General features: G+C 61.2%; 50 protein-coding genes and 5 pseudogenes (1 of these 55 running past the window's edge). 42 read left to right on the top strand and 13 right to left on the bottom strand.

What is annotated here, in order from left to right; all coding sequences use genetic code 11:
- Window positions 1–298 precede the first annotated feature (298 nt).
- Window positions 299–465: pseudogene (locus AC1D1L_RS30195) on the top strand (alpha/beta fold hydrolase); the annotation flags it as partial.
- On the opposite strand, the gene AC1D1L_RS30200 reads toward AC1D1L_RS30195, so the two are convergent.
- Window positions 447–899: a GFA family protein gene (locus AC1D1L_RS30200; protein ID WP_477345009.1), complete on the bottom strand. Its 453-nt coding sequence runs from the start codon at window positions 897–899 to the stop codon at window positions 447–449. The pseudogene AC1D1L_RS30195 and the gene AC1D1L_RS30200 sit on opposite strands and share 19 nt — an antisense overlap.
- Window positions 900–1,462: 563 nt before the next feature.
- Window positions 1,463–2,539: a sensor histidine kinase gene (locus tag AC1D1L_RS30205; protein ID WP_477345010.1), complete on the bottom strand. Its 1,077-nt coding sequence runs from the start codon at window positions 2,537–2,539 to the stop codon at window positions 1,463–1,465.
- A 619-nt stretch (window positions 2,540–3,158) separates the two neighbouring features.
- Between AC1D1L_RS30205 and AC1D1L_RS30210 the strand changes: the two genes are divergently transcribed.
- From AC1D1L_RS30210 to AC1D1L_RS30225, 4 genes and pseudogenes are all read left to right on the top strand, one after another.
- The gene (locus tag AC1D1L_RS30210; protein WP_477345011.1) at window positions 3,159–3,704 is read left to right on the top strand and encodes an ATP-binding cassette domain-containing protein; all 546 of its coding nucleotides are present in this window, start codon (window positions 3,159–3,161) and stop codon (window positions 3,702–3,704) included.
- A gap of 144 nt (window positions 3,705–3,848) precedes the next feature.
- Window positions 3,849–4,262, top strand: coding sequence for a hypothetical protein (locus tag AC1D1L_RS30215; RefSeq protein WP_477345012.1), 414 nt, complete (start codon window positions 3,849–3,851; stop codon window positions 4,260–4,262).
- Between the two features lie 460 nt (window positions 4,263–4,722).
- Window positions 4,723–4,809: pseudogene (locus tag AC1D1L_RS30220) on the top strand (Arm DNA-binding domain-containing protein); the annotation flags it as partial.
- Window positions 4,810–5,348: 539 nt separating this feature from the next.
- Window positions 5,349–6,530: an MFS transporter gene (locus tag AC1D1L_RS30225; protein ID WP_477345014.1), complete on the top strand. Its 1,182-nt coding sequence runs from the start codon at window positions 5,349–5,351 to the stop codon at window positions 6,528–6,530.
- Between the two features lie 18 nt (window positions 6,531–6,548).
- Here AC1D1L_RS30225 and hisN read toward each other — a convergent pair whose 3' ends face one another.
- Genes hisN through AC1D1L_RS30240 form a run of 3 tightly spaced genes read right to left on the bottom strand, consistent with a single transcriptional unit; the run spans window position 6,549 to window position 9,282 of the window.
- The gene (gene hisN / locus AC1D1L_RS30230) at window positions 6,549–7,331 is read right to left on the bottom strand and encodes a histidinol-phosphatase (RefSeq protein ID WP_477345068.1); all 783 of its coding nucleotides are present in this window, start codon (window positions 7,329–7,331) and stop codon (window positions 6,549–6,551) included.
- A gap of 41 nt (window positions 7,332–7,372) precedes the next feature.
- On the bottom strand, window positions 7,373–8,245 hold the full coding sequence (locus AC1D1L_RS30235; RefSeq protein ID WP_477345015.1) for a sugar phosphate isomerase/epimerase family protein: 873 nt from the start codon (window positions 8,243–8,245) through the stop codon (window positions 7,373–7,375).
- Window positions 8,242–9,282 (bottom strand): Gfo/Idh/MocA family protein, encoded by a 1,041-nt coding sequence (locus AC1D1L_RS30240; protein ID WP_477345016.1) that lies wholly within the window; start codon window positions 9,280–9,282, stop codon window positions 8,242–8,244. The genes AC1D1L_RS30235 and AC1D1L_RS30240 overlap by 4 nt, the downstream gene beginning before the upstream one ends.
- Before the next feature lie 141 nt (window positions 9,283–9,423).
- Between AC1D1L_RS30240 and AC1D1L_RS30245 the strand changes: the two genes are divergently transcribed.
- The gene (locus tag AC1D1L_RS30245) at window positions 9,424–10,245 is read left to right on the top strand and encodes a helix-turn-helix domain-containing protein (RefSeq protein ID WP_477345017.1); all 822 of its coding nucleotides are present in this window, start codon (window positions 9,424–9,426) and stop codon (window positions 10,243–10,245) included.
- 37 nt (window positions 10,246–10,282) lie between these two features.
- Here the strand turns inward: AC1D1L_RS30245 and AC1D1L_RS30250 are convergent, their stop codons facing one another.
- On the bottom strand, window positions 10,283–10,972 hold the full coding sequence (locus AC1D1L_RS30250; protein ID WP_477345018.1) for a hypothetical protein: 690 nt from the start codon (window positions 10,970–10,972) through the stop codon (window positions 10,283–10,285).
- Between the two features lie 415 nt (window positions 10,973–11,387).
- Between AC1D1L_RS30250 and AC1D1L_RS30255 the strand changes: the two genes are divergently transcribed.
- The 11 genes and pseudogenes from AC1D1L_RS30255 to AC1D1L_RS30305 all read left to right on the top strand — a co-directional run.
- The gene (locus AC1D1L_RS30255) at window positions 11,388–13,190 is read left to right on the top strand and encodes a thiamine pyrophosphate-binding protein (RefSeq protein ID WP_477345020.1); all 1,803 of its coding nucleotides are present in this window, start codon (window positions 11,388–11,390) and stop codon (window positions 13,188–13,190) included.
- Window positions 13,191–13,287: 97 nt separating this feature from the next.
- Window positions 13,288–14,598, top strand: coding sequence for a histidinol dehydrogenase (gene hisD, locus AC1D1L_RS30260; RefSeq protein ID WP_477345021.1), 1,311 nt, complete (start codon window positions 13,288–13,290; stop codon window positions 14,596–14,598).
- 66 nt (window positions 14,599–14,664) lie between these two features.
- A complete protein-coding gene (locus AC1D1L_RS30265) occupies window positions 14,665–15,918 on the top strand; it encodes an ABC transporter substrate-binding protein (RefSeq protein WP_477345022.1) in 1,254 nt (417 codons plus the stop codon).
- Between the two features lie 93 nt (window positions 15,919–16,011).
- A complete protein-coding gene (locus AC1D1L_RS30270) occupies window positions 16,012–16,908 on the top strand; it encodes a carbohydrate ABC transporter permease (protein WP_477345023.1) in 897 nt (298 codons plus the stop codon).
- Complete coding sequence (locus AC1D1L_RS30275; RefSeq protein WP_477345024.1) at window positions 16,898–17,776, top strand: carbohydrate ABC transporter permease; 879 nt, start codon at window positions 16,898–16,900, stop codon at window positions 17,774–17,776. Before AC1D1L_RS30270 ends, AC1D1L_RS30275 begins: the two co-directional genes overlap by 11 nt.
- Window positions 17,777–17,781: 5 nt before the next feature.
- Window positions 17,782–18,882: an ABC transporter ATP-binding protein gene (locus tag AC1D1L_RS30280; RefSeq protein WP_477345025.1), complete on the top strand. Its 1,101-nt coding sequence runs from the start codon at window positions 17,782–17,784 to the stop codon at window positions 18,880–18,882.
- Window positions 18,883–18,891: 9 nt separating this feature from the next.
- A complete protein-coding gene (locus tag AC1D1L_RS30285; RefSeq protein WP_477345069.1) occupies window positions 18,892–20,388 on the top strand; it encodes an FAD-dependent oxidoreductase in 1,497 nt (498 codons plus the stop codon).
- A 2-nt stretch (window positions 20,389–20,390) separates the two neighbouring features.
- Window positions 20,391–22,031 (top strand): GMC family oxidoreductase, encoded by a 1,641-nt coding sequence (locus AC1D1L_RS30290; RefSeq protein WP_477345026.1) that lies wholly within the window; start codon window positions 20,391–20,393, stop codon window positions 22,029–22,031.
- A 42-nt stretch (window positions 22,032–22,073) separates the two neighbouring features.
- Window positions 22,074–22,949 carry an alpha/beta hydrolase family protein gene (locus AC1D1L_RS30295; protein WP_477345027.1) on the top strand — a complete coding sequence of 292 codons (876 nt, stop codon included), beginning with the start codon at window positions 22,074–22,076 and terminating at the stop codon, window positions 22,947–22,949.
- Window positions 22,950–23,071: 122 nt separating this feature from the next.
- A complete protein-coding gene (locus AC1D1L_RS30300; RefSeq protein ID WP_477345029.1) occupies window positions 23,072–23,662 on the top strand; it encodes a DUF1349 domain-containing protein in 591 nt (196 codons plus the stop codon).
- Window positions 23,663–23,810: 148 nt separating this feature from the next.
- Window positions 23,811–23,963 (top strand): annotated as a pseudogene (locus AC1D1L_RS30305) (ATP-binding protein); the annotation flags it as partial.
- 621 nt (window positions 23,964–24,584) lie between these two features.
- Here AC1D1L_RS30305 and AC1D1L_RS30310 read toward each other — a convergent pair.
- Window positions 24,585–26,231, bottom strand: coding sequence for a bifunctional 3-(3-hydroxy-phenyl)propionate/3-hydroxycinnamic acid hydroxylase (locus AC1D1L_RS30310; protein WP_477345030.1), 1,647 nt, complete (start codon window positions 26,229–26,231; stop codon window positions 24,585–24,587).
- A gap of 110 nt (window positions 26,232–26,341) precedes the next feature.
- Here AC1D1L_RS30310 and AC1D1L_RS30315 point away from each other — a divergent pair, with 110 nt between their 5' ends.
- The 23 genes and pseudogenes from AC1D1L_RS30315 (at window position 26,342) to AC1D1L_RS30425 (ending at window position 48,175) form a co-directional block, all read left to right on the top strand.
- A complete protein-coding gene (locus AC1D1L_RS30315; protein WP_477345032.1) occupies window positions 26,342–26,950 on the top strand; it encodes a TetR/AcrR family transcriptional regulator in 609 nt (202 codons plus the stop codon).
- A gap of 38 nt (window positions 26,951–26,988) precedes the next feature.
- Window positions 26,989–28,923, top strand: a complete 1,935-nt coding sequence (locus tag AC1D1L_RS30320; RefSeq protein WP_477345033.1) for an acyl-CoA synthetase — start codon at window positions 26,989–26,991, stop codon at window positions 28,921–28,923.
- Window positions 28,924–28,950: 27 nt separating this feature from the next.
- Window positions 28,951–29,904 (top strand): fumarylacetoacetate hydrolase family protein, encoded by a 954-nt coding sequence (locus AC1D1L_RS30325; protein WP_477345035.1) that lies wholly within the window; start codon window positions 28,951–28,953, stop codon window positions 29,902–29,904.
- Window positions 29,905–29,914: 10 nt separating this feature from the next.
- Window positions 29,915–31,171 carry an NADH:flavin oxidoreductase/NADH oxidase family protein gene (locus AC1D1L_RS30330; protein WP_477345036.1) on the top strand — a complete coding sequence of 419 codons (1,257 nt, stop codon included), beginning with the start codon at window positions 29,915–29,917 and terminating at the stop codon, window positions 31,169–31,171.
- Complete coding sequence (locus AC1D1L_RS30335; protein ID WP_477345037.1) at window positions 31,168–31,596, top strand: VOC family protein; 429 nt, start codon at window positions 31,168–31,170, stop codon at window positions 31,594–31,596. Before AC1D1L_RS30330 ends, AC1D1L_RS30335 begins: the two co-directional genes overlap by 4 nt.
- A 2-nt stretch (window positions 31,597–31,598) precedes the next feature.
- A complete protein-coding gene (locus AC1D1L_RS30340; RefSeq protein ID WP_477345039.1) occupies window positions 31,599–32,276 on the top strand; it encodes a VOC family protein in 678 nt (225 codons plus the stop codon).
- Between the two features lie 504 nt (window positions 32,277–32,780).
- Window positions 32,781–33,440, top strand: a complete 660-nt coding sequence (locus AC1D1L_RS30345; RefSeq protein ID WP_477345040.1) for a TetR/AcrR family transcriptional regulator — start codon at window positions 32,781–32,783, stop codon at window positions 33,438–33,440.
- Entirely contained in the window at window positions 33,400–34,104 is a 705-nt protein-coding gene (locus tag AC1D1L_RS30350; protein WP_477345041.1) for a hypothetical protein, read from the top strand. Before AC1D1L_RS30345 ends, AC1D1L_RS30350 begins: the two co-directional genes overlap by 41 nt.
- A 14-nt stretch (window positions 34,105–34,118) precedes the next feature.
- The gene (locus AC1D1L_RS30355; RefSeq protein WP_477345042.1) at window positions 34,119–35,468 is read left to right on the top strand and encodes a Dyp-type peroxidase; all 1,350 of its coding nucleotides are present in this window, start codon (window positions 34,119–34,121) and stop codon (window positions 35,466–35,468) included.
- Between the two features lie 9 nt (window positions 35,469–35,477).
- A complete protein-coding gene (locus tag AC1D1L_RS30360) occupies window positions 35,478–35,912 on the top strand; it encodes a hypothetical protein (protein WP_477345043.1) in 435 nt (144 codons plus the stop codon).
- Window positions 35,913–36,039: 127 nt separating this feature from the next.
- Window positions 36,040–36,189 (top strand): annotated as a pseudogene (locus AC1D1L_RS30365) (IS110 family transposase); the annotation flags it as partial.
- An 80-nt stretch (window positions 36,190–36,269) separates the two neighbouring features.
- Window positions 36,270–36,650, top strand: a pseudogene (locus AC1D1L_RS30370) (ABC transporter permease subunit); the annotation flags it as partial.
- A gap of 276 nt (window positions 36,651–36,926) precedes the next feature.
- Window positions 36,927–37,496, top strand: coding sequence for an FMN reductase (gene msuE, locus AC1D1L_RS30375; protein ID WP_477345044.1), 570 nt, complete (start codon window positions 36,927–36,929; stop codon window positions 37,494–37,496).
- A 24-nt stretch (window positions 37,497–37,520) separates the two neighbouring features.
- The gene (gene sfnG, locus AC1D1L_RS30380) at window positions 37,521–38,621 is read left to right on the top strand and encodes a dimethylsulfone monooxygenase SfnG (protein WP_477345045.1); all 1,101 of its coding nucleotides are present in this window, start codon (window positions 37,521–37,523) and stop codon (window positions 38,619–38,621) included.
- Window positions 38,622–38,671: 50 nt separating this feature from the next.
- Complete coding sequence (locus tag AC1D1L_RS30385; protein WP_477345046.1) at window positions 38,672–39,571, top strand: ABC transporter ATP-binding protein; 900 nt, start codon at window positions 38,672–38,674, stop codon at window positions 39,569–39,571.
- Window positions 39,571–40,467, top strand: coding sequence for a branched-chain amino acid ABC transporter permease (locus AC1D1L_RS30390; RefSeq protein ID WP_477345047.1), 897 nt, complete (start codon window positions 39,571–39,573; stop codon window positions 40,465–40,467). The genes AC1D1L_RS30385 and AC1D1L_RS30390 overlap by 1 nt, the downstream gene beginning before the upstream one ends.
- Before the next feature lie 71 nt (window positions 40,468–40,538).
- Complete coding sequence (locus AC1D1L_RS30395; protein ID WP_477345048.1) at window positions 40,539–41,519, top strand: branched-chain amino acid ABC transporter permease; 981 nt, start codon at window positions 40,539–40,541, stop codon at window positions 41,517–41,519.
- Between the two features lie 50 nt (window positions 41,520–41,569).
- A complete protein-coding gene (locus AC1D1L_RS30400; protein WP_477345049.1) occupies window positions 41,570–42,901 on the top strand; it encodes an ABC transporter substrate-binding protein in 1,332 nt (443 codons plus the stop codon).
- 65 nt (window positions 42,902–42,966) lie between these two features.
- On the top strand, window positions 42,967–43,758 hold the full coding sequence (locus AC1D1L_RS30405; RefSeq protein WP_477345050.1) for an ABC transporter ATP-binding protein: 792 nt from the start codon (window positions 42,967–42,969) through the stop codon (window positions 43,756–43,758).
- Window positions 43,755–45,002 (top strand): SfnB family sulfur acquisition oxidoreductase, encoded by a 1,248-nt coding sequence (locus AC1D1L_RS30410; protein ID WP_477345051.1) that lies wholly within the window; start codon window positions 43,755–43,757, stop codon window positions 45,000–45,002. The genes AC1D1L_RS30405 and AC1D1L_RS30410 overlap by 4 nt, the downstream gene beginning before the upstream one ends.
- 33 nt (window positions 45,003–45,035) lie before the next feature.
- Window positions 45,036–46,211, top strand: coding sequence for an FMNH2-dependent alkanesulfonate monooxygenase (gene ssuD / locus AC1D1L_RS30415; protein WP_477345053.1), 1,176 nt, complete (start codon window positions 45,036–45,038; stop codon window positions 46,209–46,211).
- Window positions 46,208–47,638: an FAD/NAD(P)-binding protein gene (locus tag AC1D1L_RS30420; protein ID WP_477345054.1), complete on the top strand. Its 1,431-nt coding sequence runs from the start codon at window positions 46,208–46,210 to the stop codon at window positions 47,636–47,638. The genes ssuD and AC1D1L_RS30420 overlap by 4 nt, the downstream gene beginning before the upstream one ends.
- 27 nt (window positions 47,639–47,665) lie before the next feature.
- Complete coding sequence (locus tag AC1D1L_RS30425) at window positions 47,666–48,175, top strand: flavin reductase family protein (RefSeq protein WP_477345055.1); 510 nt, start codon at window positions 47,666–47,668, stop codon at window positions 48,173–48,175.
- A 534-nt stretch (window positions 48,176–48,709) separates the two neighbouring features.
- Here the strand turns inward: AC1D1L_RS30425 and AC1D1L_RS30430 are convergent.
- Complete coding sequence (locus tag AC1D1L_RS30430; protein ID WP_477345056.1) at window positions 48,710–49,471, bottom strand: SDR family NAD(P)-dependent oxidoreductase; 762 nt, start codon at window positions 49,469–49,471, stop codon at window positions 48,710–48,712.
- Between the two features lie 101 nt (window positions 49,472–49,572).
- On the opposite strand from AC1D1L_RS30430, the gene AC1D1L_RS30435 reads away from it, so the two are divergent.
- Together AC1D1L_RS30435 and AC1D1L_RS30440 are read left to right on the top strand one after the other, a co-directional pair.
- Window positions 49,573–50,856 carry a class-III pyridoxal-phosphate-dependent aminotransferase gene (locus tag AC1D1L_RS30435; RefSeq protein WP_477345057.1) on the top strand — a complete coding sequence of 428 codons (1,284 nt, stop codon included), beginning with the start codon at window positions 49,573–49,575 and terminating at the stop codon, window positions 50,854–50,856.
- A gap of 117 nt (window positions 50,857–50,973) precedes the next feature.
- The gene (locus AC1D1L_RS30440; RefSeq protein ID WP_477345058.1) at window positions 50,974–51,984 is read left to right on the top strand and encodes a phosphotransferase enzyme family protein; all 1,011 of its coding nucleotides are present in this window, start codon (window positions 50,974–50,976) and stop codon (window positions 51,982–51,984) included.
- Window positions 51,985–52,045: 61 nt separating this feature from the next.
- Here the strand turns inward: AC1D1L_RS30440 and fabG are convergent, their stop codons facing one another.
- From fabG to AC1D1L_RS30465, 5 genes are all read right to left on the bottom strand, one after another.
- Window positions 52,046–52,810, bottom strand: a complete 765-nt coding sequence (gene fabG / locus AC1D1L_RS30445) for a 3-oxoacyl-ACP reductase FabG (protein ID WP_477345059.1) — start codon at window positions 52,808–52,810, stop codon at window positions 52,046–52,048.
- Between the two features lie 80 nt (window positions 52,811–52,890).
- The gene (locus AC1D1L_RS30450) at window positions 52,891–54,417 is read right to left on the bottom strand and encodes an APC family permease (RefSeq protein WP_477345060.1); all 1,527 of its coding nucleotides are present in this window, start codon (window positions 54,415–54,417) and stop codon (window positions 52,891–52,893) included.
- Window positions 54,418–54,516: 99 nt separating this feature from the next.
- On the bottom strand, window positions 54,517–55,215 hold the full coding sequence (locus AC1D1L_RS30455; RefSeq protein WP_477345061.1) for a cysteine hydrolase family protein: 699 nt from the start codon (window positions 55,213–55,215) through the stop codon (window positions 54,517–54,519).
- Window positions 55,216–55,224: 9 nt separating this feature from the next.
- Entirely contained in the window at window positions 55,225–55,644 is a 420-nt protein-coding gene (locus tag AC1D1L_RS30460) for a diol dehydratase small subunit (protein ID WP_477345062.1), read from the bottom strand.
- On the bottom strand, window positions 55,641–57,407 hold the 3' portion of the coding sequence (locus AC1D1L_RS30465) for a propanediol/glycerol family dehydratase large subunit (protein ID WP_477345063.1). 504 nt of this gene lie beyond the right edge of the window; only the last 1,767 of its 2,271 coding nucleotides appear in the window; the start codon falls outside the window, past its right edge — the gene reads right to left on this strand; its stop codon occupies window positions 55,641–55,643. Before AC1D1L_RS30465 ends, AC1D1L_RS30460 begins: the two co-directional genes overlap by 4 nt.

A 57,407-nucleotide genomic window follows, 5' to 3' on the forward strand; every position in this document is an offset into this window, starting at 1 on the left:
GCCACGTCAGCGGCAAAGATGGCCGCGAGGCGACGTTGGACGCTTCCTTCGGTCATGTAGCGCATTGCCTTCACAACAGGACAAGGATTGTACGGGCGACCGCCGGCCGAGTCCACGAGCCGGAACGTCGAGGATGGGTCGTCATAAGCCGGAATTCAACTAAGACACTAGCGGCGCGAGGGAGGCGTTGGTCGCGATGTACGCGAACGTGAACCAAGACCGCGCATTGTTTGCTTGCTATGGTGAAGCGAATTCAGCTCCAGACAGAGCTACCACCCGAAGAGAGGTCATACCGAGCATGACCGAGGGACCAGTGCAGCGTCGTTTGGCTGCCATCCTCGCTGCCGACGTGGTTGGCTACTCCAGGCTAATGGCTCTCGACGAGGGCGGAACACTTTCGGCTTTCAAGATCGGCGCGAACTGGTCGACGGGAAGATAGCAGAGCATCAGGGCAGGATCTTCAAACGACACAATAAAGCATCCGTAGCGTCGCGAAACGGGCTCTTTACCTGTGGAAGTCCGTCATTCAAAACCTCCCATTCGATTTTGTAGTTAGTCTGAGTGTGAACGACCTGTCCCCACCAGGCGTCTGCGGTCATCGGCCAATCCTCGGGATGGTCGAGCGACCCAATCATTATCCACATGTCAGGAGCTTTGTCGTAGACGAACACGAGCGGGGAACCACATCCAGTACAAAATCCGCGTTGTGCCACTTCACTTGATCGAAAATAGGAGGGCGTTCCTTGTGTGAATTCTACGCCGTCGTCAAAACGAAGACCGGCCATATGCGGACCGCCATAGGCCTTTTGACAAATCCGACAATGGCAGAAGGCTCCCGCAGTCGGGGCCTTCATTGATCGGTATCGGATCGCCCCACAAAGACAGCCACCTTCGATCATACCGCCAATCGATCTGATGACACCGTTCGTTCAGTATACATCAAATCATACGACGAAGGTCTGCAATTATGGGATGACTGCCTTCCGCGAACAGAGGCGCAAGCGACTGGCCGAAAGGGGATCCTGCTCCATCATCAGGAAGACATCGCGTTATCACCCCCTCTGCCGGCTCGGCATCGCCGTTCTGGCGGGTGAATTGCGACGATATTTTCTCGGTTGAACTTGGACGCAGCTATTCCCGCTGCTGCCAAAGACTCTCATTTCTTGGTCGGGCCGCGTTCTACGACCGTACGCTCCGGGCTGGGGCGTTCTTGTTTGGCCACTGCCCGAAAGCGAAAGTCTCGTCTCGTTTAAGGACGATTCAACCATGGTAATCCAATCCCGTCGGTGAATCTGTGGCTACAGGGAGGTAATGAACCCGATTTCCGGCCCCAATTTGAATGGCGACTTCGCGCTTATGCATTGAGGCAACCGTCATCTTTTGGCGACCCCGAGGCGTCGAACAGGACGGTGGCTACATCTGGCAAACTTTATGCAATGGCTAAAGGACGTAGCGGCATTCCTTAGCCCGCGGCCGTCGATCGTTTGAACATAATGGTAACTTTCGTGCCTTCAGCTGAACTGGAGACCACGTCAAACGAGGCCTTGGCGTTCTCAGTTAATGAACGCGCGATTAGTGCGCCGAGTTTGCCCGGCTTGGGCCAGGTCTCTCCATCGGGTAAACCAACCCCGTCATCCGCGACGATGATTCGGCAACCGTCACCGTCGACAACGCTGTGAAGTGTTATCGTTCCGCCTTCGCGTCCCTTAAAGCCGTGTTTGAGTGCGTTGGTCAGCAGTTCGTTCACAACCAGGCCGGTCGGCATAGCAACGTTGATCGACACCGGATAGGTATCCACCTTCATGTCCAGGCGTATGCCCTCAACGGCATGCGAGGCCATGACTGCTGAGGCTATTTGGCTCAGATAGATGCCGAGATCGACGTCGTCCTTCTGCTCGTCAGCCGAGAGCGTTTGATAGAGGATGGCCAGAGCATCAACGCGCCCCCCCAGCCGCTCGAAACGTTTCTGATCAGGCTCTGCTGCGTTGCGGGTTTCCAGCCGGATGAGTGCGGTTATCATCTGGAGGTTATTTTTTACCCTGTGCTGGAGCTCGCGCAGCAGAGTATCCTTTTCGCGGACAAGCTCATCAACCGTGGGCGCTGCTCCACCATGGATCGTTACGTCCACAAGGGCAACAAGTCGAAAGCAAGCCTTGCCGTTGTCGTCTACGATCACATTCGAGTATGCATCAACCACAGTCGGTTCGTCGACGCCGCGCTCCAGGCGAAAAGTTCCCACGAAATCGGTATCTGTTACAATGCTATCAGCCAGCGCACTGTCCTGCTGCTCATGGAGACCTACTCCGGAAAGCGCTGCCCAGTTCCTGCGTGCCAAACTGGCGGCTTTCAGGCCCGAGAGCTTCTCAAATTCCGGGTTGACATACACGACACGCTCATTCGCGTTCAGATCGGAAACAGCAATCGCGATCGGAACCTGGTCAAGGAACTTCTTGAATTGTTCGCTTTCCAACGCTGTGGCAAGGTCAGGCGTGTCGAGCAACTGCTCGACCGCTTCGGCCTTATCTGAATCGGATGTCATATGCGCGCCTTGATGGAGTGGATCAGATCAATATCAGCGATCGGCCTCATCCGCCACCGGCGAACGGGGCAGCGACAAGGCTTCGGCGTCGTAGTCGCATCATCGGCCGTTGCTGTGAACTCGGCGGCATCCTTAGAAAGCCCGTGCTTGCATGAAATATTCGAGGTCATAAGGGCAGATGTCCGAATTCGGATCTGTGCTTGTCATCGGCTTCGCCAACGTTGCCTCGCTTCCCCGCTCGAACAGACGGTTCACAAAGTGAAGCTGTACTCGAAAAGGTGACCGCGGTTTTCGTCGGTGACTCGAATCCACACAGGCTCGTTTGTGCGTAAGGTGACACTGCGTTCCGTTGCTTCCTGGGCTGCCCAGGCGTTGTCGCATTGACAATGCGCGTTGTCTAATAAACCCGCTCAAACGCGGCGGAGACTTCCTCGATAAATGGATGGCTGAACACCTGCGAATGCCTTCACCGATGATCCGGCGGCCATCTCCGATCTTGCCGACAAGGCCATGAAGGCAGCCGACCAGGTATCAGCGCCGACGAGATCAGCGAAGAGGTCGGGAGCATATTCGAGGTCATCCTCGAGGCGATGCAAAGCCGCTCCGGCGGCGGGGGTGGATGACCGTGCCGAAGTCAAAAAGGTTCTGGATCGCTGCAGGGATTCTGGCAACGCTTGTCATCGTTGCTCTGGTGCTCAGCGGCGGCGTCGGGCTGACGCCGATGGTGTCGATGCTTCATGCCCACCCGCAATCGATCTACGAAAAGCCAGCCAGCCTGTTCGTCGCAGGCTTCGTCGGTTCGCCGGCGATGAACTTTCTGCAAGGTCGATTGGACCACGCGGGCAGGCTCCAGGTTGGCGATGTTGGGATCGACACGTCAGGCTACGGTTTCGAAGATTCATCGCGAGAGCGCGATGTGGTGCTTGGCATCCGCAGTGAGGATATAAGCGTGGTGGATCAGGGGACGCCCGAAAGTATTCCCGGAACGCTGGCGTTTACCGAACTGCTGGGCGCGGACGCGCTCGGTTGGTTCGAATGCCTGGGCAAGCGGTTCAGTGTTCGGCTTGGTGTGAACGAAGCACGGGCGATGCATCCGGACGTCGGCCTCTGCTTTAACATGACCAAGGCATCCTTCTTTTCGGCGGCGTCGGAGCGGCGGATCTGACGATCACCGGGTCCCCGGGCGCATCAAATGGCGAACGACCTGTTCCGCCTTTAACTCGTCGCACGAACTGCCAGACGTTTGGATATTGGCGCACGTGGTTTTCGCAAACAGAAAGGTCGCTAAATATCTCGTTCGATCTTTCCGATGGCCCCTCAGGATCCGATGGCCCCTCAGGAAGAGAACGAAGATCTCGACAAAAATTCATCGCTCGCGACCAATTGTCCGATCCGCATTTTCGAATTCGAGCTGCCGAACGAGGCCCCGGTGCCCTCCCATTCACTGGCCGCCGACGGCTTTGGTTCGGGTAAATTCTACGATCTCGATCTGTTTGGTCGCCCGAAAGTGGTCGCGGAACCATATGGAACGATACGGGAAGCTTTCTCACTTTGGCCCACGAAAAACCCAATAAAATCAACAGTCTTCGGACGCCCTCCGGGCCCTACCATGACCATTGATTTTGCGACGAAAAAATGTACTAGTTGGAGCGGTGACGGTACTTTTTCGAGGCAACTTGGGCACGCCGTCGAACGCCGAAAAGTGCAAAAATCGCCCGATTGATCCCGATAGTTGGTGAAACCTCAAAATATTTTTTGTGGCGATTTTCCCTTTAAAATCAAAAGCGTAATTTTTTGACGGCTCCGATGCCGGACTTTTCGCGGATATGAAAAATATTTCACAGTATTTTCAATGAGTTATATGCCATTTGAACAATCGAGTGGGAATGATTCAGGCTCCCCCAAACGCCGCCGAAAATACGCCAATCTGCGACGTAACGTACTGAAAACAAAGATAAATCCTTTCAAAGACAATCAGCGACAATCGGCACGCAGAGATTGGTTGTGACAGACCGACTGACGGGTCGCGTACATATTGCCCACCGAAATTTTCTGAGTACCGTCATAGTCAATGAGGCTAGTGACGGTACTTTTTCGCCCCATAAGGCATTGAAGAAAAAAGGAATTTTCTGTCGAGAAGCCTCAAAATTGTACTGACGGTACTTTTTCAGGAGGCAGTAGGCATGCTGACGGATGCCGCCCTTAAGGCGTTGAAACCAAAGCAGAAAATCTACAAGATTGCAGACCGTGACGGCATGTACATCCGCGTCATGCGTCGGATAAGCTCGCAGTGCGAGCGCCGCACCGCGTAGCTGAGGTCAGAGAGATAGCTGTCTCGTGCTTGAACATGATGCGCCAACAAACGACCTCGACGATTTAGTGCGAGCCGGAGCCAATATTGCTAGGGCACTTCAGCCGTTCTGACCCCAGCGGATATCGCGTCTGAAATCTTCTCGATCCGCTCCTCGGCGATCGCAATCGAAAAGGTGAAGTCTATGGCGCAGCAGTGGCGGATTGTCAGGCCGCTTAGAGAGGGACGAGTTCGCTAATCGGGCGAATAAACCTGGCAACGGATGCAGAACTCCAGTCTCGGCACAGAAAATCAAAAATGGATATCGGCTCAAAGCGGGTGAGTGCGTCGCTGTGCGTCGGGCAACAGGTCTGTGCGAAGTTGCCGTGCGAATTCAACTGATGTCGTATGCTCCTACCTGTGGCTGGCTATTATCACGCCTTAGGGTAGCCGATCCGCAAAGTTGCCTGCCAACACCGTCGCTGGCCGGTCCAAGTCAGGGCGCCTCTAAGAGGTAGGATGTTGGCAAACAGGGTTTTCGAAATGCCGACTGCGATACGCAGCGGTCGATTCTACTGCAACCTTTTCTTCTTCGCCGCCGGCGTCGGTCTCGGATCGTGGGCTTCTTGCCTGCCTGTCCTCAGTGCTCAAAACAGTCTGGAGAAAGGCGAACTCGGGCTGATCCTCCTTTGCTTCGCGCTGGGCGCGATCATGGCGATGACGAATGTCGGACGACTTACGGCGCGCTTTAGCTGCAGCACGCTCAGTTTGGTCGGAGCCATGACGTTCGGCGTGGCGCTTGTCATCGTCCCATTTGTGTCGGGCAATGCCTGGCTCACCTCGATTGTATTTGTTGCAGGTTCCGGCTTCGGCACGCTGGATGTCTCGATGAACACCGACGCATCCGCCCTGGAACGTCGCGCCGGCCGGCATCTGATGTCGTCGTTTCACGCAATGTTCAGTTTTGGTAATCTGGCCGGCGCTTTCACTGTCGGCCAGATCTTGTCGCACGGCGGCACACTGGTGATTTGCCTAGGAGCCACCGGTGCGGGTGTTGCTACGTTTGCGATTGTCGCCAGCCAAGGCTCATCGCGGAATGCCGACCCGGCCGATGCAATTCACGTTGGAGCCAGCAGCGGCGGCAGGCTCGACAGTGCGCAGAAGCCGTATCTTTATCTGATCGGGGCAATCGCCTTCTTGTCCATGTTAGGCGAAGGCGGAATTATGGATTGGAGCGCCATCTATATCGTCAATGTGTTCAGTGGAACCGACAGCGCGGGTGCCTATGGTTTTGCTGTCTTCGCAACGATGATGGCGTTCGGCCGCCTGTTCGGCGACGCAATCACCACCCGCATCGGTTCGAGGCGGCTCTTGTACTATTGTTCGATCATTTGTGCGGCTTCGGTGGGGTTGCTCGTGCTGGCAGGAAACGTAGTCATGGTCTTCGTCGCCTTGGCCTTATGCGGTCTGAGCGTTGCCAATCTCGTACCGTTGGCATTCGCTGCTGCCGGTCGCTCCGGCGGTGCAGCCGCCGGCCGTGCGATGTCGATTGTGACGACGATGGGCTATGCCGGCTTGCTGCTGGGACCAGCTCTACTCGGTTTCGTGGCGCAGATATCGTCGCTGTCAGCCACCTTCGTGTTGATTGCGGTGGCCTTTATTCTGGTTGCACTGGCAACGCGGACGCTTCGCAAGGAATGACGCTGGAGGCATGAAGCTCTAGCCGTTAATCAGCGCCAGCGCTTCCTCGTGCAGATTGCGGTTTGCCGAAGCCAGCACGGCGCCACCATCTTCTGCCGGCTCCCCAGCCAGGTTGGTGACCACGCCGCCGGCCCGCTCAATGATCGGGATCAATGCGGCGATGTCATAGGGCTGCAGGCTTGCCTCGAGGCAAAGGTCGATTTGACCGGCGGCCAGCATTGCGAATGCATAGCACTCGCCGCCGTAGCGGGTCATCAAGACGGCATTCTTGAGGCCAGTGAAGTTGATCCCAGGAAAGTCCGGAAAGCGGTCCGGCGAGTTGGTATGAAGGATGGCGGTAGCCAACGATCCGGCGGCTTTGGTCTGCAACCGCCTCAGGCCTTCTGCGCTGCTTGTCCATGCCTCGGTCTCGGTCGCCCAGAACCGTTCGCCGGTAAAGGGCTGGCTCATCATGCCCATGCAGGCCTTTCCCTCTACCGTCAGCCCGATGAGGGTGCCCCAGACGGGTATGCCACATATGAACGGTCGGGTGCCGTCAATCGGGTCAATGATCCATTTGACCGGTCCTTGACCGCTTTCCCCGAACTCTTCACCAAGCACCGCATGGTCCGGATAGGCCTGGACGATCAGCGCGCGGATGACCTGCTCGGCCTGCTTGTCGGCCATCGTCACCGGGTCGAAGCGGTACCCGGCCTTCACCTTCTCCTCGACTTCGATTGGCTTGCGGTAGAAAGACAGCGCAACGTCGGCGGCTGCGTCGGCAAGTCGATGAAAGTATGCGATGTCTGGCAGTCGGTGCATTGCGGTTTCCAATTTTCATTCGGGTAGAGAGAAGAATGACCTTATGGACCAACAAGGTCGTGCATGAGCGTCCTAAGGCTGCGCGCCACGTCATAGCTGTTTTCCTGGTGCTCGCGCCGGCAGAACAGCTCGCAACTCCACCAGCCGTCATAGCCGGTCGACTTCACGGCATCGACCCATTCCTTGAGATTGAGCACGCCGCTTCCCGTCGCCACGTCGCGCAGCACGCTCTCGTCAGGGATGCCGCCAGCGAAATCGAGGGAGTCGCAGATGTGGACGCCATAGATGATGCTCTTGTCCAGCCGCGCTACGCGTTCGGGCGTGTCGCCTGACGTGTAGCAATGCCAGAAGTCGATCACGAGCCGTATGTTGTCCCGATTGGCGGTCTCGATCGTGCGAAGCTGCCTGTCGATCGTGTTGAGCGGCGTCCACGACAGTGCTTCCAGATAGATCAGCAGGCCGTACTGCGCCGCGAGTTCGGCGACCGAGGCCAGGTTCGCCGCGGTGAGATCGATCTGCGTCTTGAGCGGCAGGCCAACGAGACCCCGGTAAAGCCCGGGGGTCGCGGTCGTGTCGTCCAGGGCCAGCAGGCTCAGCGGACCGGTGATGACCTGCACGCCCTTCGCACCGGCGGCGGCGGCAAGTTGAAACAGGCTGTCGGCCTCGCGCATCAAATCGGCCTTCGCCTCGCCCTGTCGTTCGATGTCGACAAGGAAACCCGTCCCCGGAACGTACATGCCCTCAAAGGCCTGCCGCAAATCCTGATGCGTGAAGCCAGCGTCGAGGAAGGCCCGCATCTTGGCGGCCGAGACCTCAATCCCGTCGAAGCCGATCTCGCGCACGATATCGAGATCGATGGCCAACGTGGAATGCCGGGCGGCAAGGGAGTGGAACAGGATGGGATTGCTTTTCATCTTGATGCCCCGTCGGGTGCCGCTTGAAGCGGGTTGAATGGCCAGCCTTGAATGGAAACCGTGCGGCGCCTTTTAGCGGACATGGCGACGGCTTCGGCAGTGCGAAGAGCAATCACACTGTCGGCGCCCTGCGATAACCAGGATGGCTTTTGGCCGCGCGTGTTGGCGAATTCCCTGACGGTTGCCAGGTGCAAATCGTGGTCGCGAACGGGAACGGCCTCGGTCCTGCCGTCGACCCGTCGCGCCAGCGTTCCTGACATGCGGCCATTCAGGGTGCCTTGCGCGATCAGCGCACCTTTGTCGCCCGCCACCAGCACAGTGCTTTCGATGTCGACGGTCCTGAAGCTCTCATGGACCTGGAAGAGGCTGCCATCGCCAAGCCGCAGCATATAGGTCGCCTGGCTGGGCACAGTCTCGTCCGATGTGCCCAGAGCGGTCGCCTCGACAGGCTCGGCGCCGGTCAGGAAACGGGCGAGGTCAATGTCCTCCACGGAGACGTCGAGATAGATACCGCTGCCTTCGTCGAAGTCGCGAGCCCTGCGATGGGGCGGAGCCTGATAGGGGCCGCCCCGTATCAGGATGATCGACTGAACCTTGCCGATCTCGCCATCGCGGATCAACCGCCGCATGGTTTGATGGATGGTCGATGCCCGCAATCGCTGATTGACCACCAGCAACGCCTGCGCTGCCTGGCAAAGCTCCACCAACGCGCTGGCCGTCTTGCTGGTCCGGGAAATAGGCCCGTCGCACAGAATGTGTTTGCCCGCACCGGCTGCTGCGGCGATGTAGTGTGGCCGGCGCTTGAGACTGGCGCTGATATAGGCGAACGCGACCGCTGGATCGCGCAGGACAGGTCCGAGCTCGGTCGTGGAATGCGGAATGCCGAGATCCGCGGCGAAATGGTCGGCATCCCTCCTGCTTCTGCTGACCACCCACAGCGGGCAATGGCCGACGGAACGGAGTGCCTCGACCACCTGCTCAGTGGCGATGGTTCCCGTCCCCATGAAGGACCAGCCCACCTTGGCGCCTGCTGCCACTGAAACGTCCCTCCCGGAAATAGCTGGCAAAACTATGCGGCCCACTTCAGCCGCCATCAACTTCGCATCCTATTGAAGTCTTTCTCACTTCGGCGTAGTCATAGCTTCTAGTTGCTTCATATCGAAATGGAGAAGCCTGAGGTGACCTTCATTGGCGAAAACACCGGCGCGCTGGCCGCCAACCTCAGGACCCTGTGCAATCAGCACGGTTCCGTTGCCGCAGTCTGTCGCAAGATCAACGTCAATCGCCAGCAGTTCAACAAGTACCTTTCCGGGGCTCATGTTCCGTCGGCTCCCAATATCCGGATAATCGCCAACTATTTCGGGCTGAGCGTGCCGATTCTTTTTTCGGACCCCGACGAATTCCGGACTCTCGTGGATGGAAACTTCTTTCACGCCATGGCCACAGCACGGCAATTGCCCGAGTTTTCGCGGTTCATTTCCAATATGATCGTCGAGAACAATTCACAGGACAACGAAATCGCCGGTATCTATGATCGCTACCAGTTCTCGTCGATCTACAAGGGATTTGTCCTCAAATCCGCATTCTGCATTTACAGGAACCGAGAGTTCTTGCAGCACTATTATGTCGAGCGATTCCCGAGCTTCGATACGCCGCGAAAGACCGAGTATATCTTCAAATATTATGGCTTCTGCTTTCCCCTGGCCGACCGGCTGTTTACCGCGGATTTTGAGGGCATTCAGTGCAACGAGCTCACCTTCGGCGTCTATGCCCAGGTGAAACGCAATGCCAAGCGGTTCATGTTCGGCATCTCCAGCGGTATCGCCGCCAACGTTTTTCGCCAGCCCTACTCGACCAAAGTGGCCTTGCATTACCGTGGGCCGGGCCTGCTGCGCCGAGAGCATCTCAAGGCATTGACGGTGATGGACCGCAACGATCCGGCGATCCCGCGCGAGGCGCTGCAATATCTGGGCGACGGGCTGGACATGATCCAGATGTGAGGGCCTAGGCCGGCCGTTTGAAGGTCCACCATGACGCTCAGGGGTGAAGTTCGATCGCCAGCCAGACCGAATCCGTATCGGCGTAGTAGCGATGCCAGGGATAGGTCCATTGGTTCTCGCCCGTCACCCGGCAGAACGGATCGTGCGAATAGCCGACCGGCATAACCACGTCCTCATAGATCGTGGACGCGTCTCGTTGCCTGAACTTCTGCATGCGGCCACTGCCGTGGATCTGCGTATGGGTTTCCAGGAACCGATGCTCATTGTGGATGAAGCAGTCCGTATCGCCCGGCGACCACCACAGATTGAGCTTCAGGGTGAAGGTTTGCGGCACCCTGGCGGTTGGATGCTCGTTGGTAAACACATGAGGGTCGGTGATCACCGTGCCGATCTCATCCTGGGATGAGATGAACAGGGGCGTGTCGCGCGGGAAACTCTTGATGCGATTGCCGAGCCAATCCCAGCCACGGAACATGCATCCCCCGAGATTGACGGCATTCTTGACCCTGAGGATGGCGGCACGCTCCGCCGATTTGATACGTCCTCCCTTGAGCTGGGTGGACTTCCAGGCGGGGACAATTGCCGGATGCTCATGCCCGGTGACCATGGGCGAGGGGCTAAGGTTGACGACCACGGCATCCTCGACATCATAATCGACGACGTTCTCGACGAGCCTGGCGAAAATGAAGTCATCGGCGAAGGATAGGTCTCTGGCCTGGTTCTTCATCATTGTGTCTGGTGCATGGATTGTCATGGCCACCAGCAAGCCACAGCGCCATGGCCGGCGGAAGTGCGCGGATTGCCGAATTAATTAGCGAAACGACGTTCAACATGCGTCATAGTGCGTCGTTTCGATTGCCGCGAACCTACGTCGCGCAGGTCGCGTTGCCATACCCTTTGTCAAACGCTGTTGGCCCGACATCCTCCCGGCGGGCACCGCGAGCGCTTGATCGATCAGAACGAACGAAGCACTTCTTCTCGATTTGTGCGTCATCTAGCGTCACGGAAACGCGCTCTGCGAACTTGTCACCAGCCCTCGAAAGTCTGCCTATTGGCGCCATCACCGAGGGCCGGCCTTCACCGACCCTCACTTGAGCAGAAGGCCGCTCAAGACAAAAGAGAAAAACAAGAGGGTCGAACAGATGAAGCTAACGGGCGGACAGGTCGTCGCAAGGGCACTCAAGGAATATGGGGTCGAGTATGTGGCCGGTGTGCCCGGCCACGGCATCTGGTCCCTTTTCGACGCGTTTATGGAGGAGGGTTCGACCCTTCCATTCATCCAGGTCATGCACGAGCAGAGTGCGGTGCACATGGCTGACGGCTATTTCCGGGCAAGCGGTCGCCCCATGGCATGCTCGACCTCTATTGGTCCTGGCGCGACGAACACGATCATCGGCCTTGCGACCTGCTACGCCGATTCCATTCCCGCTTTTTACGTCTCCGGCGGACCGGCGACCCACATGAAGGGTCACGGCGTGATGCAGGAGATCGAGCGGCAGAACGAGAACGCATTCCCGCGCATCACGGAGCAAGTCACCAAGCGCGCCTACAAGGCCGGCCGCGTCGACGAATTGCCCTTCATCATGCACCGCGCCTTCAACACCATGCTGAGCGGCCGTCCCGGACCCGTCCATGTCGAGGTCCCGATGGACATCCAGGTCGAGGCGGCCGATGTCGAGATTCATCCACTCGATCTTCGCATGGCGCGCGGCGTTTCCTATCCGGATCCGCAGGCGGTCGAGCGGGCCGTCAAGCTGCTGCTATCGGCCGAGCGGCCGGTCATCGTCGCGGGCGGCGGTGCGATTTCGGCGAATGCGTCGATAGAGCTCACCAGGCTCGCCGAAAAGCTGGGTGCCGCGGTTTCCATCACCTGGAATGGCAAAGGGGCCATTTCCGAAGACCATGCGCTGTTCATCGGCGCTGTCGGCCAGACCGGCACGACCTGCGGCAACAGCATTACCGCGTCGGCCGATGTCGTCATGTCGGTCGGCTGCCGCTTCACCGACTGGTCGGCTTCCTCCTACGCCAAGGGCGTCAGCTTCTCGATCCCGCCGGGCAAGCTCATCCACATCGATCTCGATCACCACGAGATCGGCAAGAACTATCCAACGGAGGTCGGCATCGTGGCCGACGCCAAGGCAACGCTTGAAGCGATGCTGTCGATGATTTCGGAGGACCAGTCGAAGAAGGCCGTCATGCGCCGCGACAGGTTCCTGGCCGATGTCCAGAAAGCGAAGGCGGACTGGGAAGCGCTGCTTGCTCCGCGCCGCGATAGCCGCGAGTCGCCTTTCACGTCTCAGCGCCCGCTTGGCGCCTTGCGCAAGGTCATGAGTCGCGACGGCATCGTCGTTGTCGGGTCGGGCAACACGCAAGGCGCGGTCAAGCAGACCTTCCCCATCTACCAGCCGCGGACCCATCTCACCTCCGGCTCGTTCTCGCCGATGGGCTGGGCCGTTCCGGCCGCCATGGGCGCCAAGCTGGCCATGCCGGACCGTCAGGTCGTATCCATCACCGGCGACGGCGATTTCATGATGTCGCTGCCCGAACTCGGCACCGCCGTGATGAACAACATCCCAGTCGTTTTCCTGGTCCAGAACAACCAGGGCTACATGTCGATCCGCGGCGGCCAGCGCAAGTTCATGGGCCGGCACATCGCCTCCGAATTCAACCGCCACAAGGGCAATGGCGAGCCCTACAGCGCCGACATTGCGGCGGTCGCCAAGAACTTTGGCGTGGAGAGCTGGAAGGTCACATCCGATGATGATCTGGAGACATCGCTGAAGGCTGCTCTCGATTGTGGCGGCCCGGCGCTGGTCGAGGTCATGACGTCGCGCGATGCGGCCGGTCCGTTCGCCACTGGCTGGTGGGATTTTCCATCGCCCGCCTACTACGAGAAAGAGCAGGCCGCTTACGCCGAAAAGCGCGTGCTCGAACAGCACATGTAGCCGTGCTTGGGGCGAGTAGCCCTGGCCGCTCGCGCTTCATTCTATCGATTCAGTCCGCAGTGCAGGGCGCAGGCCCTGCAAACGAAGAGCTATTGCCATGATACGCACCATCAAGTCGGCTCGAGGCAGCGTTGCAAACGGCAGCGACGGTGCCGTGACGAGCGCGGTCCAGGCGCTGCTGGACCAGGTCGAGCAGGGGGGTGACGGGGCTGTGCGCGAATTGTCGATCCGTTTCGACAAGTTCGACCGCGACTCCTATCGCCTGACCAGGGCCGAGATCGACGCTTGCATCAATTCGCTGACGGGGCGCGAACGCGAAGATCTTGATTTCGCCCAGGACCAGATCCGCAACTTTGCCGAGGCACAGCGCGCAACGCTGCTCGATCTCGAGATCGAGACGCTGCCGGGCGTCGTCCTTGGGCACCGCAACGTGCCGATCCAGAATGTCGGCTGCTACGTGCCGGGCGGAAAGTATCCGCTGCTGGCATCGGCGCATATGACGGTACTGACGGCGCGGGTTGCCGGCTGCGAGCGCATCATCACCTGCGCGCCGCCCTTCCAGGGCAAGCTTGCTGAAAAGATCGTGGCGGCCCAGGCACTGGCCGGCGCCGACGAGATCTACTGTCTGGGCGGCGTCCAGGCGATAGCGGCGATGGCTTACGGGACCGAGACGATCGCCCCGGTCGACATGGTGGCGGGGCCAGGCAACGCCTATGTGGCCGAAGCCAAGCGCCTTCTGTTCGGCAAGGTCGGCATCGATCTCTTTGCCGGTCCAACCGAGACACTGGTGATCGCCGACGACAGCGTCGATGGCGAGCTGGTCGCGACCGACCTGCTCGGCCAGGCCGAGCACGGCGTGAATTCGCCGGCGGTGCTGATCACAAACTCCGAAAAGCTGGCGTTCGACACACTCTCCGAAATCGGGCGCCTGCTGACGATCCTGCCGACGGCGGCCATCGCGGCGAAGGCCTGGGAGGATTACGGCGAGATCATCCTGTGCGAGACGATCGAGGAGATGGTGGCTGAGGCGGATCGACTCGCCTCCGAACATGTCCAGGTGATGACCCGCGACCCTGACTTCTTCCTGAACAGCATGAAGAACTATGGCGCGCTGTTCCTGGGGGCTCGCACGAACGTGTCGTTCGGCGACAAGGTGATAGGCACCAACCACACGCTGCCGACCAACAAAGCCGCCCGCTACACAGGTGGGCTCTGGGTCGGCAAGTTCCTCAAGACCTGCACCTATCAACGCATCCTGACCGACGAGGCGTCGGCGCTGATCGGAGGGTACGGTTCCCGTCTCTCCCTTATGGAAGGCTTCGTCGGCCACGCCGAGCAATCCAACATCCGCGTCCGCCGCTATGGGGGAAGAAACGTCGGCTACGCCATGCCGGTCGATCCAAGCTGACTGCCACCGCCCGATAACAGCGAAAAAATGCGGCCGGGCATTTCAACATCAACAAGGGGAATAACGATGACCGAACTCAAGAAAATTCTATTGGCCACAGCGCTGGGTCTGTCCTTTGCGGGCCAGGCAACTGCCCAAACGAAGATTGAAGGCCTGCACGTCTGGACGTCGGCAAGCGAGGTCGGTGCACTGAAAGTGATCACCGACAAACTCAAAACCATGGGCTTCGAGTGGCAGGACAGCGCGGTTGGCGGCGCCAATGGCGCCAACGCCCAGCAGGCGCTGCGCACCCGCGTCGCCGCCGGCAACCCGCCGGCAGTGATGCAGTTCCTTGGCTTTGAAGGACTGGGCTGGGCCAAGGAAGGCGTGTTGCGCTCGCTGAATGATCTGTATGCGAAGAACGGCTGGAAGGCCAACCTGCCGCCGGTCATGCTGCAATTCCTGGAACAGGACGACAGCTTTTTCTCGACCCCGATCAACATGCACCGCCAAAACTGGGTTTGGGCGAACAAGGCTGTCTTCGACAAGGCCGGGATCGCCATTCCCACGAGCTGGGATGAGCTCATTGCCAGCGGCGAAAAGCTGAAAGCGATTGGTGTGACCCCGATAGCGATGAGCGACGAGAGCTGGCAGATTGAAGAGCTGTTCGAATCGATGCTGATCGACGTGAACGGCCCCGATTTCTACAAGAAAGCCGCGATCGATCTTGATGAAACGGCGCTGTCCAGCCCCGAGATGATCAAGACCTTCGAACTTCTGGGCAAGGTTCGTGGATTGCATGATCCAGGCTTCACCGGCCGTGACTGGGCGGCTGCGACCAACATGGTCGCCAACGGCCAGGCAGGCATGCAGATCATGGGCGACTGGGCGAAGGGCGAGTTCCTCGCCAAGGGCATGAAGCCGGGCGTCGATTTCCTGTGCTTCCCGACGCCGACCGCCACACCGAACTACAAGTTCGTGTTCGATACATTCGGCGGCTTCAAGATCGACAATGCCGATATCGCAAAGGGACAGGACGCGGTCGCGGAAGCGATCATGGACCCGGAGGTCCAGAAAAAGTTCAACCTGACCAAGGGGTCGATACCGGCTCGTCTCGACGTGGCGATGGACGATTTTGACGACTGCGCCAAGCGCAGCTTTTCGGACCGTGTCGAAGCCATCAAGAACAACGCCATATACGGATCGCTCACCGACGGCTTTGCCGTCGAGCCGCGGTTCTCCGGCGTGTTTCAGGACGTCGTCGGCAAGTTTTTCGTCACCGACATGAGCGCGGAAGACGCGGTCAAATCCCTGGTCGACGGCATTAGCAACGCACGCTGAGGCGCGCGTTCGGCTGCCGGGGCAATCCTCCCATTGATGTCCCGGCAGCACATTTCGTCGCCGCTCCACGGACCAAACCACAGGGCAAGCCCGATGCGCAGACCCATCCCATTATCGGACCGTATTGCGAACTGGCTGCCGCGGCTGGTTCTGACGCCCAGCCTTTTGGTTGTGCTAGTGGCGGTCTACCTGTTCATCTGCTGGACGGGCTGGATTTCACTCTCTTCTTCGATGATCGTGCCGAAATACGATTTCGTCGGCTTGAACCAATATGTCCGCCTGTGGTCAACGCCGCGCTGGCATACGGCGGTGTTCAATCTGTTCGTCTTTTCAGCACTTTTCCTCGGCCTGACCACCGGGCTCGGACTGTTGATGGCGATCCTTCTCGATCAGAAGATCCGTATCGAAGGCACCTTGCGGGCGATCTTTCTGTACCCGATGGCGCTGTCCTTCATCGTCACCGGTACCGCCTGGAAATGGATCCTCAACCCCGCTCTGGGCGTGCAGAAAGTGGTCAATGATCTGGGCTGGACCAGCTTCGTGTTTGACTGGATCGCGCAGCCGACCTTCGCGATCTATTGCGTGGTGATTGCCGCCGTATGGCAATCGACCGGCTTCGCCATGGCGATCTTTCTGGCCGGCCTGCGCGGCATCGACAATTCGGTCATCAAGGCCGCACAGATCGAAGGCGCAGGCCTGCCGCTGATCTATAGAACAATCGTCGTGCCGATGCTGCGGCCGGCCTTCCTGAGCGTGATCGTTCTGCTCAGTTACATTGCGATCAAGAGCTTCGATCTCATTCTGGCGCTGACAAACACCGGGCCTGGTTCCTCCACCGAAATGCCTTCGACCTTCATGTACTCGGCCACCTTCCGCCGTGACCAGATGGGCGTTGGTGCGGCCAGTGCGATGATGATGCTGATGACAGTCGCGGCCATCATCGTTCCGTACCTCTATTCAGAGCTGAAGGAGCCCCGCGATGGCCACTAATGCCGCGTCTCTCCGCCGACAGCATGGAATCCGTCGCGCCTTCATCTACGGCAGCCTCTTCTTCATGGCTGCGTTCTACCTGATGCCGCTCTGGGTGATGGTCACCACGTCGGTGAAACATCTGGACGAGATCTATGCCGGCTCCTTTATCGGCCTGCCGTCGCAGATCAGCTTTGACGCCTGGCGCAGCGCCTGGTCCGAGGCCTGCAACGGGACCGCCTGCAAGGGCCTCAAACCGTATTTCGTCAACTCGCTGCTGGTGACAGTCCCGGCGGTGATCCTGTCGACCGGTATTGGTGCGATCAACGGCTACGTGATCACCAAATGGCGGTTTCCCGGCTCTAACGTTATTTTCGGACTGCTGCTGTTTGGCTGTTTCCTGCCGTTTCAGGCGGTGATTCTTCCCATGGCGCAAACTTTGGGCATCCTTGGTCTCGCAGGTTCACTCCCGGGGCTGGTGCTGGTCCACACAGTCTACGGCATCGCGTTCACCACCCTTTTTTTCCGCAATTATTTCGTCGGCATCCCCGATGAACTTGTAAGGGCGGCGCAAATCGACGGTGCCGGGTTCATTCGCATCTTTGTGTCGATCATGCTGCCAACAGCGCTGCCGATCATCGTCGTGTCCTGCATCTGGCAGTTCACCCAGATCTGGAACGACTACCTGTTCGGGGCGTCTTTTACCGCCGGCGAAAATGCTCCCATCACCGTAGCCCTTAACAACATCGTCAACGTCTCGATGGGACGCAAACAATACAACGTCGACATGGCCGCCGCCATGATCGCCGCCCTGCCTACCCTCATCGTCTATGTCGTTGCGGGACGTTACTTCGTGCGCGGCCTAACGGCCGGCGCAGTAAAAGGTTGATCCAAATGGCAACTCTCGAAATCGATCGCGTTCGAAAATCCTATGGCGCAGTTGACGTCCTGAAGGGAGTCAGCATTTCGATCACCGATGGCGACTTTCTTGTTCTGCTGGGCCCATCGGGTTGCGGTAAATCCACCCTGCTCAACATGATCGCCGGGCTTGAAAGCATCACATCGGGCGAAATCCGGATCGCGGACGAAGTCGTCAATGATCTGCCGCCGAAAGATCGCGACATCGCCATGGTATTCCAGTCCTACGCGCTTTATCCGACCATGACGGTGCGTCAGAATATCGAATTCGGCATGAAAATCCGCGGCGTGCCGCCTACTGAACGTGCTAAGGCAACTCTTGCGGCAGCCGAGATGCTGCAGATGAGCCATTTGCTCGACCGCCGCCCAGGCCAGTTGTCGGGAGGCCAACGCCAGCGTGTGGCGATGGGCCGTGCTGTCGTACGCCAGCCGAAGCTGTTTCTGTTCGACGAGCCGCTGTCCAATCTCGACGCCAAGCTGCGCGTCGACATGCGCACCGAGATCAAGCGGCTGCATGCCCGGCTTGGAACTACGACTGTCTATGTGACGCATGACCAGATCGAGGCGATGACCCTGGCGACCCGCGTCGCTGTCATGAAGGACGGTGTTGTGCAGCAACTGGCCGATCCACAAACGGTCTATGACAGGCCGGCAAATGTCTACGTTGCCAAGTTTGTGGGCTCGCCCTCAATGAGTCTGATCCCCGGAAAGCTGGAGATCGACTCGGCGACCGCCGTCGCGGTTCTCGACGTCGTCAACAGGGAGCCAAACCGTATTTCCGGCATTCCGATCTCGAAGGAAAGCGCTGCAAAGTTCAACGGGCGCAAAGTCCTCGTCGGCATACGGCCTGAGCTGTTCAGTGTCTCTGCCGGCGAGCCGGGCAGGACACTCTTGGTCCATATCGATGTCGTCGAGCCAACCGGCCCAGATACGCTAGCGCTGTTCCAGATTGGCGGGGTGGAAGTCACCGCCCGCGTTCCTCCCAAGACGGTAGAGGCCCGCAAGACAGCCACCTTGTCGGTCGATACGAGCAAGATCGTCTTGTTCGACGCCCAAACCGAAGAGCGTATCGACTGAGGCCCGATGATGGAGCACACCGCAGACATTGTCATCATCGGTTCCGGTATCGGCGGCAGCTCGCTTGCCTATAGCCTCGCCGACACCGGAAGACGCATCGTGATCCTGGAACGCGGGGAGCACCTCAGGGATACGCCGGAGGCGCGCGACGATATCGCCATCTTCCAGAATGGCTTCTACAGATCGAGCGAGGAATGGCTGGCGACGGACGGCGAGAGCTTCCTGCCGGGCAATTACTACTATATAGGCGGCAATTCGAAGTTCTTCGGTGCAGTGATGTACCGTTATCGGCAGGAAGATTTCAGCCCCCGCGACCATATGGGCGGCCGCTCGCCGGGATGGCCTATCGCCTACGCCGAACTCGAACCCTGGTATGAACGTGCCGAGGCGCTGTTCCAGGTCCGCGGCGACGCCGCGCAGGATCCGACTGAGCCCCCGCGCACCCGCCCCTACGGCTTTCCTCCCGTCCCCGACGAGCCATCCATTGCGGCCGTGCGTGGCCGGCTGCGCAAGGCCGGCATCCATCCGTCGAGCCTGCCGCTCGCCGTCGATATCGAGGCCTGGCTGCGCCGCGCACAGACGGGGTGGGATGCCTTCCCGAACACCGGGGCGGGCAAGATCGACGCGGAAGTCGGGCCACTCGCAAAGGCACTGGAGCACCGCCACGTCACCTTGATCACCGGAGCGCATGTCCTGCGGCTGGAAACGGATACGTCCGGGCAAAAGGTGACGACGGCGATCTTCCTGAAGAACGGTATCGAGCACAGGATCTTTGCGGATATCTTCGCCGTGGCCGCCGGCGCGGTGCAGAGTGCCGCACTGTTGCTGCGTTCGGCAAATGCGCCTCATCCGAACGGGCTTGCGAACAGCTCCGACCAGCTTGGCCGCAACTTCATGAACCACAACACCACGGCGATGCTGGCCATCGACCCGTTTCGTGCCAACACAGCCGTTTATCAAAAGACGCTGGCGTTCAACGATTTCTACAACAGGGATCCGCAAGGCAACTTTCCACTGGGAAACGTGCAGTTGCTCGGCCACATCACCGGCAACATCCTCAAGGCCAACACGCCCATGCTGCCGCGCTGGCTGACCGGTCTTATCGCGCGCAACTGTTATGGCTGGTTCCTGACCAGCGAGGATTTGCCCAATCCCGAAAGCCGCGTCGTCGTTCGCGATGGACGGATCGTCATGAACTGGGTTCGCAGCAACATGCAGGCGCACGAGACACTGATAAGAAGAACACGAGCGGTGATGCGCAAGGCGGGATTCCCGATTGTCCTGTCGCGAACCTTCGGCCGCAAGACGACATCGCATCAGTGCGGTACCGCCAAGCTTGGCAACGACGCGAACACATCCGTCGTCTCGCCCGATTGCCGGTCGCACGATATCGCCAATCTGTACATCACTGACGCATCCGTGCTTCCGACATCGGCGGCGGTGAACCCCGCGCTGACCATCGCGGCTCTGGCTTTGAAAGCCGGTGCGGCCATCAGGGGGATGTGAACATGGCAACCCATGGATCCGCTCGCTTTGGAATTGCTCCGCGAAGCGAGACGGTCGTCGGCACCTGCGACTACATCGTCATCGGCGGCGGCGCAACGGGTTGCGTCATCGCCTCGCGGCTGTCCGAAGATAAAGACGTTTCGGTGGTGGTGCTTGAGGAGGGACCGAGCGACGTCAATCCGTACATCCATATCCCCGGGGCCTATTACAAGACCGCCCAGGGGTCGCTCCTGAAGCGCATCGCCTGGGAGCCGACGGACGCTCGCTCGCCCGGCCCCGCGCCGACCATGGTCCAGGCAAGGGTGCTTGGCGGCGGAAGTTCGGTCAATGCGATGATCTACATCCGTGGTGTTCCCTCCGACTACGCGCAATGGGAGGCGCTCGGCGCCAGTGGCTGGGCCTATGACGATGTGCTGCCTTACTTCCGGCGCTCCGAGGACAACAACAGGTTCTGCAACGAAGCCCATGCCGTCGGCGGCCCGCTCGGGGTCTCCGACATCGACCAGATCCATCCGCTGACGCGTGCCTGGCTGCAGGCATGCCAGCAGGCAGGGCTGCCCTACAATCCGGACTTCAATTCCGGCAACCAGGCCGGATGCGGCCTCTATCAGATCACGGCAAGAGGCGGACGGCGCAGCAGCGCGGCGACGGCTTTCCTCAAGCCCGCCCGCCAACGCGCGAACCTGCGGGTCCAGACTCGCGCAAGCGTCAGCCGCATCATCGTCGAGGAGGGCAGGGCGACCGGTGTCGAGTATGTGGTCAGCGGGCGCAAGTGGATCCTGCGCGCAGAGCGTGAGGTGATCTTGTCGGCGGGGGCACTCGCTTCGCCGAAACTTTTGATGCTGTCGGGCATCGGCCCGGCGGATGCGCTGCGCAGACATGGCGTCCGGGTGGAGGCCGATCTGCCTGGCGTGGGGCAGAACCTGCAGGACCATATCGAGATGTCGCTGGTTTACCAGTTGAACGGACCGCACAGCTACGACAAATACAAGAAGCTGCACTGGAAGGCTGCCGCTGGACTGAACTATCTGCTGTTTCGCGGCGGGCCGGCTGCATCGAACCTGATCGAAGGCGGCGCCTTTTGGTGGGGCAACAAGGACGAAGCGATCCCGGATGTCCAGTTCTTCATGGTGGTGGGAGCGGGTATCGAGGAAGGCGTCGATGCCGTTCCGGGCGGCAATGGCTGTACCGTCAATCTTGGCCAGATACGGCCTCGTTCACGCGGCGAGGTCACCCTCAGGAGCACTGATCCTTTCGACAATCCGCGCGTCGCACCGCGATACTTTTCCGACCCCTATGATCTCGACGCCGTCACCGAAGGCACCATGGCCGCGCTCGACATCATGGAGCGACCCGCGATCCAGCGCTATGTCGCCACACGCCACATGCCATCGCCTGCGATGAAGACACGCGCCGACATCCGCGATTTCTGCCGGCAGACCGCGCATGCGGCGCTGCATCCGGCGGGCACCTGCCGTATGGGGCAGGACGACATGGCCGTCGTCGACCCCACTCTTCGCGTTCGCGGCATCGATGGTCTTCGCGTGGCGGACGCTTCAATCATGCCGACGCTGATCTCGGGAAACCCCAACGCCGTTTGCATCATGATCGGCGAGAGGGCCGCGGAATTCCTCAAGGGCTAAGCAAAGCCCGACGGCCGTTGCACAGGACTAGGGAGAATGGATATGAAATCGGATCGCGTTGCTGCCGCAACGCATGGGGCGCCCACGAAAGTCCACGGCCCCGCGGAGGAGAGGACTGTCCAGATTGACAAGGGCGGCCGTGGCCTGGTCGGCATCCTCAACAGGCCCGACACTGCCACCCCACCCGTCGTCCTTATGCTGCATGGTTTCACCGGCCAGAAGAACGAGCTGCCGATCGCGCAATGGGATATCGGCCTGTTCGGCTACACAGCTGCGAAGCTCGCCGAGAACGGCATAGCGACGCTGCGCATAGATTTCCATGGCTCGGGCGACAGCGCCGGCAGGTGGGAGGACACGACCTTTTCGGGACAGATAGAGGACGCGACGCTTGCTTTCGATTACCTCGGTGCCGTGCCCGACATCGACGGCACCCGTGTCGGTGTCCTCGGCTACAGCCAGGGTGGCCTTGTCGGCTCGCATCTTGCCGCCTTGCGTCCGCGGGTGTCGGCGCTCGTGCTGTGGGCGCCGGTCACCAACCCGATGTCGACCTATTCATATCTGCTGGGTGCCTATACCGTCGCAAGCGCGATCGCCGGTGATGCCCGCGAGATCACAACCAAGCTTCAGCAAGGCGGCGAGACGACCCTGAGAGGAACATTCTACAAGGAATTGCCGCTCTTCGTGCCGGCCGGCGCCATAGCGAAATATCCAGGTCCCCTCCGGGTCATCGTGGGTAGCCGCGAAACGGTTGTGACGCCACAGCCCGCGGCAGGACAGTCGCTCCTCAACTATCACGAGGGCATCGACGATCTTGTCGTGATCGATGCGGGTCATGACTGGAACGCGGACACCTCGCCTGAGACCGTGGAAAGCGTTCTTGTACCCCGCACGGCCGAGTGGTTCGCGGAGCATTTATGACCAGCGGATCTTCCAGTTGGAGGACGACACGCACTTTCCCACGCGCAGCTTACTGCCAGGATGCGAGCCAAAGATCTTGAACTCTGCCTTGGGCCTTTAGTGATGAATGATAGGAGAAGATCTTGCGCCTCGAAGAGATGACAGTTGAAGGATTGGCGCACGGTCGCGTCACGGTGGATGGCGACACGGCTTCCATCCATTCGTTCGAGCAGACGGATTGGTTCTTCTCGCCCACGGGAAGGCCACGATCGGCCAATGTCCCGCGGCTGGCCTGGGCGGTCAGCGAACCGGTCTTCTCGCTGTCGGCAAAAGTTTCGGTTGATTTTGCGTCACCATATGACGCAGGGGCCATCTTTATAGAGTCCGATGACGAAAACTGGGCGAAGATCGCTTTTGAGTATTCGGCTGAGTACAGGCCTACCATCGTCAGTGTGGTTACCCGTTATACATCCGATGACTCGGATGGTCCGAACTTCCACGGTGCGTTTGTTTACCTTCGTATTTATTGTGATGGCAAATCCGCAGCCCTCCATTTCTCGGAAGATGGAAAACTATGGAAATTTCTCCGTTGGTTTGAAATTCCCGGCCTGGACAAAAGGCCGCTCAGGGTTGGACTGGGGGCTCAGTCTCCAACCGGGAGAGGCGTGATCGCGGCTTTCAGCGACGTTCGGCTGAATTTTGACGTCATATCCAATCTACGAAACGGCCAGTAGGCGCCCGCTCTCGTTGGATCTACACTTACCGAGGTCAATGTTCTGCCAGCCACAATCCCGGAAGATCGACGAGATCGGCTCGGCTGTACCGATGGTACGGTCGAGCCGATCCTGAGGCTCTAATATGGATATGCCGCAAAGGTGCAATCTGCCATTTGCTCAGGCCGGCGGGCTATTGCTCGCTCTATGAACGGACCTCGGTCATCATCACCACCAACCTGGCGTTTGGAGAATGGTTCGTCGTCTTCCGCGCCGCCGAGATATGTCGGCAGCGCTTCTCAACCGCCTCACCCATCTCTAAGGGATCATCGAGACCGGAAACGAATCCTGGTGCGTCAAGAGCCGCGCCTGATCACCAACAAACTGCCAAGCGCCATCGGCGTTCGCCCGACTGCACAACTTTGTTCAGCTCCGCCCGGGCGAGCGCTGAGACTTTGGCAGTCAGTTCATCGCCGGGGTGCTAGCAAAAGAACTGGGCGGATGGCACATTTGCAAAATGGCGGATGAACCAAAAAGTCCCCTTCGAACGGCATGGAAGGATTACAAAGCGAAGGTTGAGCGCAGAGCGAGCGTGTATCCTTTCGGCCGCAGACGCAAGGACCTGATTGACAAATTGCACGATGAATTCCTTGCGTTGGTTTTACTGTATTTTTTGGGCCAACAACTTGGTCACTTACTACCTTTTTTAGACCACCGCCGCAGGCAATAGCGCGACAAGCGTGCGCGCCACCCGAAGTGTGCGGGCAGTGCCTTCATTGTTGGTCGGTTCGACGCAGCCACCCTCATAATGACTGCTTTGCGCCTCTTCTCGGCCGTAGAGGCGAGCTTTGCCGTTGCCCGAATGCAGACGTCTCCGCCGGCCACCAGTAGGTTGCAGTGCGCCAGAGCGGTCGTCGCTGAATCGATCGCCGGATGACGTGTTTTAGGGTAAACAGCGAAGTTCGGCCGCACCTCGGCTCAGATCGGCCGCCCCTAAGAATGGCCATTCCCGCCCTGTCCCGTTCAGTTGCTGCGCGGCCGCCTTAAGCATTTTGCTGACTTGATCGGCAGGGCCAGCGGCCATGACGATCCGGTCCGGCCGGACAAGCGCCACGGCCCGTTTTGCTGTTGGGCAGAGCGGGGCGACCGTTTTGTGCGTGAAAGCATCTGTGCTGGACAAGCCCTGGTTAGGCTGGGCAATAACGACTTTTCTAGCCCCGAGGCCGGCGAGGATGCGATCCGCATGATCGTCGAGATACTGGTCGAGGTCGGTGTCGAACCCCACAAGGGCGAAGCTGTGCCCGAACACATCGTCACTTCGGTGTTCATTGCCTTGTCGATCGACAAGCCAGACCTGAGGCAACAGGTAACCGGGCTTCGGATAAGCGACGCGGGCTGATTTCAGGAACAGACCACGGCGGTAGCGATTGGCAGGGCGAATGCCCTGTTCTTCCAACAACCCGCGCAGACCGGGAACTTTTCGCAGAAGCTTTATCGTGCCGTGGCTCACAAAGGCGGCGAAGCGGTTGCGGGGCATGATGAGCTTGCCCATCAGGCGGGCAACATTGATCATAGCTTGGCTGTGCGGGCGGCGTTCCGCGTCATAGCTGTCGAGAATATGCATCCCGGCACATCCCTTCACTACAAACGCCAACTTCCATGACAGGTTGGCCGCGTCGCGGAGACCTGAAACCAGACCTTGACCGACGAAGGGTGGCGTGATGTGCGCGGCATCGCCAACCAGGAACACCCGCCCACTTTGAAAGGAATCGGCAGTTCGCGCATGGAAGCGGTAGACGGCTCTGCGCTCGATCTCCATCGCGGCGATTCCACCCCACGGCGCAAGCAGACGGCCGACCTCCTCGTCTCCCTCCATCTGTTGCCGGCCTTCGCCCTTGGCGAGCATGAATTCCCACCTCTGTCGTCCACCCGGTGCGATCATGTGCGGCGTCGGGCGCTTGGGATCGCAGAGGAACTCGACATGATCGATCGGCTCAGGCGCATTCTTCGCATCGACGATGAGCCAGTCCTCGACGAAGCTCTTTCCTTTGAAATCCTGCCCGATCATGGCGCGGACGTTCGAGCTCGCGCCGTCGGCTCCGACCAGATACCGTGTGCAGACGTCGATGACAGACCCGTTGGCCAGCCGTATTTGCACGGCAACGCCGTCATTGCCCTGCCGTAGAGAGATGAGTTCGGTCGCGAGGCTGACGGTGACGGAGTGGGCCTCGCTCAGCCTGCGGCGAAGCGCACGTTCGAGATCAGGCTGATAAAACGTGATCTGCATCGGATGCGTGTCGACTTCGCGCGCCGTGTTGATGCGCGCGAACTCGCCGAAGATCGGCGAGATCATGCGCACGAAAGGTATCCGCACCTGGTCAAAGTCATCGGACCCAAGGCCAGCCGACTGCAGAATTCTCAACGCGTCGAAATCGAAAGCGATCGCCCGCGGCGCTGCGTAAATATCGGGCGCCTTGTCGATGACTAGGGCGGATATGCCGCGTCGGCCCAGCATAAGCGCAAGCGTGGCGCCTACGGGGCCGCAACCCACCACCAGCACATCCGTGCTCAATGGAACGCTGACTTCCATTTCCTTCCTCCCAACGGTCGGGCGGTTCAAACCGGGTCACCGCCTAAACAGAGTTGACTTAATTTGAACAGTGGTGTTCAATATTGTCAATAGATGTTCAGGAGGTACGGGTGAACGACGTCTCGATGGCGCAGGCCAGGATCAACGACGCGGCAATGAGGCTCTTTGCAGAGAAAGGTAGCCCCCAGGTCAGTGTGCGCGAACTCGCCCAAGCTGCTGGGGTCGCCCGCGGCACGATCTACAACAACTACCCGGAGCCGGAGCGATTGTTTGAAGAGATTGCCGTGCGCTTGGCATCGGAAATGCACGAGCGCATCGCCAGAGCCGCCAAGGACACGCGTGACCCGGCCAAGGCGGTCGCCGATGGCTTGCGCCATTTCGTACGCCGGACGCATGAGGAACCCGACTGGGGACGCTTCATTCTGCGCTTCGCCTTTTCCAATGGTGCGCTGCGAAGCATGTGGGAATCCCAGCCAGCCGTCGATCTGATGCACGGTCTTGAGACCGGACGGTTCAGCTTCCATGCCGATCAGGCGCCGTCGGTGCTCGCGATGATCGGCGGCACGGGAATTTCAGCGATGCTGTTGGTGCTCGAAGGTCACAAGACCTGGCGTGAGGCCGGCGCCAACGCGGCGGAATTCGTGCTCCGGGCACTCGGCGTGGACGCGCAAGAAGCGCAGTCGCTCGCGACCGCCGAACTGCCGCCGCTGCCCAAGTAGCGGCGACGTGGTGGGCGTTTTACGGGAGGAGAAAGTCCATGCTGATGTCACTGCAGGACGCTGGCGTCCATCAGGTCGCCGACTTGTCCGATATCAGGGAGTTCGAGCGCGTCCCGCTCGCCGAGAGGCACGTGCCGGCCAGCACATACGAAATGCTATCCAGGGGCGTGGCGATCGCACCGGACTCAACGGCGCTGTCCTTTTTCCTGCGGACGAAAGATTATCGCCACCCGTTCACTTGGACGCACCGGCAGCTTTTTGCCGACATCACGCGCACGGCCAATGCGCTCCGGCGTCTCGGAATTAACCGCGAGGACGTCGTCGCCTTCGTACTCCCCAACCTTCCCGAAACGCATTTCGTGATCTGGGGAGGCGAGGCGGCCGGCATTGCCTTCGCCGTCAATCCGCTGCTTGAGGCGGAGCAGATCGCGGAGCTCCTGGTGGCCGGCAAGGCGAAGTGGCTGGTGACGCTTGAAGCCACGCCGGGCACGAACATCTGGGAAAAGGCGGCCAAGGCCGCAGCCAGAGTGCCGGGGTTGGCGGGAATTCTGACCGTGGGAGTCGGCCCCTATGTCCGCGGCGCGGCGGGACTTGCATTCCGGACGCTGTCGCGGCTTCGAAAGCCGCGAGTCGCCGGACGAGCCTTGCGCATCCTCAACCTGCGCAAGGAGATTGGCCGAGAGCGCGGCGACCGGTTGAATTTCGAGCCGCCGCGAGCGGGAGATATTTCGTCGTATTTCTGTACCGGTGGCACGACCGGCATCCCGAAGATCGCCAAGCGCACGCATTTCTCGGAAGTGTTCGACACCTGGTCGACGCGATCCTTTGTCGGCGAGGCTTTGGGAGCGGGAAAGACGATTTTCTGCGGCTTGCCACTGTTTCACGTCAACGGCCAACTGGTGACGGGCCTCGCTCCCTGGAGCAACGGTGCGCATGTCGTTATCGGCACGCCACAAGGCTATCGCGGCGATGGCGTCATCCGGTCCTTCTGGGAGATCGCCGAACATTACCGCATTTACGTTTTTTCCGGCGTTCCGACCGTCTATTCGGCGCTGCTGCAGCTGCCCATCGCCGGCCGAGACATCTCGAGTATCGGCTACGCTTTCTGCGGCGCAGCGCCGATGCCGGTCGAACTGTTCCGCAGTTTCGAGAAGACCACGGGCATCAAGATCCTGGAAGCATACGGCCTGACCGAGGGGGCTTGCGTCTCCAGTGTCAACCCGCCGGCGGGCGAGCGGCGCATCGGTTCGATCGGGCTGCGCATTCCCTACCAGAAGATGACGGTGGTGCGGCTTGATGAGGTCGGCCAATTCGAAGGCTATGCCGCCACGGATGAGATCGGCGTGCTGGCGATCAGCGGCCCCAATGTCTTTGCCGGCTACGTCAATACCGAACACAATGAAGGGCTTTGGCTGAAGATCGAGGGCGAGCGCTGGCTGAACACCGGCGACCTCGCGCGCCAGGATGCGGACGGCTATTTCTGGCTCACGGGCCGCAAGAAGGAGCTGATCATCCGCGGTGGCCACAACATCGATCCGAAGGTGATCGAAAGCGCCGTGCAGGACCATCCTGCGGTGCAACTCGCCGCCGCCGTCGGCCGTCCCGACCCTCATGCCGGCGAGGTGCCCGTGCTCTATGTCCAGCTCAAACCAGACCACGCCGCTTCCAACGCCGATCTCCTGGCGTATGTGCTCGCGCGCATTCCCGAGCGCGCGGCCCATCCGAAGGCGATCACGGTTCTTCCCGCCCTTCCGGTCACACCAGTGGGCAAGATCTTCAAACCCGCGCTTTCCATGCTGGAGATCGAGTTCGTCGTGCGCCGGGAGGCCGGGGATGCGGGCATCGAGCTGAAGGCGTTGTCGGTCGTTCAGGATGCCAGGCGCGGCCTTCTCGCCAAGGTGACAACGAACGGGGATGCGGGTGCTCTTCGCGAAAAGGTCGGCGGCTACGCCTTTCCTACGGAATTCCTCTAGGGCCCCGAGAAAAAAGGACAACGAGAAATGGCCATCAATCTTGCTCGCTATGAGATCGGCGGACGCCAGCAATGGGGCGTCGTTCACGGCGAAGCCATTACGCCACTCGACGATCGCTATCAGACGACCGCGGCCGTAATCGAGCACGGCGAGGCCGATTGGCTCGCCGCCTCGCGCCGCATCTCCAATGTGTCGCTGCAGGACGTGAGGCTGCTCTCGCCAGTAACTGCGCCAGCTCGGCTGCTGTGCCAGGGCGCGAATTACCGCCAGCACATGATCGAATCCGGGCTCAATCCGGACGAAAAGACCTTCAACATGTTTTTCGAGAAGTCGGACTGCTCGCTCAATGATCCGCATGGCATCGTGCGTAGGCCTGCGCATGTCGCGCTGCTCGACTACGAGATTGAACTGGCACTTGTCTTTCGAAAGGCGATCACCGGACCGGTTACGGTCACGGCCGACAATCTTGCGGAGTATGTCTTTGGCATCACCATCGCCAATGACGTTTCGGCCCGTGACGTGCAGATCCCGCAGACACAGTTCTTCAAGGGAAAGAGCTATCGCGGCTTCTGCCCGATGGGACCCTATCTGACGGTGCTCGACCCCAGTGAATTCCGGTATCTCGACCAACTGGACTTGGTCCTGTCGGTCAATGGCACACAGCGGCAACGCGACAACACGCGTAACCTGGTCTTCAAGCCGGCCGAGACGATCACCGAATTGTCGACCTTCTCGGATGTCGCGCCCGGAGACGTCCTCCTGACCGGAACGCCTTCCGGCTGCGCGTTGCGCATCCCGCCGCCGCTGCTACGCAAGCTCATGCAGCTTGTGCTGCCGGAAAAGAAGCTCTGGGCCGCTTTTCGCAAGGGTCAGGCGCGGCGTCTGCAATACCTGAAATCGCACGACGTGGTCACGGCGCGGATCGCCAGTGCCGACGGGGTCATCGATCTCGGCGAGCAGCGCGTCACCATCGCCGTCTAGGGAGAATATGATGTTGGCCGACCCGCTGTTTCAGCCCCTCACACTGCCAAACGGTACCGTCCTGAAGAACCGCATTGCCAAGGCCGCGATGGAAGAGAACCTCGCGACCGCAGAGCACGCGCCCGGCGATAGGCTCTGGCGCATGTATCGTGCCTGGGCGGAGGGCGGCGCCGGGCTGATTCTGACCGGCAATGTGATGGTCGACGGTCGGGCCATGACAGGACCCGGCGGAGTGGTCGTGGAGGACCGCCGGCACCTCGCAGCTTTGCGCCAATGGGCGGAAGCCGGCCGTTCCTGTGGCGCGCAGTTCTGGATGCAGATCAATCATCCGGGACGGCAGATGCGGGCAAATCTCCGGCAAACGGCGATAGCGCCCTCGGCCGTGCCGCTGGAGCTTGGCAAATACTCGAAGATGTTCGCCTTGCCGCGTGAAATGACGGAGGCCGACATCCGGACCATTCTTGCTCGTTACGTCGAGACAGCGGCAATCGCCGAAGAGGCAGGGTTCACCGGTGTCGAGATTCATGCCGCACATGGCTATTTGCTCGGCCAGTTCCTGTCGCCCCTGACCAACCGACGGACGGACGAATGGGGCGGTTCACTCGACAGTCGTTCACGGCTGCTCATCGAAATCGTCAAGGGTGTCAGACAGCGCGTTTCGCCGGGCTTCTGCGTTGCCGTCAAAATCAACTCTGCTGATTTTCAACGCGGCGGCTTCGACAATGACGACGCCGTTCGGGTGGTCGAGAGACTGAACGATCTCGCCGTCGATCTCGTGGAAGTCTCCGGTGGCAGCTACGAAAGCCCCGCCATGCAAGGCCGCACCGGCGATGAGCGCACTTTGGCGCGCGAGGCCTATTTCCTCGAGTTCGCCAAGGAGATCAGGTCCGTTGCCAAAATGTCGGTGATGCTCACCGGCGGCATCCGTCGCAAAGCAGTCGCCGAGCGTGCCATCAATGAGGGAATTGCAGTCGTCGGGATGGCGACGGCGCTTGCCCTTAGGCCCGACCTGCCCGATGCCTGGCGCCGCGGCGATGCGATCGAGGTGACCGCTCCAAGCGTCAACTGGAAGAGCAAGCCGCTCGCCTCGCTCGCCACGAGATCCATCGTTGATATTCAGATGCAGAGGCTGAGCAGAGGCAGGGCGCCGAGCCGGTGCGTCTTGCCGGCACTGGCACTGCTGCGCGCGCAGGTGCGGACCACGACGCGAACCAGGCAATATGTGGCATGGGCCGAAAGGCAGGCGCGCCAGGGAGAAGCATCATGAACACACGCACGCGAATACCCGTTACGAACCTTCAGCATCACGTGTTCTACGTCACCGACTTGGAGCGATCGAAGGCCTTCTATACCGAGCTCTTCGACCTGCAGTTCTCTGCGCTCAATCATCCCGACAGCAGCGCTGCCATGCGGCTGTCGCAGCAGGAGATGCACTTCTTCTCCTTCGGCTTTCATCACCACGACATCTGCCTGGTGAAGCACCATAAGCTGAGGATGGACAACAATTCGATGCTGCACTTCTCGCTGGTGCTGCGCGACGAGGCCGCATTCAACGAGGTCAGAAGCCGTGCCTTGCGCATGGGACTTCCCATGCGTAAGGGCCGCATGCTCGCCTCGGCGAAGCCTGTTGCACGCGCCTTCAGCGTGCAGGATCCCGACAGCCATTGGATCGAGATCATCGAGGAACACTGACCATGACCACCGCCGCTTTCATTCCGCCGAACGTCATCCCGCCCTTCAAGCAGAAGTTCGGCCCGCTGCTCAAACGCAAATGGTTTCGCGAGCTGGTGCTGCTCTGGCCAACGCTGACCAGGAGGAGGTTCTCGAACAAGACCGAGGACTACGGCGTGTTCAAGCCCTCGCTGGTTTCCCACATCGGCCAGCTTGCGATCTATGTGCAGGACATCGGCCGTAGCCGCGCCTGGTATGAGCAGGTTGCGGGCTTGTCCCACAGCCGCACCTGCGAGCGAGAGCCACACCCGTCTAAGGGGGGCTGGACTGTCCGCTGCTGCTACATGAGCGCGAAGGCGCACGATGAATGTCTCGTCCTGATCGAGCAGCATGACCCGGCAGGCAAGGTTGCCGTACCGTCCGGCATGAGCTTCTTCCACTTCGCGCTGGAAGTAGAGGGGAATCGACTGGAGGATGTCCTGGCATTCTCCGAGCAGCAGCGCGCCACCGGCTTTGCAATCAACTACGGTCCGGTCCGCCACAACAGCGAGCCACCGTTGGGTGACGGGGAAACCGGCGGCAATGTCGCCTGCTATCTCTATGATCCGGACTGGAACAATGTCGAGTTCTGCGGCGCCATGGACACGATCGAGAACTATCGTGCCCGGTATGGCGACAAGAAGGGTTCGGAACGAGCATGATGGCTTGCGGTCCGAAAATGGACAAAGCGCAGATGCTCGACTGGAACGACCTGCGCTTCTTCCTCGCCGTGACGCGAAAGTTCTGAGCGCGATCGGTAAAAGAGTGGTCTAGTCGATCGTGACCGGTCTCGATCCGCTTTATGGCGCGCCGAATATCGCCGATTACCGTACGATGTATTTATCTTTTTATGATCAGTTAGATAGTGTTCGGCCGAATCGGCCGAGACGTTGAAGATGTAACGCGCGTATGCTCCGCCAGATGCTGCCCATCCGCATCCCACCGGCTAGGATGGCGAACCGCCGATTCTGCGCTACAGCCCGATATCCTTAGAATGGCGACGGCAGCAAACGATCCTATTTCGGTCATTGGCGCTTCATGCTGGAGATGTCCGCTTCGGCACGAAGCGACGTTCGAGTAGAACCGTCGTGGCGATAACCCTCGTCGAGTGGTATCGGCGCAGCAGGTAAGTTTACGTTTGTAAATGAGCGTGCCATATTGCCAGGATGAACGAGCTACTCCCCGGAAAAGAAAGCGATCCCAGATTCCAGCGCTCACGCGCGAGTATCATTGGCGCTGTCACGAACCTGGTGGGGGAATTGCCGATCGAGCAGTTATCCATCACTCGCGTCGTCGAGGCGGCTGGGGTAACCCGACCCACATTCTACCAGCACTTTCCTGACGTTCTGTCGGCGGCCCAGGAAGCGGCGTTTGTTCGCCTCGCCGAGGCCTTCCCCGGGCCTTTGGAGCGTCGCGCTGCGGCAACGGAGCCCGACGCTGAACTGCATCGTCGCATCGTCGCTCAGGCAAGTCCGGTCTTCGTTCATCTCGCGGAGCACAGGCCCTTCTATCAGCGGGTGCTCGCGGCGGCAGCGGGCGTCACTTTCTTTGACAAGCTCATCGCATTCGTGGCGTCCCGCATGTTGCCGGAATCCCTCGACGCCGGTGAACGCGCCCGAGGGTTCCAGGAGGACCTGACGACCGTGATGGCTTCGGGGATGACCTGGTTGGTAGTACGCTGGGTTTCGAACGGCGCGCTTCAGCCCTCGTCGCCTGCCCAGATGGCCACGCAAGTGGCTGATATTGCTATGGCATTGCGACCAGAACCGGATCTGGACAGCCGAAATGCAGATCAGTGCCCCACAGCACTTGATTTACAAACGTAAAATAGATATGTCTTGCCCAGTAGCGCTGAGCTACCCCCGAACCAAGGAGGTCATGATGACCAAGTCGGAGCAAGATATGACCCTTAATGCCCTTCCCGCCGCTATTCGCCAGAGGATTGACGAGGCGATCAGCGATGCCTCGGTCGCGCTCAAGCTATTCGTTGCCAAGCGCCTCGCGGACCCCGCTATGGTTGCATCGCATCGTGTTACCAAAGCCGGACGCATCGGCCTCAAGAGCGGACAGGTGTCGGAACTGACCCTGATCGCGCCGCTAAAGCAGGGGGGCGCGGAACGGCTCAAGAAGTTCTTTGCGTTGATCGACCAGAATCTCCAAGGCGCCGGCCAGGTCGGCACGCTGCACAACATGCGCTTCGTCTTCCTGGAGAACGAAACCAAGCTGCTGTTTGCCACCGCCTATGACGGCGAGTGGGACCCATATATCGACGACTTCGCAACGCTCATCCCCGAGATGATGGACTACATCTTCGGCAACATCGAAGGCTGGCCGGGCATCCACTCGCCCGACGTCAAGGCCTTCATCGAGCGCTGCCAGATTCCGGCCGCGGCGTGGTTCGTCGCCGATCCCGACATTACGGTTGCCGAGGCCGACCGCCTGCGGCGTCAGGACAAGGCGGTGCGGAACTTTCTCGGCAACCTCAACTGAGCGAGCACTGAAAAATGGTGTTCGAGGGGATCAAGGCCTGGTTCGGCGTCGACATCGAGTTCGACAAGGTCCAGGCCGCCATCGTGCGCATGCGTCCGGAACCCTATTTCGGCACGCACGCGCTGCTCGAAATTCGCGATGCACGCGGTGGCCGTGAGGTGCTGAGGCGGCTTGCCGAACGGGTAACGTCGGCGGCCGACTGGGACAAGCCACGCGCGGCGTGGACGTCACTGGCGATCACCTATCCCGGCCTCGTTGCGCTGGGAGTGCCTGAGTCATCGCTTGCGAGCTTCCCCGAGAATTTCCGCGAGGGCATGGCCAAGCGGGCGGGGGCGCTGAGAGACGGAGGCCCCAATGCGCCCGCCAACTGGGAGCAGCCGTTCGGCACCGGCAGGGTGCATCTGGGCCTGTCGGTCTATGCCGGCAGCGAGGCAGCCTGGCGTTCAGAAGTCGCCGCCTACGAGGAAAGGCTCGCCGAAGTCAGCGGGATCGAGGTGTTGGGCCGACAGGATTTCGGCGCTCAGCCGGATAGTGTCAACGCCTTCGGCTACAAGGACGGCTTCACCCAGCCCAAGGTGCAGGGCGGCAGGGTTTCCGGCTTTCCCGGCGACGGGCGCGAGATCAAGGCCGGCGAGTTCATCTTCGGATACCCGTCTGAAACCGGCCGCCCGCTCCTCATGCCGGCGCCCGATGAGCTGGGACGCAACGGGACATTCCTTGTGTTCCGCAAGTACTACTCGCATGTCGCGGCGTTCAATCGCTTCATCCATGCCAATGCCAAGACGGAGGCGGAGCGCGAGCTGCTCGCGGCCAAGATTGTCGGACGGTGGAGGAGCGGTGCGCCACTCGCGCTTTCGCCCGACAAGGACAATCCGGCTACTGGAGAGGACCCGAGCCGCAACAACGACTTCACTTACGCCGATGACCCGCGGGGCTTGAAGACCCCGCTCAGTTCGCACATCCGGCGCATGAACCCGCGCGACACCAAGCTCAAGGCTCTGAGCGATGTGAACATCCGCCGCGTGATCCGGCGCAGCACCACCTACGGCACGCACCTGAACAAGAGTGTGCTGGTCGATGACGGGCAGCCGCGCGGCCTCGACTATCTCGCCATCGGTGTCCGCGCGATCGATACGCTCGAGTTCCTGCAGAGCGAGTGGATCAACTCGGGCAACTTCATGGGCGTAGGGCAGGAAAAAGATCCGATGATCGGGCTCCAAGGCAAAGACGGAACGTTCACCGTGCCCGGCGTCCCACCGCGCTACCTGCGCGGCATCGAGACCTTCAACACGCTGCTCGGCGGCGAGTACTTCTTCATGCCGAGCATCCCGGCGATCCGCTGGCTCGGCGATCTCAAGAACTAGGAGGCCAGGATGGCCAATCAATACGTACGCTACTCTCCTTCGCTTGAGCGCAAGGAGCCGGACGAGGATGCGATGATCGCGCGGATCGTTGAGTCGATGTCCAGGGCCAACGTCGAGGTCTACAAGAAGCATCGGCATGGCTTGCGGGACGCGCACGCCAAGAGCCACGCCGTGCTGGCCGGGGAGGTGCGCATCCACGAGGGGCTGCCGGAACACGCTGCGCCGTGGACAGGCGAGAAGCTGTTTCGATGCCATCCGAGGATCATCAGCGCTGCGACATGCTCTCTGGATGAGGAAGGGTTGGCCTTTGGCATGCGCAACGGGTGCGACTCACCGTACCGCCGCAAAATGGTGCTAGTCGGCGACAGGATCGGTACTGTGCTTCGCTGCCTGCCACCAGAAGCAATTGCATCTCGAATGACACAGGAGGTGGCAATCGCATAATTGGCGCATCGCCGGCCTGCGACGCGCAGATTTTGGTTGTCGACGACATGCTGGGCTTGTTGAAGCTTTCCGGCCGAATGTCGTCAACCAAGAGCAGCCGAACCTGCCATTCCGCGGCTTGCGCGCGAGGCGCAAGAGCGGAGCTTTCCGGCTGCTGCAACTGATGGCCCGGCGAACGACCAAGGTTGCAGCCGTTGCGCTCGCCAACAAGATTGCCCGGATGGTCTGGGCCTTGATGACCAGCGGTGAGCGCTACAGGGAACCGGTCATCGCATAAACAAGGCGAGCAATCGCCGACGATAAGAAAAGTACCGTCACCCGCACTTTACTTCCAGCGGTACTTTTTAGATGTTTAACGTCTTCCGCGGCGCCCCGCTCCTGGTTCAGATATTCATCTTCTACTACGGCCTCGGCGAGGTCAGCCTCGTCAGGGACAACGCCGTCTTGTGGAGGGTCATCAGTGATGGCTCGCGCTGCGCCGTACTGGCACTGGCGCTCAACACCGCAGCTTATACGTCCGAGATTTTGCGGGGAGGGTTGATGTCGATGCCAGTCGGCCTTGTCGAAGCTGCCCAGGCTTGCGGCATGTCGCGAGTTCTGCGCTTTCGCCGCATCGAGTTCCCGCTCGCGATCCGCCTCATCCTTGTGGTCAAGGGCACGAGCTTGGCCTCCACGATCACCGTGCTGGAAATCACCGGCTACGCCAAGCGGCTCATGAGCCAGACTTTCGCGATCTTTGGTCGCCGCTGCGCCTAAGGAATCGAGAGAAGAAGACTCTCTACGCAGAGCAGGCTTTGCCCAGGCGAGTACCGTCGAAGTCAGATCAGACCCTGGGTTGAGGCCTATCATCAGGACTGACTAAAGTTGCCGTCGAGCAGCCCGCAGGACGCCGATTTTCTCAGCATTGTGGAAAAATCGGAAGATAATTCCTTATCTCTATAGATTTTGTCGAATATCGTCTGCCCCGGTTTGGAAGTGGCCCAATGCGGAAGCAAGGCCTGGGAGATTGACGAGTTGGCACGGCTATCAGTTCTAGGAATATCGGGTGGCGTCAGCACGCCGTCGCGGACCACGGCGGTGGTGAACGCGCTGGTCAAGGCGATCGCGCAGCGCCTCCCGTCGGATACCGGCCTCATCGAAATCACCGAGGCAGCGCCATCGCTTTTCGCCGGGCTTTCCCGAGGTACGCTCGGTCCGTCTGGCGAAGCCATCGTCCAGCGCGTTGAGAAGGCCGACCTGCTCGTGGTCGGGACGCCCGTCTACAGGGCTTCCTATACCGGCGCCCTCAAGCATCTGTTCGATCTCGTCGATCATCGCGCGTTGGCCGGCAAGACCGTGCTTCTCGCCGCGACCGGCGGCAGCCCCTACCATGGTCTCGTCCTCGAGCATCAGCTCAGGCCGCTGTTCAGTTTCTTTGGCGCCGTCACTGTACCGACAGGTGTCTATGGCGCGCCCGACGATTTCGTCGGCGCCGAAATCGTCGGTGCGGCGATCAGCGAACGCATTTCGCGCGCCGCCTCCGAAGCGGCTTCACTGCTCAATTCCAACCAAGCAAATGCTGCCGTCGCCGCGCGCGTCGGCTGAGCCAACGAAAAAGGGAACAACGACATGACGTCTCATTCCGACGGCCTCAAATTCGCCTACTGGGTTCCGAACGTCTCCGGCGGCCTGGTCATCTCCAACATCGAGCAGCGGACCGGCTGGGACATCGACTACAACCGCAAGCTCGCCCAGATCGCCGAGGCCAACGGCTTCGACTATGCGCTGAGCCAGATCCGTTTCACCGCAGGCTACGGCGCTGACAACCAGCACGAATCCGTGTCGTTCAGCCACGCGCTGCTGGCCGCGACCACGAAGCTGAAAGTCATCGCGGCGATCCTTCCCGGTCCGTGGAATCCGGCGCTGGCCGCCAAGCAGATCGCCACCATCAATCACCTGACCAATGGCCGCGTCGCCGTCAATGTCGTCAGCGGCTGGTTCCGCGGCGAGTTCGCCGCCATCGGCGAGCTCTGGCTCGACCATGACGAGCGTTATCGCCGCTCTGAGGAATTCATCCGCGCGTTGCGCGGCATCTGGACCGAGGACAATTTCACGCTCAAGGGCGATTTCTACCGCTTCACCAACTACTCGATGAAGCCGAAGCCGATCGATCCCCAGCCCGAGATATTCCAGGGCGGCTCGTCGCGCGCCGCGCGTGACATGGCCTCCCGGGTGTCCGACTGGTATTTCACCAACGGCAACACGCCCGAAGAGATCAGGAAGCAGGTCGACGACATCAAGGCCAAGGCGAAGGCCAATGGCCACAAGGTGAAGATCGGCGTCAACGCCTTTGCCATTGCTCGCGAAACCGAGGCGGAAGCACGCGCAGTGCTGGACGAGATCGTCGCCAAGGCCAATCCCGAAGCGGTGCAGGGCTTTGCCGACCAGGTCAAGAACGCCGGCAAGGCCTCGCCGGAAGGCGAGGGCAACTGGGCGAAGTCGTCCCTCGAGGATCTCGTTCAATACAATGACGGCTTCCGCAGCAATCTCATCGGCACGCCGGAACAGATCGCCGAACGCATCCTCAAGCTCAAGGATGCCGGCGCCGATCTGATCCTGCTCGGCTTCCTGCATTTCCAGGAAGAGGTCGAGTTCTTCGGCAAGCGCATCATCCCGCTGGTGCGCGAACTGGAAGCGGCGCGCGCCAGGGAGCTTGTCGCCGCCGAATAGGCCAGGCGCGGCCTGCGAGCCGAGCACTCCATCAAAATCAGGAACGTGTCATGATTGGTGCTTCGCTGGGAGCCGCCATATACGAGCGTGCGCCCGAAATCTCCGGCATTCTTGCTGGCGCCGCTTCCGTCGAGGCGCGCCCGGCGCGCCTGTCGGCAAAGGCCGATGCGATCCTGGCCCTGGGCGGGATCGGCATTTCCTTCGGCGGCGTCACGGCGCTGAGCAATGTCGATCTCGAGGTCAAGAGCGGCGAGATCCGCGCCGTGATCGGTCCCAACGGCGCCGGCAAATCCTCGTTGATCAACATCATCAGCGGTCTCTATCACGCCGACCACGGCAAGATCGCGATCGCCGGCCAGTCATTCTCCCGGGTGCCGGCGAGCCGGCTGGCACGTCTGGGCGTCGCGCGCACCTTCCAGAACCTGGCGCTGTTTCCCGGGCTTTCGGTGCGCGACAACATCGCGTCGGGTCGCGTCCACACCAGGCGCGCCAGCTTCGTCGAACATATTGCGGGCCTGCCACGCGCCCGGCGCGAAGATGCGGGAATAGCCGAAAAGGTCGACCAGACAATCGCCTTCCTGCATCTGGAGGCCATCGCCGATCGTCTGGTCGCGACGCTTCCCTACGGCTTGCAGAAGCGGGTCGAACTGGCGCGCGCGCTGGTCGCCGAGCCGAAGATCCTGCTGCTCGACGAGCCGATGGCCGGCATGACGGCGACCGAGAAAGCCGAGATGGCCGGCTTCGTGCGCGCCGCGCGCGACCGGCACGGCGTCACCATCATCCTGATCGAGCACGATATCGGCGTCGTCATGGGCCTCTCCGACCGCGTCGCCGTGCTCGACTACGGCCGCAAGATCGCCGACGGCACGCCGGCCGAAGTGCGCGTCGATCCGGACGTGATCCGGGCCTATCTCGGTACCGCCGAAGGCGAAGACGGCGAGGGCATCTGATGAGCTACTATGATTTTCTCTTCGTCATCGAGGTACTGGTCGGTGGCTTGCTGTCAGGCGTCATGTACTCGCTCGTCGCCATTGGCTTCGTGCTGATCTACAAGACGTCGGGCGTGCTGAACTTCGCGCAAGGGTCGATGGTGCTGTTCGCGGCACTCACCTTCGTCAGCCTGGTCGAACGCGGCATCCCGTTTGGGCTTGCGCTGCTGATCACCTTCGCGGTCATGGTCGCGCTGGGTTTTACCATCGAGCGAACCGTGCTCAGGCCGCTGGTCAACCGCTCGCCGATGACGCTGTTCATGGCCACGCTTGGCCTGTCCTACATCATCGAGGGTGCCGCCCAGCTGATCTGGGGCACGCAGGTGCATGGGCTCGATCTCGGCATCGACGACACGCCCTTCGAAGTCGGCGGCATCCTGATCTCGTCGTTCGATCTGCTCGCGGCCGGCATTGCCGCGGCGATGGTGGCTGGCTTGAGCGCCTTCTTCTACTGGACCCGGATCGGGCTGGCGTTTCGCGCCGTCGCCGACGACCAGTTCGCGGCCCTTGCCGTCGGGCTTCGGCTGCCGCGGATCTGGGGAACGGTGTGGACGGCCGCAGGCTTCGTGGCGCTGGTCGCCGGACTGCTGTGGGGTGCGCGCCTCGGCGTCCAGTTCTCGTTGTCGCTGATCGTGTTGAAGGCGCTGCCGGTGCTGGTGCTTGGCGGCTTCGATTCCATCCTTGGCGCCATCGTCGGCGGCCTGATCATCGGCGCCAGCGAAAAGCTCGCCGAGGTCTATCTCGGACCCTTCGTCGGCGGCGGCATTGAAGGCTGGTTTGCCTATGTGCTGGCGCTGGTCGTGCTGCTGGTGCGTCCCTCCGGCCTGTTTGGCCAGAAAACCGTTGAAAGGGTCTGACCGATGGCCGTGCAAGCGCTCGATGCCGCAAGGGCTCCTATCGACTGGCTGAAATTCGCACGGAAATTCGCTTGCCGGCCGTGCTGATCGTTGTCGCCTACGGCCTGATCCCGGCCTATGCCTCGAGCTATCTGGTCGAGGCGATCCTGCTGCCGTTCCTGGCGCTCAGCCTGGCGGCGGTCGGCCTCAACCTCTTGACCGGCTATTGCGGCCAGCTTTCGCTGGGCTCCTCGGCATTCATGGCGGTGGGTGCCTTCGCCGCCTACAATTTCAATCTGCGGGTCGAAGGCCTGCCGCTGGCGGCAACCATGATCCTGGCCGGGATTTCGGCCGCTGGCATCGGTGTCATCTTCGGATTGCCGAGCCTGCGCCTGCGCGGCTTTTATCTCGCCGTCTCGACGCTCGCCGCCCAGTTTTTCGTGCAGTGGGCGCTGACCAAGTTCGGCTGGTTCTCCAACGACAATCCGTCAGGGGTGATTTCCGCGCCGCACCTTGGCGTTGCCGGGTTTTCGCTCGACGGCGCCACCGGCCGCTATTTGCTTTCCGTCACCACCGTCATCGTGCTGACGGCGCTGGTCTGGCGCCTGGTCAACAGCGCCACCGGCCGCAATTTCATCGCCGTGCGCGACAACGAAACCGCCGCGCGCGTCATCGGTGTGCCGGTGCTGCGGACCAAGCTGCTGGCGTTCGCCATTTCGTCCTTCATCATCGGCGTTGCCGGCGTGCTGTGGGCCTTCACCTATCTGCGCACCGTCGAGCCGGCCGGCTTCAATCTCGACCGCTCGTTCCAGATCCTGTTCATCATCATCATCGGCGGGCTGGCATCGATACGCGGCGCCTTTCTGGGGGCGGCGTTCATCGTCGTCTTCCCGCTTTTCCTGTCCCGGTTCGGCGCCTTCGTGTTCGGCGGCCTGTTCGATTCAGGCGTGCTCGATATGAGCCAGCGCATCGTGCTTGGCGCGCTCATCATCATTTTCCTCATCGCGGAACCGAACGGGCTGTCGGCCCTCTTCGACCGCCTGAAACGACGGATCGGCTCAAGGTCCAGCTGAGCGCCGCTCGACATTCTCTCACGGACCCAAAACCTCAGGAGACGCAACTCATGACCTTCTTCAGTCACCTCAAGAAAGCGGCGATCGCCACCGCTTTCGTGCTCGGCGCGACAGCCGTGCACGCCGACGAACAGTATTTCCCGCTGCAGAGCTACCGCGTCGGCCCCTATGCCGCCGGCGGCACCGGCTTCTTCGGCGGCTTCATCGACTACCTCAACCTGATCAACATCCGCGACGGCGGCGTCAATGGCGTCAAGCTGACCTGGAGCGAGGGCGAAACCCAGTACGAAGTCGAGAAGGGCGTCGAGGTCTATGAGCGCCTGAAGAGCAATCCCGGCATCGCCGCCTGGAACCCGCTCTCGGTCGGCATCGCCTATGCCATGATCGACCGCATCACCGACGACAAGGTGCCGCTGATCACCATCAACCACGGCCGCACCGACACCACCGACGGGCGCGTGTTCCCCTACGTCTTCCCGCTGCTGCTCAATCCCTACAGCGAGACGTCGGGCATCGTGAACTACATCGCCTCCAAGGAAGGCGGCCTCGACAAGCTCAAGGGCAAGAAGATCGTCGTGCTCTATCACGGCTCACCCTACGGCAAGGAGACGATTCCCATCTATGAGCTGCTGTCGCAGAAATACGGCTTCGAACTGTCGCAGATCGAGGTTCCGCATCCGGGCAACGAACAGCAGGCGCAGTGGCTGACCATCCGTCGCGAGCGTCCCGACTATGTCGTCCTGCGCGGCTGGGGGGTGATGAACCCGGTTGCGCTGAAGACCGCGCAGAAGACCGGCTTCCCCGTCGATCACATCATCGGCAATGTCTGGTCGAATTCGGAAGAAGACGTCATCCCCGCCGGCGACGCCGCGAAGGGCTACACCGCCATCACCACCCAGGCTTCGGGTGAGCAGTATCCGGTGGTCCAGGAGATCGTCAAAACCGTCTATGGCGCCGGCAAGGGCAATCTCGAGGACAAGAGCCGCATCGGCTCGGTCTACCACAATCTCGGCATCGTCAACGGCATCCTCAATGTCGAAGCCATCCGCATTGCGCAGGCCACGTTCGGCAATCGCACGCTGACCGGCGATGAGGTTCGCTGGGGCTTCGAACACCTCAAGCTCGACCCGGCGCGCGTCGAGGCGCTCGGCGCCAAGGACCTGTTCCACTCGATCAACGTCTCCTGGGACAATCACGAGGGTGACGGCTACGTGACCTTCCAGCAGTGGGACGGCAAGAAGTGGAACGTCGTGTCCGACTGGATCGCGCCGGACTGGAAGCTGCTGCGCCCGATCATCGAGAAGTCGTCCGAGGCCTATGCCAAGGAAAAGGGCCTCAAGATCCGCACGGCCGAAGACGCCGATGCGGTGGTCAGCAACTGAGTTTGACGAACTCACGGCCGGCCCACGGGCCGGCCGTGCCATCCATCTTCGCAGCGGAGTTATCGATGTCCAGCCCGGAAAATCCGATCCTGTCGGTCAGCCGCGTCGAGGCCGTCTACAACGGCGCCATCGCCGCTTTACACGGCGTCGACCTGACGGTCGGCAAAGGGGAGATCGTCGCGCTGCTCGGCTCCAATGGCGCCGGCAAGACGACGCTGTTGCGCGCCGTATCCAATCTTCTGCCGGCCGAACGTGGTTCCGTCACCGCCGGCCGGATCATTTTCGATGGCGAGGATGTTTCCAGGGCAAGCCCCTCGCACCTCGTTCGCAAGGGCCTGGTCCAGGTTCTCGAGGGCCGGCACTGTTTCCGGTCACTGACGGTCGAGGAGAATCTTCTGACCGGCGCGTTGGGACGCTCGTCCTCGCGCGTTGGCGTCAAGGCCGACCTTGAGCGTGTCTATGCGCTGTTTCCGAGGCTTCTCGAGAAGCGGCGCACGCGGTCCGGCCTCACTTCGGGCGGCGAACAGCAGATGACGGCGATCGGTCGCGGGCTGATGTCGCGGCCGAAACTCTTCGTGCTCGACGAGCCATCGATGGGGCTGGCGCCGCTGATCGTCGACGAGATATTCAGCGCCTTGAAGCGGCTCAATCAGGACGAGGGTCTTTCGATCCTTGTCGCCGAGCAGAATTCGGCGGTGGCGCTGAAATATGCCGACCGCGCCACCGTGCTCGAAAACGGAAAAAGCGTGCTGGAAGGGTCGGCGGCAGACCTGCGCCAGCGCGACGACATCAAGACCTACTATCTCGGCGGCGCGCCGCTCCCATTGCAACACTTTCCCCAGGAGACAGCAGCATGACCATCCAATCCAAGCAGCCGTCCGACGCGCGCGTCGCCGTGCCTCCGGTCGAGCGCCCGTCGGCCAAGGCGCATGTCATCAAGACTGATGCCGAGGCGATCGTGATCGCAGAAAAACTGGCGATCGAGTTCGCCAGGGAAGCCTCGAAGCGGGACCGCGAGCGCATCTGGCCGAAGGAAGAGCTCGACGCGTTTTCGCAGAGTGGCCTGTGGTCGATCAATGTGCCGAAGGCCTATGGCGGGCCGGAGGTCTCCTATGTCACGCTGTCGAAGGTGATCACCATCATCTCCGCGGCCGATCCCTCGCTCGGCCAGATCCCGCAGAACCATCTCGGCGTCGTCGCCGCCATCCGCACGGTCTCGGATGAGGCGCAGAAGAAGCTGCTCTTTGCCGAGGCGCTGTCCGGCACGCGCTTCGGCAACGCGTTTTCCGAGTTCGGCTCCAAGCGCGCCGCCGACTTCGAAACCAAGTTCGTCGATGCCGGCGACCATGTCGTCGTCAACGGCCAGAAATTCTATTCGAGCGGTGCGCTGCTCGCCCATCTGGTGCCGATCGTGGCGCTCGATGACGAGGGCCGCGCCTGGTATGCCATCGCCGATCGCGGCGCGCCCGGACTGACCGTCATCGACGACTGGTCGAGCTTCGGCCAGAAGACGACGCTCTCCGGCACGGTTCTGCTCGACAATGTGAAGGTACCGAAGACGCATCTCGTCCCCGGCTACAAGGGCTACGACAAACCGACAGCCGACGGCCCCATCTTCCAGATCATCCAGGCCGCGGTCGACCTCGGCATCGCCAAGGCAGCGATCGACGAAACGGTCAGCTTCGTGCGTACCAAGTCGCGCGCGTGGATCGACAGCGGCGTCGATCATGCCTGGCAGGATCCCTATACGATCCAGGCGATCGGCGACCTTCGCCTGCGCGCCAATGCAGCCGAGGCGGTTCTGGAAAAGGCCGGCCTTGCGGTCGATCGTGCGGTGGCCGACCCCAACGAGAAGACGGTCGCCGAAGCCCAGATCGCGGTTGCCGAATCCAAGATCCTCACCACCGAGATCGCCATCAACGCCACCAACAAGCTGTTCGAACTCGCCGGCACGCGATCCACACTGGCCGAGCACAATCTCGACCGCCACTGGCGCAATGCCCGCACCCACACGCTGCACGATCCGGTGCGCTGGAAATACGCGATCTTGGGCAACTATTACCTGAACGACGTTAACCCGCCGCTCCACGCCTGGAGCTGAGCGGGAACGCCGTAAAGTCACAAAGGACTATTCATGAGCACTGCCACCCCCGACAGGATCAAGGCCCTGTGGTTTCTCCCGACACATGGCGACAGCCGCTATCTCGGCACCTCCGAGGGCGGCAGGGCGGTCGACCTGCCCTATCTCACGCAGGTGGCCAAGGCGGCCGACGCCATCGGCTACTATGGCGCGCTGCTGCCGACAGGGCGCAGTTGCGAGGACAGCTGGGTGGTGGCGTCGGCGCTGGCGCCGCTGACGCAGCGGCTGCGCTTCCTCGTTGCCGTCCGTCCCGGACTGCAGTCGCCGACGCTTGCCGCGCGCATGACCTCGACGCTCGACCGCATTTCGGGCGGACGGCTGCTCATCAATGTCGTCACCGGCGGCGATCCGGTCGAGAACAAGGGCGACGGCATCTTCCTCAGCCATGACGAGCGCTATGAGGTGACGCGGGAATTCCTCGACATCTACAAGGCGGTGCTGCGCGGCGAAACCGTCGCCTTCGAAGGCAAGCATTTCCGCATCGAGGATGGCCGCCTGCTGTTCCCGCCGGTGCAGACGCCGCACCCGCCGCTCTATTTCGGCGGCTCGTCGGACGCGGCCAATGCGGTCGCCGCCGAGCAGATCGACAAGTATCTGACCTGGGGCGAGCCGCCGGCGGACGTCGCGGCCAAGGTCGAGCATGTGCGCGGCCTCGCCGAGAAGGCCGGCCGCGACGTGAGCTTCGGCATCCGATTGCATGTCATCGTCCGCGAAACCAATGACGAGGCCTGGGCCGATGCCGACCGGCTGATCAGCCGCCTCGACGACCAGACCATCGCCGAGGCGCAGAAGGTTTTCGCGCGCATGGACTCGGTCGGTCAGTCGCGCATGAGCCGCCTGCATGGCGGCAGCCGCGACAAGCTCGAGATCAGCCCGAACCTGTGGGCCGGCGTTGGCCTGGTGCGCGGCGGCGCCGGCACCGCCTTGGTCGGCGATGCGGCGACGGTGGCGGAACGGATCGACGAATACCGGCGCATCGGCATCGATACCTTCATCCTGTCCGGCTATCCGCATCTGGAGGAAGCCTATCGCTTCGGCGAACTGGTGCTGCCGCTGTTGCCGCTCGATCACGAAATCTCGACGCGGCCGACGACCGTGAACATGGGACCGTTCGGCGAAACCGTGGCCGGCGATCATCGCCCGTCGGCGCTGCGCGCGAGCCAATCTTGAGCGCTTCCCACTTGGCCAGCAAACCGGCGGTCGCCATCATCGGCGGCGGCTTTACCGGCGCCGCAACCGCCTTTCACCTGGCGCGGCTGTTGCCGACTGGTGTGGCCGATATCGTGGTCGTCGAACCGCGCGGGGCGCTCGGCCATGGCCTGGCCTATTCCACGGCCGATCCTTCGCACCGCATCAACGTGCGGGCGTCCAGGATGACGCTGATCTGCGCTGATACGGGCCATTTTTCCGACTGGCTGGAGCAGACCGGCGCCATTCTGGACGATACGCAGGCCATCGCCGCCAGCGGCGCGATCTACCCGCAGCGCCGGATCTTCGGCCGCTATGTCGAAGCCCACCTGCAGCCGTTCCTGGAGAGCAAGGCGATCCGCCATGTCAGGGCCGAAGTTGCTTCGGTGGAGCGCAGTGGCGAGGGCTACCGGCTCGTCCTGTCCGATGGCGCAACGCTTGCCGCCGATGCTGTGGTGATCGCGGCGACGCATCCATTGCCGGCGCTGCCGGCGCCGCTGCGCAGCGTGGCCGCCGCCGCCGGGTTGGTGGGCAATCCCTACGATCTCGAACGGCTGCAGGCGATCGGCCGCGACGACCATGTTCTTATCGTCGGCACCGGGCTGACCTCGGCCGACGTCATCGCCACGCTCGATCGCAGAGGTCATCGCGGCCGCATCGTTGCACTGTCGCGCCATGGCTATCGCTCGCATGTGCAGGCTGCGATGCAGGGCGACCCGCTTGGCGACTTCACCAGCCCGCCTTCACACAGCGCGACAGAGCTGCTCCGGCGCATCCGGGCAACGATCGCGACCGCGACGCGACAAGGCGAAGACTGGTATCCGGTCCTCGACGGCGTCCGGCGTCAGGGGCAGTTGATCTGGCAGGCCTTGCCGCTTGCCGAGCAGCGACGCGTGGTGCGCCATCTTCGCGCGCTCTGGGACGTGCATCGCTTCCGCATCGCGCCGCAGGTAGCGGCCGTGCTGGATCGCCGCCTTGCCGAGGGCACGCTCGCTTATCGCGCCGCATCGATTGTCGAGGCCGAGGAGGCCGACGGGCGCATCCGCGTCACCCAGCGGCCAAGGCGCCAACACAAGCTCATCGTCGAAGCGTTCGACAGCGTGATCGTGACGACCGGGCCGGCGCATGCCGATATTCTTCGAACCAACACGGCGATTGCCACCCTTGGACATCTGGGCCTGGTTCGTCTTGACCCAACCGGCCTCGGTGTGGAGACCGACAGACAGGGCCGCGCGGTCGGCGCGTCAGGTCACGCGGCCGACAATATTTTCATCAGCGGGCCACTGGCGCGCGGCAGCGTCGGCGAGCTGATGGGAATTCCCGAGGTCACCGCGCATGCCGAGGGCATCGCTGCCGAAATTCACCAATGGTTGGGAGACCAGACGGTGTTGCGTCGCAAGGCGTCGTGACACTGCAAACACGATGAGGTTACCCAGATGACACTGACCGAACGCATTTTCCTGGATGAAACCCGGATCCCGCTGAAATTCGCGATGCGACATCTGGCCGGAGCCGTCTCCGTGGTGACTGCAGGTATTGGCGACGAACGGACGGGCGCAACGATTACCACGGCCCACTCCTTGTCGGTCGAACCCGAGGTGATGGTCGTCAGCATCAATCTGAGCTCGTCGACATGGACAGCCATCAGCCGGCATCGGCATTTCTGCGTTAATGTGCTGCGCGCCGACCAGATCGCGATTGCCGATCGTTTTGCTGGCCGCGGCGGCCTCAAGGGTTCGGCGCGTTACGAAGGAGCGCGCTGGTCCAGCCATGCAACCGGCGCGCTGGCACTCGAAGGTGCGCTTGCCGCGGTCGACTGCACGGTCGAGGACACCATCATTCGCCACAGCCACGCGCTGATCCTCGGCAGCGTCCGGCATGTGGCGAGCGGAGAGCCCGGTCCGGCACTGATCTATCACCACGGCGCATACCAACGTCCGCTTTGAATGGCGATCACAAGTCTGGCATAGTCCAAGCCCTCGAGTTTTGCGAAGACGCGCGGCCGTTGGCTCGCGGAACCATACGGGAAGATTTCTGATTTTGGCCCACGAAAAAGCCAATGAAATCAACGACCTTAACACGCTCTCCGGGCTCACCATGATCATTGATTTTGCAATGAAATAATGCCCTAATTGCTGTGGTTGACGGTACTTTTCGAGACGGCAGACGACGCTTGGTCGAGACTCAAAAGTGCAAAATTCGTCCGATTGGTCCCGATAGTTGGCGAAACCTCAGAATTTTTTTTGTGGCAATTTTCCCTTTAAAAGCAATAGCGTAGTTTTTTGACGGCTCCAGTGTCGATCTCTTCAAGGTGATCGCCAGCATTCGGCTACTACAATATGGGGTCACTGAGTTCGCTTGTTCGGCCTCGGCGGAACGGTACGGGAAGCGAGGGCTTCAGTTTTGGCTCACGAAAAAGTCAATGAAATCAAAGATTCTAGCCCGGTCCGAATTGACAGCCTCTTCTTGAAGGCTAACGGCTAGATCACCGTTTCTCCTCCATCGACAACCAGAATCTGGCCCGTCATATACGAGGAGCGGTCAGACACCAGAAACAGCACTGCCTCCGCGATTTCCTCGACGCTTGCCCAACGGCCAAGCGGCACCCTTTCGCGGATGTAGGCTTCGATGGCTTCTCGGCCTCCCATCTGGGCGATGAAAGGAGCATTGAAGGGCGTGTCCACCCAGCCCGGGCAAAGCGCGTTGACGCGAATGCCGAAGCGGCCATAGTCGCCGGCCATCTGCCTGGTCATCGCGATCACCGCGTGCTTGGTCGTCGTATAGGCGATCATCTCGCGGTCATAGAGCACGCCGGAGCTCGACGATGTGTTGAGGATGACGCCGCGGCCTGCCTTCTTCATGAACGGCATCACGATGCGGGCACCGAGGAAGTGAGCCCGCACATTGAGCGTCCAGGAGGTGTCGAAGCCTTTCACGCTCACACCGAGCACGTCGCCTTCGACCTGTACGCCGGCATGATTGTGCAGGATGTCGATCCTGCCCTGAATGTGGATGAAATCGTGAAAGCCGGCTTCAAGCGCCTGATCGTCGGTCAGGTCGAACACAAGTGCCTTTGCCCGGCCACCTGCGGCAAGAATCTGTTCGACAGTCGCGTTGGCGCCGTCGGTGCTACGATCCGCCACGCCGACCACTGCACCCTCGCGCGCGATGATCAGCGCCGCAGCCCTGCCGATGCCGGATCCCGCGCCGGTGACGATCGCGGTCCTGTCCTTCAGGATCATCCCTCTTCACCCTTTCTCGCCGGCTTGTAATCCTGCATCATCCGGCGGGCGAGCCTCGGCCGCTCCGGTGCGCGCGGATCAACCTTGAGGACAAGACAGGCATGTACGACTTCGGCCCCTTCGAGTTCGAGTCGAAGCAGGATTTTTTCGACAAGGCAATGCGTTTCTGGAATCCTGACAAGACCAGGTTCTGGCAGAAGGCCGGGATCGATCTGGTGATCGGCAGGCGGGAGGGTTATTTCCTCTACGACATGTCGGGGCGCCGCCTGATCGACCTGCATCTCAATGGCGGCACCTACAATCTCGGTCACCGCAATCCGGAGCTGGTCGAGACGCTAAAGAGCGCGCTCGACTATTTCGACATCGGCAACCACTGGTTCCCTTCCGTGGCGCGAACGGCGCTGGCCGAATCCCTCATCAATGTCTCGCCCGGCATGAAATACGCGATCTTCGCGCCGGGCGGCGCGGAGGCGGTGGACATCGCCATCAAGAGCGCTCGCTATGCTACCAAGCGGCGCAAGATCGTGTCGATCATCAAAGGTTATCACGGACATTCAGGGCTCGCGGTAGCGACCGGCGACGATCGCTTCACCAAGATCTTTCTCTCCGACCAGCCGGAGACGTTCATCCAGGTGCCCTTCAACGATATCGACGCCATGGCGCAGGCGCTCGAGGTTGAAGACGTAGCGGCACTGATCATGGAGACGATCCCCGCCACCTACGGCTTCCCGATGCCGAAGGACGGCTATCTCAACGCCTGCAAGGCGCTGTGCGAAAAGCATGGCGCGATGTACATCGCCGACGAGGTCCAGACCGGCCTGATGCGGACCGGCAGCATGTGGGGCTGGCAGGCCTATGGCGTCCAGCCGGACATCATGGTGACGGCAAAGGGCCTGTCCGGCGGCCTCTATCCGATCAGCGCGGCGCTAGTGAACGACAAGGCCGGCGGCTGGCTCAACGAGGATGGTGCGGCCCACATCTCGACCACCGGCGGGGCCGAGCTCGGCTGTGTCGTTGGCCACAAGGTCATCGAGATGCTGCAGCGGCCCGAACTGGTGGCCAATGTCGGCACCGTGACTGAGTTCATGGCACAGGCCATGCGCGAGATGCTGGCTCGTCACGGCGATATCTTCACCGGGGTGCGGCAGAAGGGCGTGATCCTCGGTCTGGAATTCAGCAATCACCCGGAGGGCGCCGTCTTCGCGTCGCGTGCACTCTACGAGCAGGGCGTCTGGGCGATCTTCTCGTCGCTCGACAAGCGGGTGCTGCAGTGGAAGCCCGGCGTGCTGCTGGATCCAGAAACCTGCCGGGACATCATGGATCGCTTCGACGCGGCAATGCCGCGCGCCCGAGAGTTGCTGCATCAGGCAGGCAAGGCGAGTTGACATGTCCCGAACCTGGTTGAAACTGCCAGGCGTCCGGTTCGAGCTGGCGGCCGGGCTTGCCGTGATCGCGCGGATTCTGACAGGGGACAAGGGTGCAATGATAGGGCAGGGCGGACAGTGACGGATTTCGACGCACTCACGCACGACCAGCAACTCGGCATCTTGCAGGAGACGGCGGAGGCGGCCACCGCCAACTACGATCTGCCGGCGGACGTTTCTGTCGAGATGATCAACCTGTCGGAGAATGCGACCTACAAGATTGCGGCTCGCGACGGCCGGCGGTGGGCGCTCCGCATCCATCGCGAGGGCTACCATTCAAGGACGGCTATCCAATCTGAACTGGCCTGGCTGGCCGATCTGCGCCAGACCGGGATCGTCCCCACACCCGTGCCGGTGGCGGGGAGGGACGGTGAGCAAATCCAGCTTGTCGGCCATGCCAGACTGGCGCATCCCCGCCATGTCGTGTTGTCGCAATGGGAGACCGGTTCGGAGCCGGGCATAGGCGAGGCGCTCGCGGAACCTTTCGAGGTGCTGGGCGAGGTCACGGCCCGCATGCACATCCATGCCCGGCAGTGGCGGCGCCCTTCGTGGTTCAGCCGCCACGTGTGGGATTTCGAGACGAGCCTCGGCGAGGAAAACCCGCATTGGGGGCGCTGGCGTGACGGCATGGGCGTCGACGCAGCGAAAGCCAAGCTCTTTGGCAGCACCGCGGAGCTGATCGGCCGCAGGCTCGCTGCCTTCGGCAAGGGCCATGACCGCTTCGGCCTCATCCATTGCGATCTGCGGCTCGCCAACCTTTTGATCGACGGCAAGACAGTGAAGGTCATCGACTTCGACGACTGCGGCTTTGGCTGGTATATGTATGACGCCGCGACGCCCATCTCTTTCTACGAGCATGAACCGCAGGCTGCCGATCTTATCCAGTCGTGGACGACCGGCTATCGCCGCGTGCTTGACCTGCCCAAGGCGGACGAGGACGAGATCCCGACCTTTGTGATGCTGCGCCGTCTGCTCTTGGTCGCGTGGATCGGCTCGCACGCGGAGACGGACCTCGCCAGGTCGATGGGCCTGCCCTATACCGAGGGAACGGTCGGGCTGTGCGAGGCCTATCTGAGCAAGTTTTCCTAGTTCCGCACAGCCGCGCGCGATCTTCCTTCGCGACCGCGAGCCATCGGTTCCGTCGTTGCGCTTACGCCAGTGCTTCCAGGCTCTCCGGCAGGATCTGGCCGCCGTCGACGATGATCGTCTGTCCCGTCACGTAGCCGGCTTCCTTCGACGCAAAGTAGAGCGCGGCGTAGCCGATGTCTTCCACGGTTCCGAGCCGCTTGAGCGGGATCGAGGCGGCCATGGTCCTCTGGTAGTCCTCGCCTAGGCCGGCAAGGCCCTCGGTCACGATGTTGCCCGGCATGACGGCATTGACGGTGATGCCGTATTTCGCCAGTTCGATGCAGGCCGTTCGCATGAAGCCGAGCTGTCCCGCCTTGGTGGCGCCGTAGTGCGACCAGCCGGGAAAACCGGTGATCGGGCCGGTGATCGACGACGTCAGCACGATGCGGCCCTGGTCGGATGTCTTGAGATAGGGAACCGCTGCCTTGACCGCGTGGAAGGTGCCCTTGAGATTGGTGTCGACAACCTCGTCCCATTGCTGCGAGGTCATGTCTTCGAGCCGTGCCTGCGGAAAGATGCCGGCATTGGCGCACAAAACGTCGATACTTCCGTTTCTCGCGGCTGCCACTGCAAGCGCGCTCTCGATGCTGGCGAGCGAGGTAACGTCGCCAACCACGCCAAAGGCGCCATGGCCGATCTCGGCGGCCGCGGCTTCGGCCTGGTCGGGATGGCGCGCAACGATCGCGACCTTGGCACCCGAGAGCGCAAACACCCGCGCTATGCCCTTGCCGATGCCTTTCGATCCGCCGGTAACGACGACGGACCGACCCTTCAAAGACTGGGTCATGACTTGAAGCTCCAAAATGAGACGGGGACAGGGCGGATACCCTGTCCCCGTTGTCGCAAGGATTCTGGGCGGTAGGCGCCCTAGCCCTCATTCACCATGTGACCGATGTTCTCGTATGCCTTGGGGTTGGCCGACTTCAGCACGAAGCCCCAGATCAGACCGACGATAAGGATAGCAAGCCCGACATAGGGGATGCTCCTGGCAAAGCCATTGGTGCCCCCCAGAGTCGCGAGATTGGCAACCAGCGTGTAGACGAGGACGAGTTGGACAATGAGCGAGATCAACGGCGCGATGACAGTCGTCAGCATGCTGCCGCCGCCGTTCTTCTTGAACCACATGTAGATCGCCAGCGAGACAACGGCCTGCAGCACCAAAAGCAGTCCGGTTCCAAGCACAGCAAACAGCGTATAGACGCCAAGCCAGGCCTGTCCTGACGGATCGTCGAAGCCGTAGGCCAGACCGTAGAGCAGCACCCATACTGCCGCCAGCACCGACTGCAGCGCCGAGGCCTTGTGTGGGCTCTTGTGGTGGTCATGCGTCTCGGCGATCGCTTGGGGCAGGACGCCTTCGCGCGCCAGCGAATACAAATAGCGTGAAGCAGTGTTGTGGAAGGCCATGCCGCAGGCGAAGGAACTGGTCAGGATCAGAAGCGACATCAGCTGGTAGCCCCAGCCGCCGACAAAAGTCTGAACGGGCGTCAGGAAGAAGTTCACCCCGTCGGAAAATGCCTTGGCCACCATGTCGGCCTCGGTGGGATAGGCCGCCACCGCGCACCAGCTGACGAAGGTGTAGAACAGGCCGAGGCCAATGACCGAGATCAGCAGCGATTGCGGAATGATGCGCTTGGGATCGCGGGATTCCTCGGCATAGTTCGGCGCCATCTCGAAGCCGACCCAGGACCAGAACGCCATGAAGATGCCGACGGCCGCCGCGCCCGCGGGGATGGCCACGGTTCCGACGGTCTGTTCGGCGACTGGCGTGAACACCTTGAACACATTGAGCGAATCACCAGAAAAATTCGTTGCGCCATGGGCAAAAATCACGCCCAGCGAAAAGATCAGAAGCATGATCACCTCAAGAATGAGGGCTATGCCGAGCAACCGCGCCGACACCTTCACGTCGCGGTAGGCAAGTGCCGCGATGACCACGATCATGACCAGGGCAAGGACGATCCACGGTACGTTGATGCCGAAATGCTGGGAAATCCACAAATTGCCGAAAAATGCGAACAGTCCGGTGAGGGAAGCTTCGAACAGCGAGTAGCAGGCGAGCGAGCCGATGCCCGCCGACATGCCGACCTCACGGCCGAGCCCCTGGCTGATAAAGGAGTAGAAGCCGCCGACGGAGGAGACCCGCGATGCCATCGCGGCATAGCCGACCGAGAAGATGGTCAGCACGATCGTCGCCATCAGGAAGGCGGCAGGGGTATATTTGCCGATGCCGTAGCCCGCCGCGAACGGGACGTTGCCCAGCATCGCCGACATTGGCGCCGCGCCGGTGACGGCGAGAAAGAGCACTCCGGCGAGCCCCACGGCCTTCGAGTGCAAAAGGTTGATGCTGTTACTTTTCGAGACGTCGATCGTCCCCCGTGCAGTTTCTATGGCCATGAAGCCCTCTCCATTCGTGACAGCTGTATGCAGTTCCCCGCACATGGCGGCCGATGTGTCCCGGCTTGCGAGTGCTGCCATGACACTACGGACGCAGCGTCACTTTGCCAAGGCCATGATTTTGCAAAGCTCGCCGCTCGACATCACGTGGCAGTAGATCATGTTGATGATTTCGAGCTCCTTGCGATGAAGCTCGTCGGTCGCCGCCGCGCAGCAATCCTCTAGCACGATGACGGCATAGCTTTCGTCGGCCAGGCTTCGCACAGTCGAAGACACGCACTGGTCCGTGAAGATACCGCAGCAGATGACATTCCTGATGCCGAGATTGTGCAGGATCAGGCGCAGATTCGTCCCAGTCAGCGCGGAATCGGTGGTCTTGGTCACGACGATTTCGTCCCCGGCCGGCTGAAGCTCGGCAACGAGCTGCGACGGCGCATCGTTCTTTGGCAGCAGCAAATTGTTCCAGCCCGGCATTTTCTGGGAGAGCGAGCGGTCGCGCCCGTCCCTGGTGTGGCAGGCGATGCGGGCAAAAAGGCATTCGATGCCATTTTGCCGTGCCAACTCCAGCAGTCTCGCCGTGTTCGGTATGACCGTGCCGAGCATGCGCTCGTGGAACGGCGTCCACAGATCGTAGCGGTGCTGTTCTTGCGACGAAAGCGACGCGCGATCCGGCCGTTCCAGGTAGGTGTTTTGAACATCGATGACCAGGATGGCGGTTTGTGCTGGCACCAGCACCGGATCATCCGGCTCGGGTGCGCCGAGGTAGTAGAGCGAACGGAATCCGGTTTTCCAGCTCATGCGGTCCTTTCAGAAGCGGAACGTGAAAAGGCCGCGCGCCGCGTAGGTCTCGGCGGCTTCCTCGATGAAACGGGCGATGCGTTCGGCCTGGTAGGTCTCGCGCATCGTGGCGGCGGCCTCGAGCAATTCTTGCTTGGACTTGGCGCGGCCTGGGCGCAGTAGTTCGTACACCTGCATGATGAAATCCTGCGGCACCTCGACAAGCTCTGCCCCCCGCTCGAAGTTGAGGGCCAGTGTCGGCCGTCCGACATCGCGCGCCACATCGGCCTGTGCCTGCAGCGCTCGTGGTGTGATGCGAAGGTCTTCCATCGTCGCGTCGCCCGCAAGCACCGAATCCAGCGTTATCTCAGGAAGCGACTTGCCGCGCTTGCCCGTAACTGTGTCGGGCTGTGTTTCGGCGAGCGGATAGTCGGCGCGCGTGTGGGTCACGATTTCACCCCCGTCAGTGTGATGTCGACCTCTTCGGGAGCCGCACCGGCCTCCGTCAGCCCGGTTTCGATGGCGTAGATGAGGGCGACGCGGGCGTGGTAGCGAGACCCCATGGCCTCGCCCCGCTGCGGCACGACGATGGGCTCTGGCATTTCGCCCAGCGCATAGGCTGCCGCATTGGCGCCGAGTGCGCGATAGTGCTCAAGCCTGGTGATTGGCGCATTGGAAAACAGTTCCAGATTGTTGTGCGGCTGGCGGTCACGCTGATGGATGACGGCCGTGCCCTTGGCCTGGATACCGATACCGATTCCGCTGCCGGCAAGCCGCGCAGCGGACAGGCCGAGGAAGGACGTATCGGCCGTATGGCGAAAGCGAACGACGCGCGCCTTGAGCCCGCGCGCGCGGATCGCATCCAGCATGGCTCCAAGCACCTCGGACAGCCGATGTCCGGCCGTCGTTCGGTAAAGCTTCAAGCCGAAGGCCGGGCTGATGCCAATCACCACGTCGTCGTTTGCTGGCCCGTTCGTTGCCGGCCCAAGGTTGCGATAGCTGATGTGCCTTGCCTCGTCCTTCTCGTGCAGGGCTTCCGAGCGCAGCACTTCCTTCTGGTCCAGCACATCTCGGATGTCATTGAGCTGCAGGCGCCGTTCTTCGGACACACGATAGCCGGAGCCGGGACCGAGATAGTCGTTCGGATCGTTGACCGCACTCACGATCCGCCCATCGCGGATCATGGCTGAGGTCTGGAGATAATCACCGGAAAGGCGCAGCTTGACCACGTCGAGGAGGTTCTCCGCCTCTTCGCGGAACCCACGCTTGGCCAGCGCCTTGACGACGTCGATCACGGTGATGCCGCGCTCCTTGATGGCTTCGCTGATAAAGCTGACGTCGCGCGGCATCAGGCTGCGCGTATCGTCGGAACCGGAAGCGTAGACCACGCTGCTTTTCATGTCCTCGGTCGGTGAGGAAAGGTCGAGTTCCTCGAACACGGCGGCGATCGCTTCCACCGCCCGCTCGCGCAGCTCGATCGCGCGCGACTCGGGCAGCGGCGTCAGCCCGCCATCGGCCTCGAAATCGCGCTGCAGCACAAGATAATCTTCCAGTTCCTCGCCGTTGATCAGCGACGGGTTGAACGAATTGTCGTATTTCAGGATCGACCCCATGCCGGAGCAGATCAGATCCGAGCCGGCAATCAGGTAGGGAAGGATCTTGGCGCCGACGCGAATTTCCGATTCGGTCGAGCGCGCGTCATTGCCCGAGGCGCATTCGAGATCGAGCCAGACGGCGATGAGGTTCTCGGCCATCAGCTCGCGAACACCGCCGGGTATAGTGGCGGTCAAAGGCGCTCCGTCGATACCGCCATTTTGCGTGCCTTGCACCCCCATGCCGCGCTGCAGGCAGAGGCAGCGCGCCTCCAGGTAGATCAGCGATTTTGCTTCATGGAAGCCCATTAGCAATTCGGAGCCGGCACCCGACGTACAGCGCATCTTGACGCCGCGCGAGGCGTAGGCGGCGGCGAGAAATGCCTTGGACCACGGCGTGTCGTCGCCATCGGTGAACGACTTTTCCGTGCCGTAGACGGAAACGGTTTCGGCGTAGGAGGTAAAGCCGGCCATGGCGATGCGCAGCTCTTCGGCTTCCTCACTGGAGCATTGGAACAGCGTTCCCCAGCGACCGACCGCGCCGCCTACCGCGCACGCCACCGCGTTGGACCAGGCGTTGCGCGACACACGCATTGTTGTCTCGATCTCGTCGAAGCCAAA

This window comes from Mesorhizobium sp. P2_D6 (assembly GCF_056404315.1).

What these genes read in the sequence shown, in the direction of transcription:
- AC1D1L_RS30270 (WP_477345023.1), top strand. Translation starts at nt 16,012, where the DNA reads ATGCGCAGACCCATCCCATTATCGGACCGTATTGCGAACTGGCTGCCG.
- sfnG (WP_477345045.1), top strand. Translation starts at nt 37,521, where the DNA reads ATGACGTCTCATTCCGACGGCCTCAAATTCGCCTACTGGGTTCCGAAC.
- AC1D1L_RS30325 (WP_477345035.1), top strand. Translation starts at nt 28,951, where the DNA reads ATGGCCATCAATCTTGCTCGCTATGAGATCGGCGGACGCCAGCAATGG.
- AC1D1L_RS30385 (WP_477345046.1), top strand. Translation starts at nt 38,672, where the DNA reads ATGATTGGTGCTTCGCTGGGAGCCGCCATATACGAGCGTGCGCCCGAA.
- AC1D1L_RS30200 (WP_477345009.1), bottom strand. Translation starts at nt 899, where the DNA reads ATGATCGAAGGTGGCTGTCTTTGTGGGGCGATCCGATACCGATCAATG.
- AC1D1L_RS30405 (WP_477345050.1), top strand. Translation starts at nt 42,967, where the DNA reads ATGTCCAGCCCGGAAAATCCGATCCTGTCGGTCAGCCGCGTCGAGGCC.
- AC1D1L_RS30435 (WP_477345057.1), top strand. Translation starts at nt 49,573, where the DNA reads ATGTACGACTTCGGCCCCTTCGAGTTCGAGTCGAAGCAGGATTTTTTC.
- AC1D1L_RS30215 (WP_477345012.1), top strand. Translation starts at nt 3,849, where the DNA reads ATGGCCCCTCAGGATCCGATGGCCCCTCAGGAAGAGAACGAAGATCTC.
- AC1D1L_RS30320 (WP_477345033.1), top strand. Translation starts at nt 26,989, where the DNA reads ATGCTGATGTCACTGCAGGACGCTGGCGTCCATCAGGTCGCCGACTTG.
- AC1D1L_RS30355 (WP_477345042.1), top strand. Translation starts at nt 34,119, where the DNA reads ATGGTGTTCGAGGGGATCAAGGCCTGGTTCGGCGTCGACATCGAGTTC.
- AC1D1L_RS30265 (WP_477345022.1), top strand. Translation starts at nt 14,665, where the DNA reads ATGACCGAACTCAAGAAAATTCTATTGGCCACAGCGCTGGGTCTGTCC.
- AC1D1L_RS30410 (WP_477345051.1), top strand. Translation starts at nt 43,755, where the DNA reads ATGACCATCCAATCCAAGCAGCCGTCCGACGCGCGCGTCGCCGTGCCT.
- AC1D1L_RS30250 (WP_477345018.1), bottom strand. Translation starts at nt 10,972, where the DNA reads ATGAAGAACCAGGCCAGAGACCTATCCTTCGCCGATGACTTCATTTTC.
- AC1D1L_RS30235 (WP_477345015.1), bottom strand. Translation starts at nt 8,245, where the DNA reads ATGAAAAGCAATCCCATCCTGTTCCACTCCCTTGCCGCCCGGCATTCC.
- AC1D1L_RS30310 (WP_477345030.1), bottom strand. Translation starts at nt 26,231, where the DNA reads ATGGAAGTCAGCGTTCCATTGAGCACGGATGTGCTGGTGGTGGGTTGC.
- AC1D1L_RS30285 (WP_477345069.1), top strand. Translation starts at nt 18,892, where the DNA reads ATGGAGCACACCGCAGACATTGTCATCATCGGTTCCGGTATCGGCGGC.
- AC1D1L_RS30455 (WP_477345061.1), bottom strand. Translation starts at nt 55,215, where the DNA reads ATGAGCTGGAAAACCGGATTCCGTTCGCTCTACTACCTCGGCGCACCC.
- AC1D1L_RS30225 (WP_477345014.1), top strand. Translation starts at nt 5,349, where the DNA reads ATGTTGGCAAACAGGGTTTTCGAAATGCCGACTGCGATACGCAGCGGT.
- hisD (WP_477345021.1), top strand. Translation starts at nt 13,288, where the DNA reads ATGATACGCACCATCAAGTCGGCTCGAGGCAGCGTTGCAAACGGCAGC.
- AC1D1L_RS30360 (WP_477345043.1), top strand. Translation starts at nt 35,478, where the DNA reads ATGGCCAATCAATACGTACGCTACTCTCCTTCGCTTGAGCGCAAGGAG.
- AC1D1L_RS30275 (WP_477345024.1), top strand. Translation starts at nt 16,898, where the DNA reads ATGGCCACTAATGCCGCGTCTCTCCGCCGACAGCATGGAATCCGTCGC.
- AC1D1L_RS30430 (WP_477345056.1), bottom strand. Translation starts at nt 49,471, where the DNA reads ATGATCCTGAAGGACAGGACCGCGATCGTCACCGGCGCGGGATCCGGC.
- AC1D1L_RS30350 (WP_477345041.1), top strand. Translation starts at nt 33,400, where the DNA reads ATGCAGATCAGTGCCCCACAGCACTTGATTTACAAACGTAAAATAGAT.
- AC1D1L_RS30295 (WP_477345027.1), top strand. Translation starts at nt 22,074, where the DNA reads ATGAAATCGGATCGCGTTGCTGCCGCAACGCATGGGGCGCCCACGAAA.
- AC1D1L_RS30255 (WP_477345020.1), top strand. Translation starts at nt 11,388, where the DNA reads ATGAAGCTAACGGGCGGACAGGTCGTCGCAAGGGCACTCAAGGAATAT.
- AC1D1L_RS30400 (WP_477345049.1), top strand. Translation starts at nt 41,570, where the DNA reads ATGACCTTCTTCAGTCACCTCAAGAAAGCGGCGATCGCCACCGCTTTC.
- AC1D1L_RS30290 (WP_477345026.1), top strand. Translation starts at nt 20,391, where the DNA reads ATGGCAACCCATGGATCCGCTCGCTTTGGAATTGCTCCGCGAAGCGAG.
- hisN (WP_477345068.1), bottom strand. Translation starts at nt 7,331, where the DNA reads ATGCACCGACTGCCAGACATCGCATACTTTCATCGACTTGCCGACGCA.
- fabG (WP_477345059.1), bottom strand. Translation starts at nt 52,810, where the DNA reads ATGACCCAGTCTTTGAAGGGTCGGTCCGTCGTCGTTACCGGCGGATCG.
- AC1D1L_RS30425 (WP_477345055.1), top strand. Translation starts at nt 47,666, where the DNA reads ATGACACTGACCGAACGCATTTTCCTGGATGAAACCCGGATCCCGCTG.
- AC1D1L_RS30330 (WP_477345036.1), top strand. Translation starts at nt 29,915, where the DNA reads ATGTTGGCCGACCCGCTGTTTCAGCCCCTCACACTGCCAAACGGTACC.
- AC1D1L_RS30340 (WP_477345039.1), top strand. Translation starts at nt 31,599, where the DNA reads ATGACCACCGCCGCTTTCATTCCGCCGAACGTCATCCCGCCCTTCAAG.
- AC1D1L_RS30335 (WP_477345037.1), top strand. Translation starts at nt 31,168, where the DNA reads ATGAACACACGCACGCGAATACCCGTTACGAACCTTCAGCATCACGTG.
- AC1D1L_RS30280 (WP_477345025.1), top strand. Translation starts at nt 17,782, where the DNA reads ATGGCAACTCTCGAAATCGATCGCGTTCGAAAATCCTATGGCGCAGTT.
- ssuD (WP_477345053.1), top strand. Translation starts at nt 45,036, where the DNA reads ATGAGCACTGCCACCCCCGACAGGATCAAGGCCCTGTGGTTTCTCCCG.
- AC1D1L_RS30450 (WP_477345060.1), bottom strand. Translation starts at nt 54,417, where the DNA reads ATGGCCATAGAAACTGCACGGGGGACGATCGACGTCTCGAAAAGTAAC.
- AC1D1L_RS30390 (WP_477345047.1), top strand. Translation starts at nt 39,571, where the DNA reads ATGAGCTACTATGATTTTCTCTTCGTCATCGAGGTACTGGTCGGTGGC.
- AC1D1L_RS30345 (WP_477345040.1), top strand. Translation starts at nt 32,781, where the DNA reads ATGAACGAGCTACTCCCCGGAAAAGAAAGCGATCCCAGATTCCAGCGC.
- AC1D1L_RS30210 (WP_477345011.1), top strand. Translation starts at nt 3,159, where the DNA reads ATGACCGTGCCGAAGTCAAAAAGGTTCTGGATCGCTGCAGGGATTCTG.
- AC1D1L_RS30205 (WP_477345010.1), bottom strand. Translation starts at nt 2,539, where the DNA reads ATGACATCCGATTCAGATAAGGCCGAAGCGGTCGAGCAGTTGCTCGAC.